At 60.5% G+C, this 56,176-nt stretch carries 56 protein-coding genes (1 of these 56 cut by a window edge); 24 read left to right on the top strand and 32 right to left on the bottom strand.

Going from position 1 to position 56,176, the window contains the following annotated elements; all coding sequences use genetic code 11:
* The 3 genes in view from AC1D06_RS14165 to AC1D06_RS14155 are tightly spaced (at most 12 nt apart) and all read right to left on the bottom strand, a layout consistent with a single transcriptional unit that may run on beyond the window.
* Positions 1 to 643: the 5' portion of a cephalosporin hydroxylase family protein gene (locus tag AC1D06_RS14165; RefSeq protein ID WP_477881232.1), read on the bottom strand. Its footprint begins 170 nt before the window's first position; only the first 643 of its 813 coding nucleotides appear in the window; the start codon lies at positions 641 to 643; its stop codon lies beyond the left edge, outside the window.
* 12 nt (positions 644 to 655) lie between these two features.
* On the bottom strand, positions 656 to 1,741 hold the full coding sequence (locus AC1D06_RS14160) for an FkbM family methyltransferase (RefSeq protein ID WP_477881233.1): 1,086 nt from the start codon (positions 1,739 to 1,741) through the stop codon (positions 656 to 658).
* Positions 1,741 to 2,958 carry an FkbM family methyltransferase gene (locus AC1D06_RS14155; RefSeq protein WP_477881235.1) on the bottom strand — a complete coding sequence of 406 codons (1,218 nt, stop codon included), beginning with the start codon at positions 2,956 to 2,958 and terminating at the stop codon, positions 1,741 to 1,743. The genes AC1D06_RS14160 and AC1D06_RS14155 overlap by 1 nt, the downstream gene beginning before the upstream one ends.
* 110 nt (positions 2,959 to 3,068) lie before the next feature.
* Here AC1D06_RS14155 and AC1D06_RS14150 point away from each other — a divergent pair, with 110 nt between their 5' ends.
* Positions 3,069 to 3,908, top strand: coding sequence for an NAD-dependent epimerase/dehydratase family protein (locus tag AC1D06_RS14150; protein ID WP_477986694.1), 840 nt, complete (start codon positions 3,069 to 3,071; stop codon positions 3,906 to 3,908).
* A gap of 54 nt (positions 3,909 to 3,962) precedes the next feature.
* Here AC1D06_RS14150 and AC1D06_RS14145 read toward each other — a convergent pair whose 3' ends face one another.
* Positions 3,963 to 4,409, bottom strand: coding sequence for a DoxX family protein (locus tag AC1D06_RS14145; RefSeq protein WP_477881238.1), 447 nt, complete (start codon positions 4,407 to 4,409; stop codon positions 3,963 to 3,965).
* A gap of 216 nt (positions 4,410 to 4,625) precedes the next feature.
* Between AC1D06_RS14145 and AC1D06_RS14140 the strand changes: the two genes are divergently transcribed.
* Positions 4,626 to 5,330: a glutathione S-transferase C-terminal domain-containing protein gene (locus AC1D06_RS14140; protein ID WP_477881240.1), complete on the top strand. Its 705-nt coding sequence runs from the start codon at positions 4,626 to 4,628 to the stop codon at positions 5,328 to 5,330.
* 47 nt (positions 5,331 to 5,377) lie between these two features.
* Here AC1D06_RS14140 and AC1D06_RS14135 read toward each other — a convergent pair whose 3' ends face one another.
* The 5 genes from AC1D06_RS14135 to AC1D06_RS14115 form a co-directional block, all read right to left on the bottom strand.
* Positions 5,378 to 5,782 carry a hypothetical protein gene (locus AC1D06_RS14135; protein WP_477881242.1) on the bottom strand — a complete coding sequence of 135 codons (405 nt, stop codon included), beginning with the start codon at positions 5,780 to 5,782 and terminating at the stop codon, positions 5,378 to 5,380.
* A gap of 910 nt (positions 5,783 to 6,692) precedes the next feature.
* Positions 6,693 to 8,327, bottom strand: a complete 1,635-nt coding sequence (gene groL / locus AC1D06_RS14130) for a chaperonin GroEL (RefSeq protein WP_477986693.1) — start codon at positions 8,325 to 8,327, stop codon at positions 6,693 to 6,695.
* 56 nt (positions 8,328 to 8,383) lie between these two features.
* Positions 8,384 to 8,680: a co-chaperone GroES gene (groES, locus tag AC1D06_RS14125; RefSeq protein WP_477986692.1), complete on the bottom strand. Its 297-nt coding sequence runs from the start codon at positions 8,678 to 8,680 to the stop codon at positions 8,384 to 8,386.
* A gap of 235 nt (positions 8,681 to 8,915) precedes the next feature.
* Entirely contained in the window at positions 8,916 to 9,152 is a 237-nt protein-coding gene (locus AC1D06_RS14120) for a type II toxin-antitoxin system RelE/ParE family toxin (RefSeq protein ID WP_477881246.1), read from the bottom strand.
* Positions 9,153 to 9,248: 96 nt separating this feature from the next.
* A complete protein-coding gene (locus AC1D06_RS14115) occupies positions 9,249 to 9,512 on the bottom strand; it encodes a CopG family ribbon-helix-helix protein (RefSeq protein ID WP_477881248.1) in 264 nt (87 codons plus the stop codon).
* 234 nt (positions 9,513 to 9,746) lie between these two features.
* Here AC1D06_RS14115 and AC1D06_RS14110 point away from each other — a divergent pair, with 234 nt between their 5' ends.
* From AC1D06_RS14110 to AC1D06_RS14095, 4 genes are all read left to right on the top strand, one after another.
* The gene (locus tag AC1D06_RS14110) at positions 9,747 to 10,595 is read left to right on the top strand and encodes a TIGR01459 family HAD-type hydrolase (protein WP_477881250.1); all 849 of its coding nucleotides are present in this window, start codon (positions 9,747 to 9,749) and stop codon (positions 10,593 to 10,595) included.
* An 18-nt stretch (positions 10,596 to 10,613) separates the two neighbouring features.
* Positions 10,614 to 11,594 (top strand): bifunctional riboflavin kinase/FAD synthetase, encoded by a 981-nt coding sequence (locus tag AC1D06_RS14105; protein ID WP_477881251.1) that lies wholly within the window; start codon positions 10,614 to 10,616, stop codon positions 11,592 to 11,594.
* Between the two features lie 185 nt (positions 11,595 to 11,779).
* Positions 11,780 to 12,898: a glycosyltransferase gene (locus tag AC1D06_RS14100; RefSeq protein ID WP_477986691.1), complete on the top strand. Its 1,119-nt coding sequence runs from the start codon at positions 11,780 to 11,782 to the stop codon at positions 12,896 to 12,898.
* A 90-nt stretch (positions 12,899 to 12,988) separates the two neighbouring features.
* Positions 12,989 to 13,606, top strand: coding sequence for an alpha/beta hydrolase (locus AC1D06_RS14095; protein ID WP_477881254.1), 618 nt, complete (start codon positions 12,989 to 12,991; stop codon positions 13,604 to 13,606).
* A 2-nt stretch (positions 13,607 to 13,608) separates the two neighbouring features.
* Here AC1D06_RS14095 and AC1D06_RS14090 read toward each other — a convergent pair whose 3' ends face one another.
* The 6 genes from AC1D06_RS14090 to hisS form a co-directional block, all read right to left on the bottom strand.
* Positions 13,609 to 15,033, bottom strand: a complete 1,425-nt coding sequence (locus tag AC1D06_RS14090; protein WP_477881255.1) for a glycosyltransferase — start codon at positions 15,031 to 15,033, stop codon at positions 13,609 to 13,611.
* Positions 15,033 to 16,112 (bottom strand): radical SAM/SPASM domain-containing protein, encoded by a 1,080-nt coding sequence (locus AC1D06_RS14085; protein WP_477881256.1) that lies wholly within the window; start codon positions 16,110 to 16,112, stop codon positions 15,033 to 15,035. The genes AC1D06_RS14090 and AC1D06_RS14085 overlap by 1 nt, the downstream gene beginning before the upstream one ends.
* A 281-nt stretch (positions 16,113 to 16,393) precedes the next feature.
* On the bottom strand, positions 16,394 to 17,104 hold the full coding sequence (locus AC1D06_RS14080; protein ID WP_477986690.1) for a DUF1428 domain-containing protein: 711 nt from the start codon (positions 17,102 to 17,104) through the stop codon (positions 16,394 to 16,396).
* A gap of 164 nt (positions 17,105 to 17,268) precedes the next feature.
* Complete coding sequence (gene hisG, locus AC1D06_RS14075) at positions 17,269 to 17,961, bottom strand: ATP phosphoribosyltransferase (RefSeq protein WP_477881260.1); 693 nt, start codon at positions 17,959 to 17,961, stop codon at positions 17,269 to 17,271.
* Positions 17,958 to 19,082 (bottom strand): ATP phosphoribosyltransferase regulatory subunit, encoded by a 1,125-nt coding sequence (locus tag AC1D06_RS14070; RefSeq protein ID WP_477986689.1) that lies wholly within the window; start codon positions 19,080 to 19,082, stop codon positions 17,958 to 17,960. The genes hisG and AC1D06_RS14070 overlap by 4 nt, the downstream gene beginning before the upstream one ends.
* Positions 19,083 to 19,340: 258 nt before the next feature.
* Positions 19,341 to 20,855 carry a histidine--tRNA ligase gene (gene hisS / locus AC1D06_RS14065; RefSeq protein ID WP_477986688.1) on the bottom strand — a complete coding sequence of 505 codons (1,515 nt, stop codon included), beginning with the start codon at positions 20,853 to 20,855 and terminating at the stop codon, positions 19,341 to 19,343.
* Between the two features lie 114 nt (positions 20,856 to 20,969).
* Between hisS and AC1D06_RS14060 the strand changes: the two genes are divergently transcribed.
* Positions 20,970 to 21,725 (top strand): hypothetical protein, encoded by a 756-nt coding sequence (locus AC1D06_RS14060; protein WP_477881265.1) that lies wholly within the window; start codon positions 20,970 to 20,972, stop codon positions 21,723 to 21,725.
* A gap of 121 nt (positions 21,726 to 21,846) precedes the next feature.
* Entirely contained in the window at positions 21,847 to 22,839 is a 993-nt protein-coding gene (locus AC1D06_RS14055) for an aldo/keto reductase (protein ID WP_477986687.1), read from the top strand.
* On the opposite strand, the gene AC1D06_RS14050 is transcribed toward AC1D06_RS14055, so the two are convergent.
* From AC1D06_RS14050 to AC1D06_RS14025, 6 genes are all read right to left on the bottom strand, one after another.
* Positions 22,826 to 23,674: an MOSC domain-containing protein gene (locus AC1D06_RS14050; protein ID WP_477986686.1), complete on the bottom strand. Its 849-nt coding sequence runs from the start codon at positions 23,672 to 23,674 to the stop codon at positions 22,826 to 22,828. The two genes, AC1D06_RS14055 and AC1D06_RS14050, sit on opposite strands and share 14 nt — an antisense overlap.
* Positions 23,671 to 24,330 (bottom strand): HD domain-containing protein, encoded by a 660-nt coding sequence (locus tag AC1D06_RS14045; RefSeq protein WP_477881269.1) that lies wholly within the window; start codon positions 24,328 to 24,330, stop codon positions 23,671 to 23,673. The genes AC1D06_RS14050 and AC1D06_RS14045 overlap by 4 nt, the downstream gene beginning before the upstream one ends.
* Before the next feature lie 45 nt (positions 24,331 to 24,375).
* Positions 24,376 to 25,389 (bottom strand): acyltransferase family protein, encoded by a 1,014-nt coding sequence (locus AC1D06_RS14040; protein WP_477986685.1) that lies wholly within the window; start codon positions 25,387 to 25,389, stop codon positions 24,376 to 24,378.
* Positions 25,390 to 25,463: 74 nt separating this feature from the next.
* Positions 25,464 to 28,406 carry a DUF2339 domain-containing protein gene (locus AC1D06_RS14035; RefSeq protein ID WP_477986684.1) on the bottom strand — a complete coding sequence of 981 codons (2,943 nt, stop codon included), beginning with the start codon at positions 28,404 to 28,406 and terminating at the stop codon, positions 25,464 to 25,466.
* Positions 28,407 to 28,591: 185 nt separating this feature from the next.
* Positions 28,592 to 29,323: a DNA repair protein RecO gene (recO, locus tag AC1D06_RS14030; RefSeq protein ID WP_477986683.1), complete on the bottom strand. Its 732-nt coding sequence runs from the start codon at positions 29,321 to 29,323 to the stop codon at positions 28,592 to 28,594.
* Position 29,324: 1 nt separating this feature from the next.
* Positions 29,325 to 29,942: a DNA-3-methyladenine glycosylase I gene (locus AC1D06_RS14025; RefSeq protein ID WP_477986682.1), complete on the bottom strand. Its 618-nt coding sequence runs from the start codon at positions 29,940 to 29,942 to the stop codon at positions 29,325 to 29,327.
* A 196-nt stretch (positions 29,943 to 30,138) separates the two neighbouring features.
* On the opposite strand from AC1D06_RS14025, the gene AC1D06_RS14020 reads away from it, so the two are divergent.
* The 3 genes from AC1D06_RS14020 to AC1D06_RS14010 all read left to right on the top strand — a co-directional run bounded on the left by AC1D06_RS14020 (position 30,139) and on the right by AC1D06_RS14010 (position 32,659).
* Complete coding sequence (locus AC1D06_RS14020; protein WP_477881275.1) at positions 30,139 to 30,918, top strand: L,D-transpeptidase; 780 nt, start codon at positions 30,139 to 30,141, stop codon at positions 30,916 to 30,918.
* A 131-nt stretch (positions 30,919 to 31,049) separates the two neighbouring features.
* Complete coding sequence (locus AC1D06_RS14015) at positions 31,050 to 31,748, top strand: L,D-transpeptidase (RefSeq protein WP_477881277.1); 699 nt, start codon at positions 31,050 to 31,052, stop codon at positions 31,746 to 31,748.
* A gap of 212 nt (positions 31,749 to 31,960) precedes the next feature.
* The gene (locus tag AC1D06_RS14010; protein WP_477881278.1) at positions 31,961 to 32,659 is read left to right on the top strand and encodes an outer membrane protein; all 699 of its coding nucleotides are present in this window, start codon (positions 31,961 to 31,963) and stop codon (positions 32,657 to 32,659) included.
* Here AC1D06_RS14010 and AC1D06_RS14005 read toward each other — a convergent pair whose 3' ends face one another.
* The 5 genes from AC1D06_RS14005 to AC1D06_RS13985 all read right to left on the bottom strand — a co-directional run bounded on the left by AC1D06_RS14005 (position 32,660) and on the right by AC1D06_RS13985 (position 37,987).
* Positions 32,660 to 33,073 (bottom strand): hypothetical protein, encoded by a 414-nt coding sequence (locus AC1D06_RS14005; RefSeq protein WP_477881279.1) that lies wholly within the window; start codon positions 33,071 to 33,073, stop codon positions 32,660 to 32,662.
* A 36-nt stretch (positions 33,074 to 33,109) separates the two neighbouring features.
* Positions 33,110 to 33,574: a hypothetical protein gene (locus tag AC1D06_RS14000; protein ID WP_477986681.1), complete on the bottom strand. Its 465-nt coding sequence runs from the start codon at positions 33,572 to 33,574 to the stop codon at positions 33,110 to 33,112.
* 49 nt (positions 33,575 to 33,623) lie between these two features.
* Positions 33,624 to 34,922: a glycolate oxidase subunit GlcF gene (gene glcF, locus AC1D06_RS13995; RefSeq protein WP_477881281.1), complete on the bottom strand. Its 1,299-nt coding sequence runs from the start codon at positions 34,920 to 34,922 to the stop codon at positions 33,624 to 33,626.
* Between the two features lie 187 nt (positions 34,923 to 35,109).
* On the bottom strand, positions 35,110 to 36,303 hold the full coding sequence (glcE, locus tag AC1D06_RS13990; protein WP_477881283.1) for a glycolate oxidase subunit GlcE: 1,194 nt from the start codon (positions 36,301 to 36,303) through the stop codon (positions 35,110 to 35,112).
* A 247-nt stretch (positions 36,304 to 36,550) separates the two neighbouring features.
* Positions 36,551 to 37,987: an FAD-binding oxidoreductase gene (locus tag AC1D06_RS13985; protein ID WP_477986680.1), complete on the bottom strand. Its 1,437-nt coding sequence runs from the start codon at positions 37,985 to 37,987 to the stop codon at positions 36,551 to 36,553.
* Between the two features lie 142 nt (positions 37,988 to 38,129).
* On the opposite strand from AC1D06_RS13985, the gene AC1D06_RS13980 reads away from it, so the two are divergent.
* Entirely contained in the window at positions 38,130 to 39,026 is an 897-nt protein-coding gene (locus AC1D06_RS13980; RefSeq protein WP_477986679.1) for a LysR family transcriptional regulator, read from the top strand.
* Positions 39,027 to 39,030: 4 nt separating this feature from the next.
* On the opposite strand, the gene AC1D06_RS13975 is transcribed toward AC1D06_RS13980, so the two are convergent.
* The 3 genes from AC1D06_RS13975 to AC1D06_RS13965 form a co-directional block, all read right to left on the bottom strand.
* Positions 39,031 to 40,458, bottom strand: a complete 1,428-nt coding sequence (locus AC1D06_RS13975; RefSeq protein WP_477986678.1) for a DUF6880 family protein — start codon at positions 40,456 to 40,458, stop codon at positions 39,031 to 39,033.
* 122 nt (positions 40,459 to 40,580) lie between these two features.
* Complete coding sequence (locus AC1D06_RS13970; RefSeq protein WP_477986677.1) at positions 40,581 to 41,615, bottom strand: hypothetical protein; 1,035 nt, start codon at positions 41,613 to 41,615, stop codon at positions 40,581 to 40,583.
* A gap of 28 nt (positions 41,616 to 41,643) precedes the next feature.
* Entirely contained in the window at positions 41,644 to 42,912 is a 1,269-nt protein-coding gene (locus tag AC1D06_RS13965; RefSeq protein ID WP_477986676.1) for a DUF3422 family protein, read from the bottom strand.
* Positions 42,913 to 43,145: 233 nt separating this feature from the next.
* Here AC1D06_RS13965 and AC1D06_RS13960 point away from each other — a divergent pair, with 233 nt between their 5' ends.
* Together AC1D06_RS13960 and AC1D06_RS13955 are read left to right on the top strand one after the other, a co-directional pair.
* Positions 43,146 to 43,973 carry a FadR/GntR family transcriptional regulator gene (locus AC1D06_RS13960; protein WP_477986675.1) on the top strand — a complete coding sequence of 276 codons (828 nt, stop codon included), beginning with the start codon at positions 43,146 to 43,148 and terminating at the stop codon, positions 43,971 to 43,973.
* A gap of 158 nt (positions 43,974 to 44,131) precedes the next feature.
* A complete protein-coding gene (locus AC1D06_RS13955) occupies positions 44,132 to 45,268 on the top strand; it encodes an alpha-hydroxy acid oxidase (protein WP_477881343.1) in 1,137 nt (378 codons plus the stop codon).
* Positions 45,269 to 45,302: 34 nt separating this feature from the next.
* Here AC1D06_RS13955 and AC1D06_RS13950 read toward each other — a convergent pair whose 3' ends face one another.
* A complete protein-coding gene (locus AC1D06_RS13950; protein ID WP_477986674.1) occupies positions 45,303 to 45,947 on the bottom strand; it encodes a hypothetical protein in 645 nt (214 codons plus the stop codon).
* 144 nt (positions 45,948 to 46,091) lie between these two features.
* Between AC1D06_RS13950 and AC1D06_RS13945 the strand changes: the two genes are divergently transcribed.
* From AC1D06_RS13945 to AC1D06_RS13900, 10 genes are all read left to right on the top strand, one after another.
* Positions 46,092 to 46,490: a DUF930 domain-containing protein gene (locus AC1D06_RS13945; protein WP_477881293.1), complete on the top strand. Its 399-nt coding sequence runs from the start codon at positions 46,092 to 46,094 to the stop codon at positions 46,488 to 46,490.
* Between the two features lie 12 nt (positions 46,491 to 46,502).
* Entirely contained in the window at positions 46,503 to 46,757 is a 255-nt protein-coding gene (locus AC1D06_RS13940; protein WP_477986673.1) for a ribbon-helix-helix domain-containing protein, read from the top strand.
* 314 nt (positions 46,758 to 47,071) lie between these two features.
* Positions 47,072 to 47,554: an NUDIX hydrolase gene (locus AC1D06_RS13935; RefSeq protein ID WP_477986672.1), complete on the top strand. Its 483-nt coding sequence runs from the start codon at positions 47,072 to 47,074 to the stop codon at positions 47,552 to 47,554.
* Positions 47,555 to 47,558: 4 nt separating this feature from the next.
* Entirely contained in the window at positions 47,559 to 49,091 is a 1,533-nt protein-coding gene (locus AC1D06_RS13930; RefSeq protein ID WP_477986671.1) for an inorganic phosphate transporter, read from the top strand.
* A gap of 10 nt (positions 49,092 to 49,101) precedes the next feature.
* On the top strand, positions 49,102 to 49,839 hold the full coding sequence (locus AC1D06_RS13925) for a 16S rRNA (uracil(1498)-N(3))-methyltransferase (RefSeq protein ID WP_477986670.1): 738 nt from the start codon (positions 49,102 to 49,104) through the stop codon (positions 49,837 to 49,839).
* A gap of 118 nt (positions 49,840 to 49,957) precedes the next feature.
* Positions 49,958 to 51,331 (top strand): glutamate--cysteine ligase, encoded by a 1,374-nt coding sequence (locus tag AC1D06_RS13920; protein ID WP_477986669.1) that lies wholly within the window; start codon positions 49,958 to 49,960, stop codon positions 51,329 to 51,331.
* A gap of 100 nt (positions 51,332 to 51,431) precedes the next feature.
* The gene (locus AC1D06_RS13915; protein WP_477986668.1) at positions 51,432 to 52,268 is read left to right on the top strand and encodes a DUF937 domain-containing protein; all 837 of its coding nucleotides are present in this window, start codon (positions 51,432 to 51,434) and stop codon (positions 52,266 to 52,268) included.
* Between the two features lie 581 nt (positions 52,269 to 52,849).
* Entirely contained in the window at positions 52,850 to 53,428 is a 579-nt protein-coding gene (locus AC1D06_RS13910) for a sugar transferase (RefSeq protein ID WP_477881344.1), read from the top strand.
* A 109-nt stretch (positions 53,429 to 53,537) separates the two neighbouring features.
* Complete coding sequence (locus tag AC1D06_RS13905) at positions 53,538 to 54,110, top strand: hypothetical protein (RefSeq protein ID WP_477986667.1); 573 nt, start codon at positions 53,538 to 53,540, stop codon at positions 54,108 to 54,110.
* 135 nt (positions 54,111 to 54,245) lie between these two features.
* On the top strand, positions 54,246 to 55,145 hold the full coding sequence (locus AC1D06_RS13900) for a calcium-binding protein (RefSeq protein WP_477986666.1): 900 nt from the start codon (positions 54,246 to 54,248) through the stop codon (positions 55,143 to 55,145).
* Positions 55,146 to 55,207: 62 nt separating this feature from the next.
* On the opposite strand, the gene AC1D06_RS13895 is transcribed toward AC1D06_RS13900, so the two are convergent.
* On the bottom strand, positions 55,208 to 55,996 hold the full coding sequence (locus tag AC1D06_RS13895) for a heme ABC transporter ATP-binding protein (protein ID WP_477986665.1): 789 nt from the start codon (positions 55,994 to 55,996) through the stop codon (positions 55,208 to 55,210).
* 7 nt (positions 55,997 to 56,003) lie between these two features.
* A partial coding sequence (locus AC1D06_RS13890) for an iron chelate uptake ABC transporter family permease subunit (protein WP_477986732.1) occupies positions 56,004 to 56,176 on the bottom strand: 173 nt, incomplete at its 5' end.

Raw genomic sequence — 56,176 nt, 5'->3', positions numbered from 1 at the left:
AGGGACGGTCGGCGGTAAAGCCTTCCGGCAGGTCTTCGACGCCTGTGTCCCAGACGACGCAATAGGAGCCCTTGCTGACATAGGGTGCGTAGAGCTCCAGTTCCTGCAGCACATGCTCGTGAGTGTGGTTGGAGTCGAGAAATACCATGATACGGCTATAGCCCTTGGCATGGGCGGCGATCTGATCCATGACGTCCGGCGCCACGGAGGAGCCCTCGATCAGGTGGATCTTATGACGCATCGGGTGGGCATCGATGGCACTGCGGTTATGGGCGCGGATGTCGATATCGACGCCGACGACCTTGCGGCGGCTGGCTTTGGGGTCAAGCACCGTGCCCGCGGTGACGGCATCGCAATAGTCGAGCAGCGCCAGTATCGAGGCACTGGTGACCAGTGAGCCGCCATGGGCGATGCCGGTCTCGATGATCAGGTCGGGACGGCAGGACCAGATAAGCTCCTGGATGGCGTAGAGGTCCTGCGGCACCTGGATGACCGGGCGGCCGAGCCAGGTGAAATTCTGCGCATAGCCGTGACGGATCGATTCACGCACCCAGACATTGGAAAGGCCGATGAAATCGCGGTCCTCACCAATCTTCCTGATATTGTCGGCAACGAGCTGGCGAAAATGTTCGACGGGATCCACGGTTTTCTCCTTTCAGTCCTCGATCCAGGCATAAAGCACCGTTTCCATGAACTGCGGCGAATGATGCCGCAGCGCGAAGCGGTAGCCCGGAACGAGCGATTTCAGATAATGGCTGATCACCGGAATATCCGATGGGTAGTGGTAGACGCAAATGGCGAGTTTGGGGCGGTGTTTGCGGATGGTTTCGGCCGCACCGCGCAACAGCGGCATTTCCATGCCCTCGACATCGGCTTTCAAGAAAGTGACGGGTTCGCCGGCAAGGAAGGCGTCCAGGCTTTCGATACGGAATTCTTCGCCGCCATGGGCATCGAGCGCAAGGCTGGTCATCTGGCCGCTCTGGCTTTCGGCGCGTGCGGTTTCGCTCGCCTCGCCGAGAGCGGCGGGGACGAGCGCGATCTGGTGGTCGTCCAGTGCCCATTCGCTGCGCAGGCGCGCTGCACGCGTTTCCAGGGAGCGGAATTGCCGTGCACCTGGTTCGAAGGCGACCGCCCGCTTGAAGACGCCGTAATGCGTCCAGATGAAGCGTTCGAGGCTGTCGCCGACATAGGCGCCGGCATCGACATAGATCTCCTTCTCGATGCCGCAGAATGGCGGTAGGGCGAAATACTGGTCCTTTTCGAAGACCTCCATGACATGGCGGCGGTCGCCGGTCAGCATAGTGGCCATGACAGCCCGCAGCACGGTTCGGGAATGCTCGTCCGCAAGCATCTCGTCGTGGATCGCAGCGAAGGCGGTGAAGTCGCGCGCCACATAGAAGGCATCGCAGGAGACATGGGGGATGCCGAGGGCAGCCAATCGCGCGGAGATCGGCAAGACGGCATGGCGGGCAGAAATGAACACGAGGTCGGGCTTGTCAGTGCCAATGGCCTCCGGTGCGTGTACCGGGACACCGGCGACCGCCTTTCCGGCCATCGTGGGATTACCATCGTAACAGCGGTTGAAGCGGATACCGGACGCCGGCAAATCGGCGAGGATCCAGCGGCCGAGGAAACCCATGCCATAGAGAGCGGCGGGCTGCTCGCCGGCGAGCACAGAAGCCGGGATAGCGGCCAGAATATCGCTTGCCATATGCGACAGTGTTTGGAGATCGAAAGCCATCACCGCATCCTCTCGGCCGGAATGGCATAGACGACTGCGCTGGTGCCGCAATAGCTATGGATACGAAACAACAGCCGATAATCCGGAAGCGTCCGCATCAACCAGAGCGGCGTGCGCCAGATGCCGTCATCATTGTGGTAGACGGTGGCGACGACGATCGGCCGGTGACGCAGCAGCGTCCGGCTTGCGCCCTTCAGCGCTTCGAGCTCAAAACCTTCAAGATGCAGTTTTATGAAGCTCGGCGCGATGTCGAGTGCATCGATCGGCTGAACCTCGATTTCAGTCGTGCCGGTGGCGGAAACCTGCGACGCATAGCCAAGCCCTTCGTGGAAGAGCGCCGTTCCAGCAGACGCACCGAGCGCAACATCGAGCACTTCCGGCCGCTTGCCGGCCTTCGGCCATGTCTCTGCGACAAAGGCGAAGAGAGTATTGCGGTTGGCGCTGTCGGGCTCGACAGCGACAATCCGATCCCAACTGCCATTCGTCAGCTGATCGAATTTATGGATGACACTGCCGAAATGCGCGCCGCCATCCAAAAGCACTTCGTGCGAGTGGAGCGTCGCGAGAATTTCGGGAATGAAGAAGCGGTCATTGACAGTGACGGGTGCGGTTTCGAATGTCCATTCCTGCCGGAGCCGCCGCCAGGCAAGAAAAGCCAGGTGATGGGCGCGAGAAATGTCGTCTCCCCAGCCCTCGGTCACTTTGGCGGTCATGGCGCGGTCGGTCGCGTCGAGGCTGCCGGCGAACCAGCCGTTGGAGAGCGGATGGATGTGACGGAAATTCTCGGCAAAATCGTAGAACGGCATGACATGCGCGAAACCGCGCGCCGCCAGATCGGCCTCGATCGGCACATAGGGCGCCAGCACCACTGAGACTAGCAGCAGATGGCTCTGCTTCAGCGTCGCCGGCACCTCATCGGGGTGATAAAGCGTCATGCCCTGCCAGTCGGGGTTTTGGCGCAGCGCTTCGGCATTGCGATCGACGACGAAGTCGAAATCCAGCCAGACAGCCTGGAGGAAATCACGGGCCATGCGGCCGAGATTGCCGGCGCCGTAGAGCGCGAGCGGCTTTTCCGATCTGGTTTCGGCAATGGCTGGCGTGGCCCCGACGATCTGGCTAAGCAGTGCCGTCGATCGCGGAATATCCGGCACGGCGGCGAAGCGCCGGGCCATATGGCGACCGTCGCTTTCTACGCGCTCGTCTACGATTTCCGCCATCGGTCTCCGAATCTCTCCGTGCAGCTACGAACGATTAGCGCGCCGACGCTTGCCCGTGGCTAGAGCGTGCTGCTATTCAGCGGCGATCGGGAACGCTTCAAGAGATCGAGATGAGCGATATCCTTCTCACAGGCGCCTCCGGTTTCGTCGGCTGCCAGATCGCCAAGGCGTTGCTCGAACGCGACCACCGGTTAAGGCTGGTGCTCAGGCCGAGCGGATTTGCCCGCAGCGGCCTGCCGGATGGCGTAGCGGAGGTCGTCGAGACCGCCGATCTGTTTGCCGAGGGGGCGGACTGGTGGACAGAGGCTCTTACGGGCATAGACACGGTGATCCATGCGGCTTGGTATGTGGAGCCCGGCAAATATCTCGATTCGCCGCGCAATATCGACTGCGCGATCGGCTCCCTGGCGATTGCCGAGGCGGCACTTCGCGCCGGCGTGCGGAAATTCATCGGCATCGGTACCTGTTTCGAATATCGGCTGCCGAATGCCGAGATCACCGAAACGTCCGAGCTTGGTCCGATTACGCTCTATGCCGCCGCCAAGCTGGCACTCTATCGCATGTTGGAAAAGCGTTTCGCGGGGACAGGCACGGATTTCGCCTGGGCCCGGCTCTTTTATCTCTATGGCGAAGGCGAGCATCCGGCACGGCTTTTCCCGACGCTGCATAGCAAGCTGTCATCGGGCGAGCCGATGTCGCTCTCCGCCGGAGACAAGATCCGCGATTTCCTCGATGTCGCCGAGGCCGGCCGGTTGGTCGCCACGCTGGCGGAGACCGACCAGACCGGCGTCGCCAATATCTGTTCCGGCAAGCCGGTCACCATCCGCGAGATCGCCGAGGGGATCGCCGATCTTTATGGGCGCCGCGATCTGCTGAGTTTTGGGATCGCGACCGTGCATCCTCGTGATCCCGCGGCTGTCGCCGGCATCTGCAATGTGAAGCCGATATAGGCAAAGCCCATCGGTTTGCGCCGATGGGCTTTGCATACGCTGCCGTGACCAGAATTAAGCGGCGACCGGCTGGCCGGCTTGACCGAGACGGGCGTCGACGGAGATTTCACCGGCGCCGACCGAGGCAAGCAGGGCATAGCCGCCGGCGAGCGTGATGTTCTTCCACATCATCAGGCCGTTGAAGACGGTCAGCAGGCCATTGGCCTCCGGCGAGAAACCGGGAATATTGATGGCGCCGCTATGGAAGACGAAGGCGGTGAACAAGCAGAAAAGCGCCAGCAGGCCGGCGGCAATGCGGGTCTGGAAACCGACGAGCACGGCAAGGCCGGAGACGAGTTCGAAGACACCGGCAAGATAGGCAAGAGCTGTGGCAGCAGGCAGGCCAGCACCCTGGATCATGCCGGCAGTCATGCCGGGATCGGTGAGCTTGCCGAAGCCGGAAGCGATGAACATGAGCGCCAGCAGCACGCGGGCGACGAGGACGACGATGGACTTGGACATTTCAGAACTCCCGTTCGGTTGAATGGTTGAAATATACTGCATCCTACCGTCTTCGAAAGATTGCCGATGGTTCACATATTGTCCATCAATAGTGAACAATGACTTCTTTCCGAACCGTGCAACCTGTTTCCGCCTTGCGGCCTATATGGACCGAACCTATTTAGCGGGCGTCTTACATCTCCATCTTCCCCATCATTTCATAAGGACTGCCCCCAGATGGCCGATCTTTCCGCCTTTCCRATCACCAAACGCTGGCCAGCAAACAACCCCGATGTCATCCAGCTCTATTCGCTGCCCACTCCCAACGGCATCAAGGTTTCGGCCATGCTGGAGGAGACCGGCCTTGCCTATGAACCGCATCTGGTGGATTTCGGCAAGAACGACCAGTTGACCCCGGAATTCATGTCGCTCAATCCCAACAACAAGATCCCGGCGATGATCGATCCCAACGGTCCGGACGGCAAACCGCTGGCGCTGTTCGAATCCGGCGCTATCCTCTTCTATCTGGCGGAAAAGACCGGCAAGTTCATTCCCGCCGATGCAGCCGGCCGCTATGAGACGCTGCAGTGGGTGATGTTCCAGATGGGCGGCGTCGGCCCGATGTTCGGTCAGGTCGGCTTCTTCGTGAAATTCGCCGGCAGGGAGTTTGAGGACAAGCGGCCGCGCCAGCGTTATCTCGACGAAGCCGCCCGCCTGCTCGGCGTCATCGAAGGCCGGCTTGCGGAGCGCAGTTACATTATGGGTGAAGAGTATACGATTGCCGATATCGCGCTCTGGCCCTGGCTCCGGACCATCAACGGTTTTTACGAAGCTGGCGAACTGGTCGGCATCAATCGCTTTCCGAAAGTGCTCGCCTATGTCGATCGCTGCCAAGCCCGCCCGGCGAGCAAGAAGGCCATCAACATCCCCGCTCGCAACTAAGCGGTCAGGAACCGGCTGGCGGCAGACGTCGCCGGCCCTCGCGGGTGTCAGTGGGTGCCGATAATGTCGGTGACCATGCGCGGGAAAACGAACACGCCCTGCATGCTGCCATGGGCGCTGTCGATGAAGCCGGTGGATTCGCCGACGCACATCAGCGGCTGGCGCTCGCCGGGACCGCCGATGATATAAGTCGAAAAACAGAACGAGGACGGCGTGGACGACGCGTTTTCGAGCAGTTCGAGAATGCTGACCCGGTCATTCGGCTCGTAGCAGCGCAGCAGCGTCAAAAGACCGCACTCCCCCTCGTCCAATCCATGGAAATAGCTGCTCACTTTGCCGATCTGGAACAGTCCGTTGGACAGGTCGCCGGTCCAGTTTTCCGAGGCGCAAAATTTCGATATCTCAAAACTATCCGAAAGTGCGATCGGCATCGGTCCGGAACTGGCTGTCAAAGGCGCTTTCGATTTTGATATCCTAAACACTTCAATGACCTGTCTAGAGCTTTTATGCCGTCGCCGGCCGTTTATTATTGTTCGGCGAAAACCTGTCCAATCCGGTCTCGTGCCCGAGCGTTCGCAGCAATTCAGCTATCCCCTCACATTCCACAGATCAATCGCTTCGGCCAAAACCCGGCGCTGACCGACCCGTACGTGCCATCAATCCAAATGCGTGCAAACGGCGTTTCGCGGACCCCGACTTCGTCCACCCCCGAATCGTGACCCATCTTTATAAGAGCTTTTCGATGAACGGCAATAGAAATTCGAGTCATACCGGGCTATTCAAATTTCTTCTGAGTGTAGATCCATCGTAAGCTGTAGTAGTGCGAGGCAGTTTCCTGACGGTGATTCACCTGCTTCAATATTATTTAGATTTATTCTTTGTAAGAAAAAGCAGGTAAGATCCTATTAACTTCGCAAGATAGACGTCGCCGGCATGCAAATGAATCGACAACAGACAGCGCTGTATGTCGAAGTTAAAATTCCTGAATCTCGAGTGCGAACGGGATTCTATCTTTTGCGTGAATTTGCGCTTCGCAAAAACCGCGCAAATAGTTCAACCTTGACATAGCAGAAAGGGCGCCATTGCTGGCGCCCTATCGGTAAATATACGGATTTATCCGTAAGGAGCTACGAACGAGGGGCAATGACCATCTTCTCGCTGTAAACAGCAAGCTCACGTCCATCGTTCATGCCGCCTTAGCGGCATGAAACCCTTGCGTCCGAACCGAGACGATGATCGTGATAAGGCTGGTGCCTCATCACATCATGTCCATGCCGCCTCTTCATGCCGCTTTGCGGCATGAAGCATCTTTGGTTGATGGGCGGCTTTATGGACGATGATCGTGATAAGGCTGGTGCCTTATCACATCATGTCCATGCCGCCCATGCCGCCCGGCATGCCGGCCGGAGCAGAGTCCTTCTTCGGCAGTTCGGCAATCATGGCTTCGGTGGTGATCAGCAGCGAAGCGACAGAAGCAGCGTTCTGCAGCGCGGTGCGCACAACCTTGACCGGGTCGACGATGCCCATGGCGATCATGTCGCCATATTCGGACGTCTGAGCGTTGTAGCCGAAGTTCTCTTCGTTCTTGTCGAGGATCTTGCCGACAACGATCGAAGCTTCGTCACCTGCATTTTCAGCGATCTGGCGAACCAGCGACTGGAGCGCGCGGCGAACGATGTTGATGCCGGCTTCCTGGTCGTCATTCTCGCCCTTGGCGGAGATCTTCGTGGAAGAGCGCAGCAGAGCGACGCCGCCGCCAGCCACGATGCCTTCCTGGACAGCCGCGCGGGTCGCGTTGAGCGCGTCGTCGATGCGGTCCTTCTTTTCCTTGACTTCGACTTCCGTCGAGCCGCCAACGCGGATCACGGCAACGCCGCCGGCGAGCTTGGCAAGACGTTCCTGCAGCTTCTCGCGGTCGTAGTCGGAGGTGGTTTCTTCGATCTGGGCCTTGATCTGGGTGACGCGGCCTTCGATGTCGGACTTCTGCCCCGAGCCGTCGACGATCGTGGTGTTTTCCTTGGAGATCGACACCTTCTTGGCGCGGCCGAGCATGTCGAGCGTGACATTTTCGAGCTTGATGCCGAGGTCTTCGGAGATCACCGTGCCGCCCGTCAGGATGGCGATGTCTTCGAGCATGGCCTTGCGGCGGTCGCCGAAGCCCGGAGCCTTGACGGCAGCGATCTTGAGGCCGCCACGCAGCTTGTTGACGACGAGCGTGGCAAGAGCTTCGCCTTCGACGTCTTCAGCAATGATCAGCAGCGGACGCGAGGTCTGGACGACAGCTTCGAGCACCGGCAGCATGGCCTGGAGGTTCGAGAGCTTCTTTTCGTGCAGGAGCACATAGACGTCGTCGAGATCGGCAACCATCTTCTCGGCGTTGGTCACGAAATAGGGGCTGAGGTAGCCGCGATCGAACTGCATGCCTTCGACGACTTCGAGTTCGGTTTCGGCGGTCTTGGCTTCTTCGACCGTGATGACGCCTTCATTGCCGACCTTCTGCATGGCTTCAGCAATGTCGAGACCGACCTGCTTGTCGCCGTTGGCGGAAATGGTGCCGACCTGAGCGACTTCTTCCGAAGTCGAGATCTTCTTCGCCTTGGCAGCGAGGTCCTTGACGACTTCAGACACGGCGAGATCGATGCCGCGCTTCAGGTCCATCGGGTTCATGCCGGCGGCAACGGCCTTGGCGCCTTCGCGAACGATCGAGGCGGCCAGAACGGTTGCAGTCGTGGTGCCGTCGCCAGCGATGTCGTTGGTCTTCGAAGCAACTTCGCGGACCATCTGGGCGCCCATGTTCTCGAACTTGTCGTCAAGTTCGATTTCCTTGGCGACCGAAACACCGTCCTTGGTGATGCGCGGTGCGCCGAAGGACTTGTCGATGATGACGTTGCGGCCCTTGGGGCCAAGGGTGACCTTCACCGCATCGGCGAGAATATCGACGCCACGCAGCAGCTTTTCGCGGGCGGTGCGGCCAAACTTGATTTCTTTTGCAGCCATTTTACAAAACTCCCGGGCTCATGCCCATTGGTTGTCATGGATTGAAGGGAAGGCAATCAGCCGATAATGCCCATGATGTCGGATTCCTTCATGATCAGAAGGTCTTCGCCATTGAGCTTGACTTCGGTGCCCGACCACTTGCCGAACAGGACGCGATCGCCTGCCTTGACATCGAGAGCGACGAGCGCACCCTTGTCGTCACGGGCGCCGGCGCCGACGGCGATGACTTCGCCTTCCTGCGGCTTTTCCTTGGCGGTGTCGGGGATGATGATGCCGCCCTTGGTCTTTTCTTCGGATTCGACCCGGCGCACAACGACGCGGTCATGAAGCGGACGGAAATTGATGCTTGCCATTGTCTGTTTCCTCGATCAAATGACATTGCCGGGTGCGACCCGGATGAAAGGACTGTTAGCACTCGCCTCGGGGGAGTGCTAACGGCAGGGCATTTAGGCTTAGGCCCGAAGAGAGTCAAGAATTTGTCCCGAAAATTTTTTCAAATGGTGAACGGCGATGAGGCTGCTATCGCCTCGCGCCATCGCGACTCCCCGCACTGATGCGGCGGCAGGATCTGCTGAGAAGCATGCGATCCTAAAGTTCGAAGTCCTGATCGTCTTCAATCTCGATCCAAGGCTCATCCTGCCGGACATGCCTGATATAGAGGATATCGACAGCATCAGTCGCAGCGGCGTAGTGGATTACATAGTCCGCAATGACAAAACGCCTGACTCCGTCGACAGGACAAGCGTCGTCCGGCCGACCCAATTGCGGATAAGACAGAAGATTGCGAAAACCCTTATCGATCTCATGGCGAAATCGCGCGCTCATGGCGAAATCGCGCGGCCGCGGATTGGCTATATTTCTTAAGATACTTGGTTTCGAATAAAATGAATTCGCGCGCGTGATCTGAGAGGCGGAGCTTCCTCAAGCGGCCTCGCCCTTAATAATGGCATCCACGTCACTCAACACATCATCGAGATCGTGATGCCGGCCTGCGGCGATTTCTGCTTTTGCGGCCTGGATGTTACGGATATCCTTGCCCTCCGATGCGAGATAGGCCTTCATCGCCCGCACCATCACCCAACTGCGGCTGCGACTGCAGAGGCCGGCAATCTCCTCGATTTCCGCCAGGACGTCACGCGGCAGCCGCAGCGTTATCGGATCACTCAGGTTCTTATGATTTTCCATCGGAAATCCCGTAGTTTGTAATACAAACCTACCATTCGGCGGCAAATCTGTCAATTTGGACGGGCGCCAACCGATGGCGGGCTGCGACCAAGATGCTCACGACGCGGGAAGCTGCCCAAGCATACGTGCAAGGCCCGGCATTTTGGCGCCGCTTTTCTCGCTGCACTGCATTTAAGCCTTGTCATTGCTCTGCCATTTTGCAATTTGGGGCGCAGGCAAGTCCCGGAGCAATGAATGGCGGAGCGCATCCAATCCTTGAACGACATCGTGAAACATTACGATGTCATCCTTTGCGATGTCTGGGGGGTGCTGCACAATGGCGTGAGCGCCTTTGCTGACGCCTCGGTGGCGCTGAAGGCAGCGCGCGACAACGGCCTGACCGTGGTGCTGATCACCAATTCGCCGCGCCCGCATCCCGGCGTCATGCGCCAGATCGAAGGGCTCGGCGTGCTGCCGGACGCTTACGATCGGATCGTCACCTCTGGCGACGTGACGCGCGGGCTGATCTCGGAGGGCCCGAAGAACATCTACTTCATCGGCGCCGGTAGGGATCACCCGCTGCTCGACGGTCTCGGTGTGACGCTCACGGGCGAAGATGAGGCCGAGATCGTCGTCTGCGCCGGCTTCGTCGACGATGAGAGCGAAACGCCCGAAATGTATCGTGAACTGCTTGCGCGGCTCGCGGCTCGCGATCTCGCGATGATCTGCGCCAATCCCGATCTGGTCGTCGAGCGCGGGCATCGGCTGATCCCATGCGCCGGCGCCCTTGCACAGCTCTACGAGGAACTGGGCGGCGATACCCTTATCGCCGGCAAGCCGCATAAGCCGATCTATTCCGCAGCGCTGGCCGTCGCCGAAGAATGCCACGGCCCCTTGGACCACGCTCGTGTTCTGGCAATCGGCGACGGCATGCCCACCGATGTGCGCGGCGCAATTTCCGAGGGCCTCGAACTCCTTTATATATCGGCCGGCATTCATGCCCGAGACTATATGGACGGCGACACCACCGATGAAGCTGAGCTCAATGCCTTTCTCGAACGCCATCAGGCGCATCCCCGCTGGTGGATGCCGCGGCTTGCGTGAATCCGGAGTGATGGCGCAATGACGGTTTTTCATCGCAACGAACAACGCGGCGAACTGCCGGAAAACCTGCGCGGCGGCGTGCTCGCCATCGGCAATTTCGACGGCGTGCATCGTGGCCATCAGGCGGTGCTGGGCCGGGCGCTGGAGATCGCCCAGGAAAAAAGCCTTCCGTCGCTGGTGCTGACCTTCGAGCCGCATCCGCGCACCGTCTTCAATCCCGAAAAGCCCGTCTTCCGCCTGACGCCTGCGCCACTCAAGGCGCGTATTCTCGAACATATGGGCTTCAATGCGGTGCTCGAATATCCCTTCGACTGGAGCTTTGCCAGCCGCTCGGCGGAGGAATTCATCCAATCGATCCTGATCGACTGGATCGGCGTCAGGGAAGTCGTCACCGGCTTCGATTTTCATTTCGGCAAGGGGCGCGAGGGCGGCCCAGCCTTCCTGCTTGCAGCCGGCGGCCGGCACGGGTTCGGCGTCCAGCTTCTCGACGCCTTTCGCGACGAAAATACCTACGTCGTCTCTTCGACCCATATCCGAGAGCGGATCGCCGAAGGTGACGTCTCTGAGGCCGCCGGCCTGCTTGGCTATCGTTACACGGTGCAGGCGGAAGTGATCCATGGTGCGAAGCTCGGCCGCACGCTGGGCTTCCCAACCGCGAATATGGCACTGCCGCCGGAGACGCAATTGCGCCCTGGCATCTATGCCGTTCGTTTTCGCACCCCCGACGGCGCGCTTCATGATGGGGTGGCGAGTTTCGGTTATCGGCCGACCGTGACCGATAACGGCTCTGCCCTGCTGGAGACCGTGCTCTTCGATTTTTCCGGCGATCTCTATGGCCAGGTCTGCTCCGTCTCCTTGTTCGGCTTTCTGAGGCCGGAAATGAAGTTTGACGGACTCGACCCGCTCGTCGTGCAAATGAACCGGGATGCCGAAGAAGCCCGGGCTCTGCTCTCCGGCGTCAGGCCGCTCAGCCCGATCGACCAGGACGTCTGCTTTTAGTTCCAACCATTTCAAACTGCTAAGCCTCGCTCAAGGGAAGCGTTTTAGAAGCCTCACGTGGGCAGTTGCACGTGATCAGGGCCTCGATTGCCCAGCCGGTGCTCGCAAACCGGACCGCCTTCCGGTTTACGAGCGACTGGTGCCGTGTGACTGCCCTGTCCTATTTGCGGAGCGCGAACGTCGACATGGCAGCCCTGTCCATCCTCATTCCCGTCGAGGCGCATGAGACGCGCCCCACCACGCTGATCGAGGCGATCGCGGCCAAGCCCAATATCGATCTCGAAATCGTCGTCTTGCCGCAGTCCGACGACGTGGCCGTTCGCGAGGACCTCGCAGCCCTTGCGGCCCTTGATCCGCGCGTACGGGTCGTGACCCTTAGCGATCAATCCCTTCCGACCATGGCGCTCTGGAACCGCGCCGTCGCCGAAGCACGTGGCCGCTGGCTGACTTTGGTGAAGCCCGACGATATCATCGAGCCCGAAGCGCTGATGGTAGCCGACTACGCCAAGGGCAAGCTCGGTGCGCTCGACGCCGTCGGCTGGAATGCACTGCAGATTTCGCCTTCCGCCGAGCCGGGCAAAAGCCCGTCCGTAGCAATCCCGACCAAATACGACATCATGGAATTCAACAAGACTGACCAGCTCAAGAGCTTTTACCTCTGGGAAGGCGCCGGCCACGTGCCGAAAGTGCCGTTCGGTCTCTATCATGGGCTGCTGTCGCGCGAGCTTGCCGAAAGCATCGCCCAGACGATCGCCGCTTCGGGTCGCGAACACGCTCTGGCGCAATGGGAATGGACGGCACGCGCCGTGCTGATGGGCGAGAAATTCGTCTTCTGCGCCCGGCCGCTGTCGATCATCGACACCAAGCCCTATAGCGCACCGGCCGAGCCGATCCGCAGCGGCGGTTTTCCGCTCCATGCCGGTCTGGGCGTGACGGGCGGCATTGCCGAGGTGCAATATTCCGTGTTCGCCGAAATGGGCGCCCACTGGACCGGATCGCACGAGAACTTCGTCCGCGCGACCATGTTCGACTGCATGTTCGAGACCGACCAGCCGGCCTTCAACCGGCGCGGCAACGGCTATTTCGCCGCGCTCCAGCAATGGGAGGGCGGCCAGCATGCGCAGCTCTTCCGGCCGCAATTCCTCGGCGAGCGCGCGCCCGACATGCGCCGCGGCCTGCACGGCAATGTGCTGATGATCGACCGGCACATCGCCGGTGCCAGGGACGCGCAACAGTTCTATAAAGTGATCCGCAATTTCCTCGTGCCGATCGGCATTATCTGCGGCGCCCAGGCGGCGGCCTGAACAGTCCGTTCGACGATCGGTTGTTTCTCTCGGACTGGTTTCCGCGTATGCCGGCATGGTATCGCGCCTATGCCGAGAGGAAATTGATCGATGACGACCACTGCCCCTGACAGCCTGGTGATCCTGCTGCACGGTGTCGGCTCGAACGGCGCCGACATCAGCCAACTGGCGTCGGTTTGGCAGTCCAGGCTGCCGACCACGGCTTTTGCAGCGCCGGATGCGCCGCATCGGTCGAGTTTCGGCAATGGCTATCAATGGTTCAGCGTCGCCGGCGTGACCGAAGAAAATCGTCCTGGGCGGATCGTCGAGGCGCGCGCTTCCTTCGACGGGACGATCGAGCAGGTGCTCGATGAGCATGGTTTTGCCGATCGTCTCGACAGGGTTGCCTTTGTCGGTTTTTCGCAGGGCACGATCATGTCGCTCGACGCCATCGCTTCCGGGCGCTGGCCTGTCGCCGGCGTCGTCGGCTATTCCGGCCGCCTCGCTTCACCGCTGCCTTTGAAGCCTTCGCGGGATATTCGGGTGCTGCTGGTGCATGGCGATGCGGATGCGGTGATTCCGGTCGGTGAGACACCGGCAGCGACCGCGTCGCTGCAGGCGCTCGGCGTGCCGGTGGAAATGCATATCCTGCCTGGCATAGGCCATACGATCGACAGCAAGGGAGCGGCACTGGGCGCCGCGTTTTTGGCCGGCTTGTTCGGACAGTAAGTTCAAGCGCGGCCGGCCAAATCCCAGCACGGATCGCCCGGGAAGGCCGACCGGAAATGGGCAAGCGTGCCCTTGGATTGCTTGTCGGTTTTTTTGTCGAGCTTGACTTGCTCGCCGGGCAGGAATTGCGTTGCGCAGTACCATTCGAGCGGCGTGCGGCCGGTAACGGAAGCAAAATCGTGGTGATGTTTCGGTTCGGCCAATAGCGATGACCAAAGTGAGACGAAAGCGTTGACCGAGTGTTCGGGGCTGTATCGTTCCCGTGCCGTCTTTCCGGCATTCCGGCCGATTGCTTCGACTTCTTCCGGTGCATCCAAAAGCCGATCGATGATGATCTGACATTCATCGACCGACGCGGCAATGAAGCCGGCGACGCCGTGCTCGACGATCGCCTTTTCGGCCGGGTTGGCGAGCACGACCGGAACAAGGCCGAGCGACATCGCCTCAATCAAGGCGTTCTCTGCCGTCCCGTAGTGATCTGGCTGCAGAGGATAGAAGAAGATGCGGGACTGCGAGAGGGCGGTTTGAGGGTCGGCGGTCCCTCCCATGAAATGGATGCGCTCGGGATGGCGCATCGAGCGGGCTTTGGCTGCGACATCGCTTGCCGGGTCGTGGCTGCCCCAGATTGCGACCTGCGTATCGTGGGAGAGCGCGTCGATGGCGTCGAAGAAGCCGGGATGCATTTTGATGAAATCGACGGTGCCGAGGTAGGTGATTGGATATCGAACGTTGCGGCCTTGATTACCCCCCTCTGCCCTGCCGGGCATCTCCCCCTCAAGGGGGGAGATTGGCAAGAGGCTCGCTTCCTGCCCCGAACAAAAACCGGATGTAAAGCACACGCCACCCATTTGAGGCAGGGCCGTGCCCCAACCAATCCCCCCCATTGAGGGCGAGATGCCCGGCAGGGCAGAGGGGGGCGCCACGTCCAGAAACTTCAGAGGCGGATTTTTAGCCGGCGCCGACGCAAATCCAAACCCGCTACCGATGCTGGAAAGACGCGCGCGCTGCTCCGCAGGCAAACCCTCACCCGACACCATCGACGCCGGTGTCGTGAACACGAACCTGTCCGCCGCCTCAAAAAATCCCGGCGCGATCACCGGCCTGAACAGCCCCGACACATGCGACCAGAACACCGAGCGCATTGCCGGAAACGCCGCCCTCGCCAGGCATTCTAACAATTTTGGATGATTCCAGAACTCGAACTGGACGATATCCGCCCCGGCACAATGCCGTGTGACATCCTCGACATCCCGGGCGAGAACAATCTCACCGCCATGCGCCGCAATCTCATCGGCATAGCGCCGGTCACGCGGCTCTTCGAGCAACAGGTAGGTCTGACGCACATCCGCCGGCATGACGGCCCTTATCGCAGCATGGGCCTTGCCGACCCCGCCGCCCAGATGGGCCGTCACATGCAGGACATGCATTATTCGGCTGCGACCTGCGGCAGGATTTTCAGCCCGCCCGGCGCAGGTACTGCCGGGTTGATCTTCACCTTGGCCCGGAATTTTTCCAAGAGCATGTCGCGGTGATCGTCGATATTGTCCGGAAGGCAGTGGGTGAGCTGGCCGCAGGAGCCGCAGACCTTGTTCTCGCAGCGGCGGCCTTCAAGATGCTGCAGGCGCAGCGCGTTCATCTTGTCGGAATTCCAGATCTCTTTCAGCGATTCCGTGCGCACGTCGCCGATGATCAGCTTGCGGCCCCAATCGAGGAAACAGGACGAAACCAGGCCGTCGGCATTCACGCTCATGGCGTAGAAAATATAGGGGCATGTATCGGTTGGCTTCAGGTCCTGCTGATAGATGCCCTTATCGCCGATCTTGATGCCAGAGCGTTCCTCGACGTTGAATTCGGGCCAGCAGGGGGCGAAATTCTCGATGAAGATGCGGTCGCAGTAATCACCGAACGTGTCGAAGAATTCCTGGCGCTGGGCTTCGGTAATGAGTTCGCCTGGGATCTTCAGCGAGATTTCCATGTCGCCCTTGTTGGCATAGAGCCATTTCACGCCTTCGATGAACTTCGGGAAATCGAAATTGAAGCCGGTGAATTCCTGGTAGGTTTCCTTGGTCATGCCGTCGACAGAGATGTTGATCTTGTCGAGACCGGCCTCGATCACCGGCGCCAAGCGCTCCGGTGTCAGGAACGTGCCGTTGGTGGTGGTGTCGATATAGTCGACATAGCCGCTCTTCTTGGCATAGCGGATCATGTCGGCAAGACGCTTGTTGAGGAAGGGCTCGCCGTCCTTATACATGCGCAGCACCTTGATCGGCTTGCCGAATTCGGCGAGGTCGTCGATCGCCTTGGTAAAAGTCTCGTATTTCATCGCGCCCTGATAACGGCCGGTATCGGCGATCAGTTGGCGGTGCCCGGTGGGGCAGAACGTGCATTTGAAATTACAGGAGCTGGCCGGATCGATGAAGACGATGAAGGGCGTGGGAAGCGGGATCACGGTTTCCAGCGGGGTCCGCCCTTCGAGGTTAATTCTCGGCTTCAGCTGCGCTTTCATGGGTCTCTCCGGTTCCGATCCGGTTCAAAATCCGAATCGTTCACAATGCCTCGGGCGTAATTCCGCAGACGACAGCTAATCCGGAAACCATGGTGCGAGGCTGACCGCGCGAGAACGCGTGCGGCCTCCCACCAGGCGCGTCATCGCGTTTCGGAAGAGACTGTCCGCGTCCATTCGCGTCGACGGGAAGTGTGAACGGAGACGGTTATTTTTTCGTGAAAATGCGGACAGACGGAGCGAAGAAGCAGGCCCGAGGGCCTGCCATCCGTTGTGATGAATTCTCAGGCGTCGAGGATATTGGCAAAACCGCCATAGACCATGCGCTTGCCGTCGAAGGGCGGCTTGAGCTCCTGCATACGAGGATCGGTCATGAGCTTGGCCCAGGCCTCGTCGCGTAATGTTTTCGACGGCCATTCGACCCAGCCGAAGACTACGGTCTCATCGGTCGTTGCCTGGACTGCGCGGCCAAAGTCAGTGATCTTGCCATCCGGAACGTCGTCGCCCCAGCCATCCACCAACCTGGTCGCGCCATAATCGAGAAAAAGCGCGGACGATTGCGCGGCAAAGGCCTTATACTCATCCTTCCTGTCATCCGGGACGGAAATGAGAATGCCATCGACATAGCCAAACGATCCGCCGGGGCCAACGTCCGATATCACGGCGAAGCCGCCATAGATCATGCGCTTGCCATCGAAGGGCATGTCGGCGAACGCATCCATGCGCGGATCTTCTATCATCTTCTTGTTGGCTTCGAAGCGGGCCTCGCGGCTGGGATAGGTAAACCACGAGAAGACGATCACTTCGTCGGGCTCGGCTTTGACCGCGCGGCGGAAATCGGTGAGCTTGCCCTCGGGCACATTGTCGCCCCAGTTCTCGACCATGCGGCTGGCGCCGAATTCCCTGATCAGCGGCAGCGCGGTGTTTGCGTGCTTGAGGTAAAGTTCCTTGTTGGCGGCCGGAACAGCAGCCACGAAGCCTTCGATATAGCTCATTTCTTTCTCCTCAGTGTGTGACATGCACGCTCGGACTGTGGCAGCCGGGCGCCGCAAATACTCAATCGCTTCAGATGCAGAATTTTGACAGAAAGGTTGATATCAACTCATCATGAACGCGTCAAACGGCCAATGGGCGAAGCCTGCAAGATTGCGAATGGATATCAGGTCGCAGCCCGGACCTTTGCGACGATATCGGCAATCCGTGCATTGCCTTCATGCTCCGGCTTTCGGGCGCGGACAAGGCAGGCTTCGGATTTGAGGACGACGCCATCCGAAAGGATTCTCAGATGGTTGGCCTTGAGCGTCGAGCCGGTCGAGGTGATGTCGACGATGATATCGGCCTGACCGGCTGCCGGCGCGCCTTCGGTGGCGCCGAGACTTTCAACGATGCGGTAGAGTTGGATGCCGTGCTTGGAGGAGAAGAATTGCTGTGTCAGCCGCCAATATTTGGTGGCGATCTCCAGGCGGCGGCCGTGGCGGGCGCGGAAATCCGCAGCGACGTCGCCCAGATCGGCCATGCTGTCGACGTCGAGCCAGATTTCCGGCACGGCGACGACGACATCGGCATGGCCGAAGCCGAGCCTAGCGCAGAATTCGGCCTTCTTGTCCGCCTCGGCCAGGTCTTCGCGCACCAGATCCTCGCCAGTGACACCGAAATCGACCGTGCCGGCACCGATCTCGCGGGCGATCTCGGACGCCGACAGGTAAGCGATCTCGATATCATCGGCGCCCTCGACGCGACCGCGATAGGAGCGGTCACTGCCGACGGCGGCGATTTTCAGGCCGGCGCGTTCGAAAATCGCCGAGGCATCGTCTTTCATCCGGCCCTTGGAGGGCAGAGCGATGGTGATCATGCGCGTTCCCCTCTCGCGGTTTCGATCCGATCGAGCCAGAGCGAGAAGCCGACAGCCGGAATTTCCTCGGCCGCACCCAACAGTGTCAGCATCCGGTCGAAACGACCGCCACCGGCCAGCACGCGATGGTCGCCGCGTAAGCCAACCTCGAACACCAGACCGGTGTAATAATCGAGCGGACGGCCGAAGGCGGCGCGCCAGGTGATGTCGGAGAGTTTCACACCAGCATTGGCGAAGGCGGCAACGCGGGCATCGAATTGGTTGACCGCGCCTTCAAGCGGCAAGCCGGTGCTTTTGGCAAAATCGGTGAGCACGCCCGGCGCATAGCGCAGGCTGACATTCAGTGAGAGGAATTCGCGCAGCACATCCAGCTTGGCGGGATCGAGCGATGTGTCGGCCAGCGCCAGTTTTTCCTTGAGACGGCGGGCAATGTCTTTTGGCGCACGGCTGGCATTGGTGAGATAGCCAGTGACCTGCATCCGGTTGTCGATCCAGGCGACGAGGCCACCGTCGTCGCCGCTTGCCAGCAGTGCCTCGATTTCGGGAGCAAGGCCCTGGACCTGTTCAGGCTTGGCGAGGCGCAGCATCAGCGCCTCCAACTGTTCCTGCTCGCCAAAAGCGTGGATCAGCCGTTTCTGCCAGCCGGCAGGTAGGCCAAGGGCGGCGACCACCGCCTCGAACACAGCCTGGTCGCCCATGGTGACCGACAGCGCTTTGCCTGGGAGCAGTTGGCTGAGAATGGTCATAGCGTCGGCAACGGCGCGCGCATCGGCGCTCGCCGTGTCGCGTGTGCCGAGATCCTCGATACCGGCCTGATAGAACTCATTGCTGCCGTCGCGCCGCTGGCGAAAAACTTCGCCGAGATAGGAATAGCGTTTCGGCGTGCCGGTGGCCGATTCGATATGGCGCCGGCAAACGGGAATGGTGAATTCCGGCCGCAGGCAGAGATTCTCGCCGGTCTCGCTCTGGGTCAGGAAGATGCGGCGGCGTAGGTCTTCGCCGGCTATGTCGAGGAAGGGCTCGGCCGGCTGGATGACGGGTGTGTCGACGCGTTCGGTCTTCAATTGGCCGAAGAGCGAGAGGAGGTCGGGGGCGAAGTCGGGGAGGTTGATCAGGGCCATGACGTGGCTCCGATGATGCTTTTGTCTGTCGTGCCCTTGCATTCACCCCTCACCAAGCGCGCCCAAGCACTCGACTTCGTCTCGCGCGGGCTTGCTATCCTCCCCCACAAGGGGAGAGGTAAGGTGCCCCGAACGGCCGTCTCAATTGTGGCAAGGCCGTGCCGCAGGTTTTCCTCTCCCCTTGTGGGAGAGGATACGAAGGCCGCGAGAGGCGGAGCCGATCGCTTGGCCGAAGTTGGTGAGGGGTAATCCCACATCTCAGCCAGACCGCTTCCGATCCTCGGCCTGATCGGCCAGCATTTCACGAACCTTGGCGACAAGTTCGCCCTCGGCCACCGACACCTGTGCCACGCGCGCTCCGCGCCAAGCAACATTGTCGGTGATCTCGCCGGAGAGGCGCTTGCCCTCGATCAGATCCTTGATCTGAACCACGCCCTGCGCACGTTCGTCGCCACCCTGGATGATGGCGAGCGGTGCGCCACGGCGGTCGGCATATTTCAGCTGGTTGCCGAAATTCTTCGGATTGCCCTGGTACATTTCGGCACGGATGCCGGCATGACGCAGCTCCTGGACGAATTTCTGGTAGCGGCCGAGGCTTTCGACGTCGCGGTCCATGACGCAGACGACGACGGGAGCGATCACTTCATCGGCGCCGAGCTTGCCGAGATTCTTCAGCGCCGTCATCAAGCGTGAGACGCCAATGGAAAAGCCCGTGGCCGGCACCGGCTGGCCCATGAAACGGGAGACGAGACCGTCGTAACGGCCGCCGCCGCCGACGGAGCCGAAGACGACCTTTTCGCCCTTTTCGTTGGTGACGTCGAAGAGCAGTTCGGCTTCGAAAACCGGGCCGGTATAATATTCGAGGCCACGGACGACGGAGGGGTCGATCTTGATGCGAGTTGTATCGTAACCACCGCTGACGGCGAGCGCGCCGATCGTGTTGAGTTCGTCGACGCCTTCCTGGCCCTTGGTCGTGCCAGCGAGCAGTTTGGCGAGATCATCGGCGCTTGCCGCATAGTCCTTGATGCCGACGAAGAACAGGACCTTGTCGATCTGCTCATCGCCAAGGCCAGCGCCCTTGGTGAAGTCGCCGGATTCGTCCTTACGGCCGGTGCCGAGCAAGAGCCTGACGCCCTCGGTGCCGAACTTGTCGAGCTTGTCGATGGCGCGCAAAACCGTCAGGCGACGGCCGGCATTGTCTTCGCCGCCGAGGCCGATGGCTTCCATGACGCCGTCGAGCACTTTGCGGTTGTTCACCCGGATCACGTAGTCGCCGCGCTTGATGCCGAGCGCTTCCATCGTATCGGCCATCATCATGCACATTTCGGCATCCGCCTGAACGCCGGCGGCGCCGACCGTGTCGGCGTCGAACTGCATGAACTGGCGGAAGCGTCCGGGGCCGGGCTTTTCGTTGCGGAAGACGTAGCCGGCGCGATAGGTGCGGTAGGGGAGCTGGATTTCCTGGAAATTTTCCGCGACATGGCGGGCGAGCGGCGCGGTCAGGTCATAGCGCAGGCTCATCCATTGCTCGTCATCGTCCTGCAGCGAGAAGACGCCTTCGTTCGGCCGGTCGCTGTCGGGCAGGAATTTACCCAGCGCATCGGTATATTCGAACAGCGGCGTCTCGACCGGATCGAAGCCGTAGCGCTCATAGACTTCGCGGATTTTTGCGGTCATCTCGTTGACCGCACGAATGTCGGATGCCTCGCGGTCGACGAAGCCGCGCGGCAGGCGGGCCTTCAATTTTTGCGGCTTCTTGGGCTTGTCATTCATGGCGGGCGGTCCGGGCGTGATGGCTTTGCGGCTTGCTCTAACGGATTGACGAATAAGCGGCAAGAGTTATGCGCAACGGTTTGAGAACCGGCAAGAATCTCCTATTCAGGCGACATGCTGCTCGAAGCCCTGAATTTCGCCGCTACCTATGCGCAGTCGCCGCGCCGCAAGGCCGGTGAAATCAATTCTTCGGTCATGCTCTGGGCGCGGGCGCGGCGTTGCGCGCGAGCCTGGGCGGCACATGAGCAGAATTGCCGGGCCTTCATCCAGAAGGCGATGGAGGCTTTGCCCAAACGGCGGGTGGCGGTTGTGCTCGGTTCCGGCCTGCTGCGCGACGTGCCGATCGAAGCCCTTTCCCGGAATTTCGACGAAATCCGGCTCTACGACCTGCAGCATCTGGCGAGCGTCAGGACATGGGCGACGCTGAAAGGTCTTCGCAATCTGCGCTTCGAGCATCGCGACATAGCGGGCTTTTCGGGAATCGGCGAAGGCCGTGTGCCAGGACCGCTTGATTTCCTCGACGCAATCGCCGATCTCGATTTCGTCATCTCCGCCAATGTCATTTCGCAAATCGGCATCGGGCTCGGCGGCGTGGTCGGCAAGGATGGTGCTCTGCCAAACGATACGATAGCCCGCTTGCTGCAGGCGCATATCGACGGGCTGAAGGCGCTTGGCGGGAAAAGCTGCCTCTTGACCGACACCTCCTATGACGTCGTCGACAAGGCAGGCATGGTCGTCGAACACGATGACCTGATGCGTGGCATCACCCTGCCCGCACCTGAGGCCGAATGGCTCTGGCCGGTGGCGCCGTTCGGCGAAGTCGATCCGAACTGCCAGGCCATTCACCGCGTTATGGCGGCAGTGCTGTAGCCTGCAAGCTTGGCGCCGAATTGGCATTTTTCAATTTTGAACGATCGGCTGCAATTTTTGGGCTTTATTCAACTGATGGCGCGGCCTAGCTTCCGCGCGCAAAGCCATGGGAGGATATTAGATGGCGTCCACCGACATCACACTCTGGAACGGCAAGACAATCCCGCGTCTCGGCATGGGTTGCTGGGCGATCGGCGGCCTCTACTACAAGGGCGACATGCCGCTCGGTTGGGGCGAAGTCGATGACGACGAGTCGGTCGCAGCAATCCACAAGGCGCTCGATCTCGGTATCCGCTTCTTCGACACGGCGTCCAACTATGGCGCCGGTCATTCCGAGATCGTGCTGGGGCAGGCACTGGCCGGGCTCGACGACGTTATCATCGCCACCAAATTCGGCAATGTCAGCGATCCCGACACACGGCAATCCACAGGCGTGTGCGCCGACGAGGCCTATATCCGCGACTCCGTCGACACCTCGCTTCGCCGGTTGAGGCGCGACCGGTTGGACCTGCTGCAATTTCATCTCAACGACTTTCCGCTGGAAGAATCGGATGCAGTGTTCGACGTGCTCGGACGGTTGCGCGAGGAAGGCAAGATCGCGGCCTTCGGCTGGAGCACCGACTTTGCAGATCGCGCGGCACGGCATGCCGGTCGCAGCGGCTTCGTCGCGGTGCAACACCAGATGAACGTCTTCTCGCGGGCCGATGAAGTATTGAAGGTCATCGAGAGCAACAACCTTGTTTCGATCAATCGTGGTCCATTGGCGATGGGGTTGCTGAGCGGCAAGTACAGGCCGGACACGCAGATCGCGGCCAACGATGTCCGGGCTTCCGGCGTCAACTGGATGATCTATTTCCAGGATGGCCGCGTGGCGCCCGAATTTGCCGGCCGGCTCGATGCAGTCAGGGATTTGCTGCAGAGCGGTGGCCGGACGCTGTCGCAGGGTGCGCTCGCCTGGCTCTGGGCCAAATCGCCGCGCACGCTGCCGATCCCCGGCTTCCGCACGGTGGCGCAGGTAGAGGAGAATGTCGGAGCCCTGGACAAGGGGCCGCTGTCCGCTTCCGTCATGGCCGGGATCGATGCGGCGCTCGGCGCGCTGGCTAACGCCGCCTGATCGGCCATCCCTCCGGACGCTCGGCCACGACCGACACCGGGTCGCCGATAGCGATCCGGCCGGTGCTGCGCGGCACGACATTCCAGCCGAACAGCACGCCGGTCACGCGACGATCGTCTGACATCCGAAGCCTGCGCATTGCCGGCATCGGATCGGGGCCGCCGCGTTCGCCGGTCAACTGGTCCTGCGTCGTCATGATGCAGCGGGTGCAGGGTTTTACCAGTTCGTAACGGATACCGGCGATCTCGACCGCCGCCCAGCGGTCGTCGGCGAAGGGTTCGTCATCCTCGACGACGATGTTGGGGCGGAAGCGATCCATGCCGAATGTCTCGGCACCCATGGCCTGCGTCATATCGGTCAGCGCCCTGAGCGACCCGGTCGTGGCGATCAGGATCGGATAGCCGTCGGCAAAACCGGTTTGCACGCCCTCGCCGGCCCAGGTGGCGCTGCAGGGCCGGACCGTGCCGTCGTCGGCATGGACAAGGCGCACCGGCGCGGCCAGCCAGGCGCTGAGCGTCATATTGACAGCGTCCGAAGCGACGCTGGCATTGGTCGGCGTGCCCCAGATGTCGACATCGACGCGACGGTCGGGGTCGAAGGTCACCGTCAGATGCTCTTCGCTGCCGGCCTTGGAGAGATGCAGCGCGCCGTGCGATGCGACGGCCGTCACCTGCGCCAAAGCCTGCAATTCCCGCTGGGTGATGAATTTGCCGTCGCGGTCCACGACCATGTAACGGCGGTCACCCGACAGACCCCAGGGCGTCACCTCGGCTTGGTCCTGATCGATAACGCGGCCGCTTTTCAGGGGATAGATGTGCAGCGATTTGACCTTCACGCGCCGATTTCCTCCAGCATCATATCCCGGAAAAGGTGGAGCCGGCGATGACGCTCCGCGGCCATTGTCCGTCCCGCCTCGGTCTGAAAACCATCCGCGAGCTTGAACAGCTTGGCGGGAAAATGCTCCAGCGCAAAGCGCTTGTCGTCAAGCGGCCGCTCCTCGGCTCGCGGGTTCGACGGATCGTAAAGAAGCGAGCCCATGCGGCCGCCGATATAAAAAAGCCGTGCGACGCCGATCATGCCGATGGCGTCGAGCCTGTCGGCATCCTGGAGAATTTTTGCCTCCAGAGTTTCAGGCGGGATAGCCGCAGAAAAACTATGGGCGGCGATGGCATGGGCGCAAGCCTTGATGCGCTCTTTCTCCCATCCCATTTCGGCCAGGATGTCGCTTGCCTTCTCCGCCGCCAGCCGTGAGGCCTGGGACCGGAGCGGTGAATTCTTTTCGACGGAGACGCAATCATGCAGCAGCACGGCGGCGGCGAGCATCTCGCCATCGCCCCCCTCCTCAGCATGAATCTGCATGGCATTGGCAAACACCCGGCCGATATGGCCGATGTCATGCGCGCCGTCGTCGCTGGCGACCGCGTGCGGAATCAGCTTTTCGGCAAGTTGTTCAAAGGGCTTGAAGATCGGGGCGAAATCATTGTGCTGCATGCCCCTCTTCTAAAGGCTTTCAGGGCCGAAGGGAATGTCGAAAGACTATTCCGCGGCAACCGGCACCGGGCGCTGCCGGTTGCGCCAGAGCCCGGTGAGGAAGCGCCGCGAGGGGTCCTCGATCACAGTGTAGCTTGCCCAGGCGACGAGATAGGCGAGCGCGATCGACAGCGCGAGCGCGGCTTCCACCGGCAGGAAATGGAAGAAGTGCATGCCGAGGAACATGATCGGCAGGTGGAAGAGATAGAGCGAGAAGCTGATCTTGCCAACGAACGCCAGAGGCTTCGAGGCAAGAACGGCCGCAGAAATCCGGTTGCCGCAGGCGGCCAGATAGACGATCACCGTCCCGGTCAGCGCCGAACTTATGCCCCAGAAGGACGTCTTGAGCGGCCAGAAACCGCGCGCGACGATGAAGAAGACCAGGAGGGCAAGGACCGCAATGCCGGTTATGTCGCCGTCCGGATGGTTTTTCTGCTGGCCATAGAAGCGGCCGGCAAGTGCGCCAAAGAGGAAATAGGGCAGTTTCGACGTCAGCAGGATGCCGGGGCCGGGAAAGTCAAAATAGGTGTCGACGACCAGGAAGGCGGCGGTTGCCACCGCGACGATCTGATATTTCCTGGGATCGCTGAACCAGAGCCAGATCAGCAGGAAGAAGATGTAGAACTGGATTTCCGGCGGGATCGACCAGAAGACGCCGGTCGAGCCGAGGAGCAGCACGTGGCGCAGCAGTTCCGTGGTTCCGGTAATCGGATGGATATATTCGGCGCCGTAGATCGCCGACAGCGCCGCGACGAACAGCACCGCCACGAGATAGACCGGATAGATGCGGGCGAAGCGGTGGACGAGATAGTCTCCGGCCGCCACAGCACGATTGCCGTAGAGCAGCGCCATCAGGAAGCCGCTGAGCGAGAAGAAGATCGCAACGGCCTCGTCGCCGGTCGGCAGGTTGATCCAGGGATTGGACGACGGATAGAAGAAGTTGATATGCGCATAGACCACGGCCGACGCGGCAATGCCGCGCAGACCGTCAAGGCTGCCAATCCTGAAATCCTGCGCCATCGAAAAACCTGCTCCGGTCCGCGGGCCCATGCGGACGACCGGATCGACGTTAGGCGTCTGGCGTTAACGATCGGTCAACGGCCGCCTTCTTCGGCTGGCGTGTCGGAAGACGGCATCGGAATGTCCGCTTTCGGCACATCCTTGTTCAGGCCGGTGAGGATCGTCTGGTAGAAGCGTCCAATTCCGATCAGAGCGACGCCGAGACCGATGAAGGAGAGCACGCGGAACAGGCCTTCGAGATTGGCCATGTCGACCAGGAACACCTTGACCACGGCGATCAGCACCAGCACGGCAGAGGCGATGCGCAGGCTCTTTGCGCGGAAGCGGTAGCCGACGACCAGAAGCGCGACGCCGAGCAGCAGCCAGACCACCGAATAGGTGTAGAGTTCGGGCTGCAGGAAGCCCTTCCACTCCGAAATGTCGGCACCGTGAAACGTGCGGCGCACCGTCAGCGACACATAGGCAAAGAGCAGGCTCGCCCCGGTCAGCGCCAGAGCGATGACATAGTGCAGCGGCCGGCGCCCGCGGGCGAACAGGGCGGCGAAGCCATAGGCGAGACCCGGCAGGAGATAGGCAAGGAAAAGCAGGTTGAAGACCGGTATCTTGCCGGTCGGCTCGCCGGTGAAATAGGGGTTGAGGCCGACATAGTGAGCGGAAATCACGAAGACCATAGAGATATAGCCGACCGCCATCGAGCCGGTGCGGAAGACGATGCTCGGCTGGCGCAGATCGAGCGCCATCAGTGTCACGGAAGCGCCGATGGTGAGCAGCGTATAGATCGACTGTTCGGCCAGCGTCTCAGTGGCATCGTTGAGCACGCCGCCATTCATCGCATGGCGGACCAGGATGGCGATGGTCAGCAGCGCAAACAGGCTGGCAAGCGCCTCGAGCACGCTGCGGATGCGCAGATCCGGGCTGTTGCGCATCAGCCAGGCGGAGATGATGAGAAGCAGCGACGGTATGCCATAGCCGAGCAATAGCGCGTTGAAGACGGGCGTCTTGGAAAGGTGCGTGACGCCGACGATGGTCGGTTCCCAGGCGATGCGGCCGGCGACGAAGATCGCTGCGGCAGCCATCGCCCAGGGCAGGCTCGGCCAGGCTTTTGCACGGCCGGCAAGAAGATAGATGAAGCCGAGGATGGCGGCGCCGATCGTGGTCGGGGCGTCGTTGGTCATCACCAGGAGCGCGTAGAGGAAGCTCGCCCAGGACGCGGCGACGAAGAGATCACGGGTGAAGACGTAGCGGCCGTCGAATTCCGGCGACCGGAAGGTCATGAACGCTCCGGCCAGATAGGCGAAACCGAGGACGATCGCGAATAGGCCGTGCTGCAGATCGAAGAAATAGTTGCCGAAATAGACGAAGCTGATGGTGGCGAGCGCCAGCGGAGTGACGGCCGAGATGACGCTCCAGACGATCGTGTGCGGGCTCTGTTCGCCGCGACGCAACAGGTTGAGCGCGATGCCCATGGCGGCGAAGAAGGCGCCGAGGCCAAGTGCGATCCAGGTGACGAGGACCGGGTCGAAATAGACCGGTGCTTTGGGAGCCGTGGTCGTGTTGGTGGCGAAAGTCGAGGTGCTCGTTGCGGCAACGACGACATTGAGGCCGCCGAGTGCTGCGATGGCGGAGAAGATCGCCGGGTAGATCGCATATTTCCGCGCCGCGCCGAATAGCGCCAGCGCAAGGGTGAGCACGATAAAGCCCGTAAAAATGTAACCGCTGCTAACGAGATCGGGCGCGAGGAAGATGACGGCTGTGATAGTGGTGCCAATCGCCGCGACGAGGGTGCTTGCCATGTGCGGCGGCGCGAGCAGCAATTCCCAGGGGCTCGTGGTCTTGATCGGCGTCCTCTCAATGGCCGGCACCTCAGCGCTCTCTGGCTGTTCGGCGCCTTCCGGCACAACGGCTTCACTTTCCAGCGGTTCAGTCGCGGGCACCGAGGGAGCGGATGTCAAACGTCCGGGCCAGATAAAGGCAAGCCCGGCAATCATGATCAGTAGGGTGAGCACGACCGGCAGGACCTGGAAGGGATTGGCGCCCATGACATAGAGAATGGCCCAGCCCACCAGTCCGGCATTGGCGATGGCTGGTGTCACCCGCCATTGCCTGAGCTTGGAGGCAAGCGTGCCGGCGATCCAGGCGATCGACAGGAAGCCGAACAGCGGCCAGGGGCTCGGATGCTCGGAGTGGACAAGCAATGGCGTCACGAAGGAGGCGATCAATCCCAGGCCCGCCAATCCCTGGCCGTGCAGCAGCGATAGCGCCAGCGTCGCCAGCGAAATAGCGCAGAGCAGCAGGAAGGTCGTGGCCGGGCCGATATAGGCGTAGATTTCGTGGGAAGCGAACACCACGCCGAACAGGGTCAACGAACCGGCGGCGGTGAGGACACCCGGGATCATTGCATTGGCGAAGGTCTTGGCAGTGTCGAGCGCGGTGCGGCGGCGCAGCACTTCGCCGACAACCATCAGCGTCAAGCCGAAGAGAGCCGCGAGCGACAAACGCACGGCGGGGCTGAGAAGCCCCTGGTCAATCGAATATTTGACCGCGAAAATGCCGGCGAAGGCCAATGCGAGGCCGCCAACCCAGACGGTCCAGCGGGCGGCGAGCTTGGATTCGAGGCTTTCCTTGGGTTTTGCCGGTTCGGTCACGGCGGCAGGGCTGGCTGCGGTTTCGGCTATGGGAGGAACGGCTTCTGAGAAGGCAGCGGCCTCGGCTGCGGCTTGTTCGCGCGCCGCGTCTTCGAGCGCAGGTTCTGCATTTTCCTGTTCAGTGACTTCAGAAGCGGCTTCCGGCTGGCCGACGTCGACCAAAGCGCCGCGCTCGTCCTGTACCTGTTCGACATGCGGTGCTTCCATTGGCACAGCATTTTGCGAGACGGGACCGCCCCTGAGCGCCTCGATCCGCTTCAATTCACCCTTAAGCGCGGCGATCTCGGTCTCCAGTCGGGCGCGAACGCCGCGGGCGGAGGCAAGGGCCGCGATCGCCAGCGCGATGGATATCAGCGAGATCAAATCGAACATCGTGGACGAATAGCCTTTCCGGCAGCGCCAGGCGCCGCCATTGTCTGTCGGTGCGGGAGACGTTTGGCCAATGGATTTTATTTAGCCGGCATGCTGTCCGTAAGATTTATTCCCCCATGCCGATGATGCCGAAAATTTCCGAAAGCGCAATCGTGCGGGGCAAATCGCAAATAGCGTCTGCACCTTCATCTCCCAAATGCGTCCAAAACTGCCTGCACAAACCCCTCTCGTGCCGAAACCGGCTCGATTCCACGCGGCTCATAGACATGCCGCACCAGAAAATATTGCGTCAGACGGAAGGCATCGGCAAGGCTGGCGCGGTCTGCCGCCACCCGCGACGTCGGCTTGAGAAATTCCGGCAGGTTGAAGAGCTTGTCGTGATAGGGCTGTCCGGCATCGCGGCTCACCGCCCTGCCCGATTTCGGCGACACATAGTCGAGATTTTCGCGGCTGCCGGTCGAGGCACATTGGCTGAGATCGAGGCCGAAGCCGAGGTCGTTGAGAACCGCGAGTTCGAAGCGGATATAAAGCTCGCCGGCCTCCGACGGGTCGCCGAGATGATCGAGCACGATATTCAACATGTCATAGAGATGCGCATGCGGGTCGCGCTCAGGCAACAGCCGGAGCAATGCTGCCAGCGCCTGGACGGCGTGCAGGCTGGCGGCGTGCTCCATCAACTGGGCGGCGCGATAATCGAGCGGTTCGATCGAGAAATTGCCGAGATGCTCGTCGAGCCGCGCCCGCCAATTGACTTCGACGCGGTTGCCCGGCTGCAGCACCGGCTGCATGCTGCGCGAGCGGCCGTTGCGGAGCAGTCCGAGATGGCGGCCACGACCGCGTGTCATCACCTCGGCGATGACACTGGTCTCGCCGTGGCGCTTGACGCCGAGGATGACCGCTTCGTCGGCCCATTCCATGCTACCGACCTCGCTGAGCCAAGGCGATCGGCCGGCAATAGCAGCCGTCGAGATGGTCGTTGACCAAGCCCATGGCCTGCATGAAGGCGTAAACCGTCGTCGGGCCGACAAAGGTCCAGCCGCGCTTCTTCAAATCCTTGGACAGTTTCTGCGAGGCGGGTGAAATCGGGTTGGCTCTCGCCCAGGCGAGATCGATCGCCTCGGGCCGATCGCCAGGCTGTGGCTCATAGCTCCAGAAATAGTCCGACAGCGTGCCGAATTCCCGCTTCAGCTCGATCGCCCGCTTGGCATTGTTGATGGTCGAGGCGATTTTGCCGCGATGGCGGACGATGCCCTTGTCGGCGAGCAGCCGCTCCATGTCGGCCTCGTCGAACAGCGCCACCTTTTCGATGTCGAAATTGGCAAAGCCGGCGCGGAAATTCTCACGCTTCCTCAGGATCGTCAGCCAGGAGAGGCCGGACTGGAAGCCTTCGAGGCAGATCTTTTCGAACAGCCGCCGGTCGTCGCGCACCGGAAAGCCCCATTCCTCGTCGTGGTAATGCATATAATCGGCGAGCCCGCCATGCCAGAAGCATCGGGTGCGGCCGTCCTCGCCGGTGATCAGACCATTTTCGCTCATTGGAATCCTTGACTCATTTCGCTGCCGGAAGCCGGTTTACCACTGCGTAACCGTGTTTCCAAACCCTCCGGTAACCCTGACAAAAGGTTTCCTGACAGGGATAAGGTTTAATGAACACCCGTTTACCATTCGCTTGCCAAAGCGGTCGCATGGTCTTGTCATCGACAACATGGCTTTCAAGTTCAGAGTAGGCCCAATGGTGAACAAAACGCTTCTCCTCGCCGCGGCGATGCTCGCCCTGGCACCTCCCGCCCAAGCCGACGACCGTTACAAGATCGTGCGCCCGGTGATCATCGAATCCGGCATTGCCGGACAATGGGTGATGCAGCTTTCCGGTCCGGTCCGCCCGGTCGTCTATCAGCGTGTCAGGCCCACCGCCTCTCGGCAGCGCGTGCAGCCGGTGCAGAACGACCAGGCGACGGTCAACGGCAACGTCTACTACCAGCAGCAATATACCGATCAGCAGGGTCAAGTTCAAAATATTGTCTATCCGGCGAATGATCCGAACTATACAAGGATCGAACCGCAATATCTGCCGCAGATGGTCGCCTACCAGACCAAGGAAAAGCCCGGCACGATCGTCATCGACACCAACAATCGCTTCCTTTACCTGGTGATGAACGATGGAAAGGCCCGTCGCTACGGCGTCGGCGTCGGCAAGCCGGGTTTTGAATGGGCCGGCGTGCACAAGATCACCCGCAAGGCGGAGTGGCCGGACTGGACGCCGCCGTCGCAGATGATCTCCCGCGAGGCCGCCAAGGGTCATTTCCTGCCGGCGCATATGGACGGCGGCGAGGCCAATCCGCTGGGCGCGCGGGCCATGTATATCGGCACGACCGAATACCGTATCCATGGCACCAACGCGCCCTGGACGATCGGCTATGCGGTCTCGTCGGGCTGCATCCGCATGCGCAACCAGGATGTCGTCGATCTTTACGAGCGCGTCGGCGTGGGCACACGCGTGATTGTCATGTAACACCCGGCAAAAAACGCGACGATTCACGGCTTTGTGACTATTGGCAGGCTGAGCTGCGCGCGTTAGCCTGCTTGAAATTATCGACTCACCCGGTAATTTCGATAGATATTTTCGATGTGGGGGATTCTCGAATGCTGAGACTAATGAATGCCGTGACCGCCGGCATTTTCGCAGCCATGAGTCTGTTCGCCGCCGATGCCGGCGCCGTCACTCTGTCCAAGGCCAAGCCCGTCCAGACGACGAGCGACGTGACATCCGTCGTCATCATGAAGGACCCGCCCCCTCAATTTCGCCGCCGTGTGGTGACCTTGGTGACGAGTGAAAAGCCGGGCACGATCATTGTCGATACCAATCACAAATTCCTCTACCATGTGCTGGGCAACAACAAGGCGACGCGCTACGGCATCGGTGTCGGTCGCGAAGGCTTTGGCTGGTCCGGCGTCGTCAAGGTGGCGCTCAAGGCCGAATGGCCCGGCTGGACGCCGCCGAAGGAGATGATCGCCCGCGAGCGCAAGAAGGGCCATATCCTGCCTGATTATCAGGAGGGCGGCATCGACAATCCGCTTGGTGCTCGCGCGCTCTACCTGTTCGGCAAGAAGGGCGATTCCGGCTTCCGCATCCATGGAACGAACCAGCCCTGGACGATTGGCCTCAACATGTCATCGGGCTGCATTCGGATGATGAACAAGGACGTCGAGCATCTCTATGATCGCACGCCTGTCGGAACCAGGGTGATCGTTGTCGGCCCGGGCAACAGACAGGGCAAGGTGGAATTCGCCGACCAGGGCGTCGATTATTTCCGCGACCTGTTCGCCTCCTTCGAACGATAGACCGAAAGACCAATGATTTCGAAGGCCTGCGGCACCCGCCGCAGGCCTTCGCATTTTGCCCCACTGGTACAATCGTGACAAAAATGTTGCCAATCCGGCACAGGCTTTCGCAGAATTGCATTTTTATGAGCGACCCGCATTTTCCGAGCGCCCGCGACACTATATGAAAACCGAAGCGGGTTTCGCCCAGCAACGGGTCAGGGGACAAGTGCATGCATATTCGGATTTCTTCGGCCATCGGCCTTACGCTTCTTTCTCTGACGGCCCTGCCCGCCGTCGCAGGCGATTGGGAAACCTGGATGCCGACGCTGTCGTTCTACGGCGGTTATCAGACGGCAGCCAACAGCAAGACCAAGGTCAGCGACGGCACCGAATTTGAGACGCAATGGGAGGGCAAGTCCTTCTCGATGCCTCCCTATTGGGGCGTCCGCGGCACTTGGTGGCTAAACGGCATAGGCTATGACAATCTCGGCATCGTGCTCGACTACAGCCACACCAAGGTCTATGCCAGCAAGAATACGCTTGCCAATCGGACGCCGGGCTGGACGCACTACGAATTCACCGACGGCCTGAACCTTGCTACCGTCAACGCCGTCTATCGCTTCCCGCAGGCCGGCCAGCCGTGGACGCCCTATATCGGCGCCGGACTTGGCGTCAACATTCCGCATGTCGAAGTGATTCGTCCCAACAAGGCCGGCACCGACACGAACAAGACCTGGAACTACCAGTTGGGTGGCCCCACCGGTCAGTTGATGGGCGGCGTCGAATATCGCTTCACCGATCACATTTCCGGCTTCACCGAACTCAAGCTCAATTATTCGCATGTCGACGTCAACATCGATTCGGGCGACAAGCTGAAGACCAACCTCTTCACCACCGCGATCAACGTCGGCATCAACTATAATTTCTGATCAATCCGCCGAGCAGGCGACGGCGCCATTCTCATGATGAATGGTGCCGTCGGGTAGCGTGAGCCGCAGGTCATAAGTGCCGCGATAGTCTTCTTCCTCCACCGACTTCGAAATGACGACCAGTTGTACGCTGGCGAAATTCTGCGCTTCCGTGCCGATTTGGTCGATCTTCAACCGCACGTCCTTGTCGTCCCACCAGCGTTCGCTGAGAGCGGTGTCGCCGATCTTGAACTCGGCGAGATTCGCCGGCAGTGCGCCTGACGATTTGACCTTGAGCGACCCGGCGATATTGAACCAGCCTCCGGTGCCGTCGCGGCTCGATGCCGCGCTGAAATGAAAGGCAAGATTGGTGTCGTCGGCGTCGCACCAGACGCCGCCGGTCGCCAAAGCGCTGAGCGGCGTGGCGGCAAGCATAAGAATTCCGAAGGCAAGTGAGACGGGTCGCATGGTTCAGCCCGCCGAGCAGGCGACATCGCCTTCCTTGACGATCACCTCACTGTCTTGCCCCTCGACGACCGCCGGCTGGATTTCCAGCCGATACTTTCCGGCATAGCTGAGCTCATCCTCGTCGGCGACGGTCTGGATCGTCAACTTCACCGAGGCGAAGGGCGTCTTCTCGCTTTCGGTTTCGGCATAGAACTGCAGCTTCAAATCCTTGTCCTGATACCATTGCTGGATGAGACGAAATGAGGACGCGTCGAGCTTTTTGAGAGCCGGATCAATCTTGGGATGTTTGGCTTCAAACGCACCCTTGGACTCGTAAAGCGGGCTGTTGGCGGAGTAGCTGAACAGCGCCTCATAATGGAAATCGAGATTGGCGTCGCCGATCTCGCAGTCGAGCCCGCCTGTGGCGAAGGCTTTCGCCGGTAGGCTGGCAAGCAGGCATAGCGCCAGACATTTTATCATCGTCTTCATGATCCGCCCCTTTTGGAAACTTTCCCATCTGACGGATCAAAAGCTGGTTTTATTTCAATCCAGCCGGCTTTCTACCACCATAGGCCCAATTCAGCAGTTCGACAGTGTGTACGACCGGCACGTCCATGCCACCACCGATCTGGGTGATGCAGCCGAGATTTCCCGCCGCGATCACATCCGGCTTCAACGCCCTGAGGTTCCTCACCTTGCGCGCCTTCAGCTGATCGGCGATATCGGATTGCAGCATGTTATAGGTGCCGGCCGAGCCGCAACAAAGGTGGCCCTCCGCCGGATCGCGCACGGTAAAGCCCGCGCGGCGCAGCAGCGATTTCGGCTGTACGGTGATCTTCTGGCCGTGCTGCAACGAACAGGCCGCATGATAGGCGACAACCATGCCTTTCGACGCCTGCTCCGGCAGGTCGAGGCCATCGATATATTCGGCGACATCGCGGGCCATGGCCGAGACTCGTTTTGCCTTTTCGGCGTAGGTCGGGTCAGCCTTGAACATGTGGCCATAGTCCTTGATCGTGTTGCCGCAGCCCGAAGCGGTGATGACTATCGCATCGAGGCCGGCGCTGTCCATCTCGGCAATCCAGGCATCGATATTTTTGCGCGCGGCATCCAAGGCAGGCTTCTCGTGGCCCATATGATGCCTGAGCGAGCCGCAACAGGCCTCGCCCTTCGGCAGTACGACCTCGACGCCGAGATTGGTGAGCAGTTCGATCGCCGCTTCGTTGATGCCCGGATCGATGACGGGCTGGACGCAGCCGGTCAGCATGGCGACCCGCTTCTGTGTCGCGCCCTTGGCCGGAAATGTGCCTGGCTCAGCGAAACGCGACTTCGGCGGCAGCGTGCGCGGTGCAAGCTCGACCATGGCGGCGAAGGATTTCAACGCCGGCACGCGCCGCATCAATCCGGCAAATGGCCGGCCGAGCGCGGCGAGCGTCATCGCGAAGCGGAAACGGTTTGACGAGGGCATGAAATAGGCAAGCAAAGCGCGCTGCAAGCGGCGCATCGGCGGGCGCTTGTAGGTCTTCTCGACATGGATGCGGGCGTGGTCGATCAGATGCATATAATCGACGCCGGAGGGACAGGTGGTCACGCAGGCCAGACAGGAGAGACAGCGATCGACATGCAGCGCCGTCTTCTCGTCTGCGGGACGGTCGTTCTCCAGCATTTCCTTGATCAGGTAGATGCGGCCGCGCGGGCTGTCGAGCTCGTTGCCGAGCGTCACATAGGTGGGACAGGTGGCGGTGCAGAAGCCGCAATGGACGCATTTGCGAACAATGCCTTCGGCTTCGGCGGTCTTGGGATCGGCAAGCTGGGCTGGGGAGAAATTGGTTTGCATCAGATATCCGTCTGATCTTCGCAGTTCAGGTTGAGAGCGACAAAAAGCTCGTCAAGAGATCGAACGGTCGTCACCTCTCCCCGTCGAACAGATTGAATAGCCTCTATCGTCTCAGCGTTGGGGATGATGGGCAACGGGCCGGATATGCCGATTGAGTGCTTTTGAGACACAAGTCTTTTCCTACGCATCAAGCCATCCTCCCTGGATTGAAGATGCCGGTCGGGTCGAATTTCTCTCTAACCCGCGTGTTCAACGCCGCCACCGCTAGTGTCTGAGGCTCGAAGACCGGGATCGCCTGCCGTTCCGCCTCAATGGCGCGCATCAAGGTCGCATGCCCCCCGCCGAAATGTTTTATCCCGGCGCGCAGCACCTCAGCCTCGGGACCAGCCTCCATCCTCAGCCACAGCAAGCCACCTTGCCAGTCATAGTAGCCGTCGATGCCAATCTGCAGGCGCAGCGCCGATAGAAGCTGGTGGCCGGCGGATGGAGCCATCGATACTTTCCAGAGCGGGCGCGGCTTGCCGTCCGCGTGGAACGGTTTCACATCGCGGATTTCGTGCCAGAGGTCGGTGCTACGTTGATGGTCGAGCACAGTCAGCGTAACGTGCTTGAATGCAGCCTTTAGCCGGTCCAGCCGTTCGTCGACGGAAAAGGACATGCCTTCCAAGCGGAGCGTGGTCGCCGCACCGTCGGGAAGGCTGCCGCCGAGAAACTGCCATTTGCAGCTTTCCGGCAGATGTGCCGCGCCAGAAACTTCAACCGACAAAGCAAGCGCCTGGGCCATGCCTTTTGCCGCGGCTTCGTCATCCAAGCCCGAGAGTATAAGCGTAGCCGAGGTTTCCGGCCGCGGCAGGACCTTGAAGGTCAGTTCGGTGATCAGGCCGAGCGTGCCCATCGACCCCGCCATCAGCTTGACGATATCGAGGCCCGTGACATTCTTCATCACCCGGCCGCCGGCATTGATGATTTCGCCCAGGCCGTTGACGAAGCGGACGCCGAGCAGATGGTCGCGCGCCGCGCCTGCCTGGAAACGGCGCGGGCCGGAAATGTTGCAGGCAAACAGGCCGCCTATGGTGGATTCACCTGAAGCACCGTAAATGCCGCGCCAATCAGCCGGTTCGAAGGCGAGCATCTGGTTCTGTTCGTGCAGGGCTTCGAGGATGTCCTTGAGCGGGGTGCCGGCTTTGGCGGTCATGACCAATTCGGCGGGGTTGTAGGCGATGATGCCGGAAAGCGCTTCGGTGGAGAGAATGTCGGAGGTTTCGGTCAAGGCGCCAAGACCGCGTTTGGTGCCGCCGCCGCGGATTTCCAGCGTCAGCTTGCTACGAGCCGCGACTTTGACGAGTTGGGCGGCTTCGGCGTCTGTGTGCGGGGTCAGCATGTAGCGGGCTCCGCGAAATCGCTTGCGACGCGGACGGGATACCCCCCTCTGCCCTCCTGAGCTTTGGTCGAAGGGCGGGCACCTCCCCCACAAGGAGGGAGAATAGATGAGGCGCTGTCTCGCGTCCCTTCGCCATTGCATTCGTAGCGAAGTTTGTCTGGGGCGAGGAGTGTGCCCCCAGCCACTCTCCTCCCTTGTGGGGGAGATGCTCGGCAGGGCAGAGGGGGGTGAACTGCGGAATTCGACATCAACTCACACGCCCCTCCAGCGGAAACACTTTTGACGGATTGAGTATCCATTTCGGATCAAAAGCCGATCTCAACCGCATCTGCTGCGCCAGATCCGCCTCCTTATACTGATGCCGCATCAAATCCCGCTTCTCGATCCCGACACCGTGCTCGCCGGTCAGGCAACCGCCATGGTCGACGCAGAGCTTCAGGATATCGTTGCCGGCGGCTTCGGCCTTGGCGCGCTCGTCGGCATCGTTGATGTTGTAGAGGATCAGCGGATGCATGTTGCCGTCGCCGGCGTGGAAAACATTGGCGACGCGCAGGCCATAGCGCTCGCAGATCTCGTAAGTGCCCTTCAGCACATTAGTGAGTTCCGAAAGCGGCACGGTGCCGTCCATGCAGATATAGTCGGCAATGCGGCCGGTGGCGCCGAAGGCGGATTTGCGGCCTTTCCAGATCAACGCCGCTTCCATGGCCGACTGGCTCTCCTTGACGGTCTTGACCGCGTGCTTGCGGGCGATGTCGATGATGCGCTTCAGCATCATATCCATCTCGCTTTCGGAGCCTTCGACCTCGACGATCAGCAGCGCTTCGACATCCATCGGATAGCCGGCATGGGCAAAGGCCTCGCAGATATCGATCGCCGGCTTGTCCATGAACTCGATCGCCACGGGGATGACGCCGGCGCCGATGACGTCGGAGACGCAGGCGCTTGCCTGCTCGGCGGTCGGGAAACCAAACAAAACCGGGCGGGCGCCTTCAGGCCTGGCGATCAGGCGTACTGTCGCCTCGGTGACGATGCCGAGCTGTCCCTCGGAGCCGCAGACGACGCCGAGCAGGTCGAGCCCGCCGGCATCGAGATGCTTGCCGCCCAGTTCGACGACCGTCCCGTCGAACAGGACCAGCCTGATACCGAGCAGATTGTTGGTGGTGACGCCATATTTCAGGCAGTGGGCGCCGCCCGAATTCATGCCGATATTGCCGCCGATCGTGCAGGCAAGCTGCGAGCTCGGATCGGGGGCGTAGAAGAAGCCGTCGGCCATGACGGCTTCGGAGATCGACAGGTTGGTGACGCCGGCCTGGACGACAGCGGCGCGATTGGCGAAATCCACCTCGAGAATGCGGTTCATGCGGGTGAGCGCAATCACCAGCGCGTCCTCTTGCGGTATCGCACCGCCCGACAAAGATGTGCCGGCGCCACGCGGTACGACCGGAATGGCGTAGCGGGCGCAATATTTCAGCAGTGCGGACACTTCCGCCGTGGTCCGCGGCAGGGCGACCGCGAGCGGCAGGTTGCGGCAGGCGATGAAGCCGTCGGTCTCGAACGGGACGAGTTCACGGGCTTCCGAAACGATGCCTTCGGGGCCGACGAGCTCGCGCAGGTCGCCGATAATCGTATCGCGACGCGAGAGGATTTTGCCGTCGGGCGGCAAAAACGCCAGTGATTGTCCCATGTCATGCCTCCCGATGCCGGCGCATCAATGTTCCCATCGCGACCATGGCGTCAACGTCTTTGTCACCGGGATCATTGTAAACACTCTTGTCCAAACTGGAACAAATTTGCTCTATCCTTGCCTTCATGGGCAAGGGCACATCATGACCAAACTGGCCGATCTCGAAATTTTTGCGCGCGTGGTGGCGAGCGGCTCGATGTCCTCGGCGGGCCGTGAACTTGGGCTGCAGCCGGCGATCATTTCCAAGCGCATCAAGCGACTGGAGGAGCGGCTGGGCACCCGTCTTTTCCAGCGAACCACGCGGCAGCTGTCGCTGACGGAGGCCGGCGAGGGTTTCCACGAACGCGTGGTGACGGCACTGGCAGGGTTGGAGGAAGCGGAGGCCTTCGTCTCAGGGCGATCGGGCGAAGTCAGGGGGCGGCTGAGGATCTCCGCGCCGACCTCCTTCGGCCGCATGCACATTGCACCGCATCTCAAGGCCTTCTTCGATCTCTATCCGGAACTCAAACTGCAGCTCATCCTGACCGATGAATTCCAGGATATCGTCGCGGAAGGCTTCGATCTGGCGATCCGCATTGCCGAACTCGACGATTCGAGCCTTGTGGCGCGCAAGCTCGCACCCGTTCACCGCGTCCTCTGCGCAGCACCTGACTATATCGCGCGCCACGGCATGCCGGTGACGATCGCCGATCTTGACCGGCATATCTGCATCCCCGCCCACAACAACGCCCATTGGCATCTTGCCGGGCCGGATGGCGATGTCTCGCTGAGACCGGAGGGACCGCTTGCCAGCAATTCCAGCGAGGTCGTGCGCGAAACGGTGCTCGCCGGCCTCGGCATCGCTCTGCGCTCCACCTGGGACATCGGCCCGGAGCTCAGGGCCGGCCGCCTCTTACGCGTGCTGCCGGACTGGCATGGATCGGCCAATGTCGGGCTCTATGCGGTCTACCCGTCCCGCCAGTTCCTGCCGGCCAAGGTACGGGCTTTTATCGATTTTCTTGCCGGGCTTTACGGACCGGAGCCGTACTGGGACAGGTGAAAGCCTATTTCATCTCACCGGGAATGAGCTGCCAGAACCCATATTTCCGCCCGTGCTTTCGCCGGATCTCGTCGATGAACTCATCATGGCTGACGAAGGGAAGTTCGTGGGGCAGCCGAGCCTTGATATCGGACATGGCTGCAAGGTAAGTCGCGCCATGCGTATAGGCCACGCTCTCACCGCGATCGAGAATAGTCTTGAGAAGTAAGCGATAGAGTAGCGTCGCCGCTATCGGATAGTCTGGCGACAGAACGTCGGCAGCCTCCGCCAGGCCATAATATGACTGGCCCTGCCATTTGCCGGCATGCCGCATCACATGGCTGGCAGCCATGTCAAGCTTCGGCCAGCCGATGAAGAATACCAGTGCCTGATAGATGTTCGGACTTTTACGCACGGCATCGAAAGCCTTGTCGAGCTCGTCGAACTCGGCAAAGTCGTCAAGCTTGGCAATGTAGGCACGCAATGCGACCACGCTCAGTGTGCGTTCGAATTCCTTCCAGCGGACGGCCTGAGCCTCGTCGCGCCGCTTCAGTCCGTCGAGAATGTCGGCTTCCAGCCGGCGTTGCTCGTAACCCGGGACACCTCCCAGGACAGCTCCGACCATGTTGCCCACGGAGATGATCCGCACGCCCTTGTCCTCGCGGCGCACCCAATCGAGCGCGTCAGTGTAACGCTTGGCTTCATAAAGCAATTCGGCTATGCGAAAACTGTTCTGAAATGTTTGGGGTTTGGTGGCCTCATATTTGATATAAGCGTCGATATCATTCGCAGAGAGAGCCAGCTGCTGGAGAAAATCGACAGCCGTGTTCGGCCGCCATTCTTCCTTCTTGCTCCGCGGCTTCTTAATCTCTTCCAGCAAAAGCGCTTTCCACGCTTCGACGGCATGAGGATGCAGCTTTTGCGCGACATTCATCAAGGGATCGACAAAGAGGCGATAATCATCTGCCTTGCGAAGGCGTTCGAACCGTGGAACGACGCGGATCTGCTGCTCTGGATCGAGCTTGGCCAATAGATCGACAACCGACTCACCGGCGCCGTCGAAGACTTTGCGCAGGCGGCTACTGTCCTCGTAAAGACGCTCCTGCACCAGGCATGCCACCTCCATGAAGCGCAACAGCCGGTCCGCCGCGATCCCGGAGTCCAGCGCGGCGAGTTCAGAAACGATGTTGCGGACAAGGCCCTGCAGTTCAACCGCAAGCTCCCTAGCTTTGTTGGACGACAGGCCGGATTTGGCCTTCTCCAGCGTGTCGAGCCGCACGTCGATCAACCGCGCCACCCCATCCGGACCGGACATGCCGGCCAGCGCCGACAACAGTCTGGACTTGAGCGGCTTGTTGGTTGCTGCCTCGTCGAGCAAAATCTCGATAAGCTTCTCAAGACCGAGATCGGATAGCCCCTTCTGGTCCAGTCTTGCCTTTGTCTGCTTGGCCATCGATCCATCCTGGCGTCGCGGAATCACTGGGCGCCATGCTGTGTCTGAAATCGACCAGGGGTCAACCGCCGGTCACCAAAGAAAAACGGAACAATTGCCACCGTCCGATAGTCGCCAGAAAACTATGGCTGCTCTCCGGCATCCCCGGCGAGGACATTGTCGAAAAAGGTCTGGCACTCCTTGACCAACTTGCCTTCCTCGACGGCTTCGGCAATGGTTTGTCTCAGTTGTTCTATGTCTTCCTCCGCCTGGGCGTCGCCGTCACGTTGCCGCTGCGCCAGGTTCTCGATCATCAGCGTACAGATGTCTCGCGCATTGTCCGACGATGCGGGCAAGAGGCCGCCGAGCGTCAGGCTGTAAATCTGCAGATAGGACAAAATACCGTCGGCATTGCTGATTTCACCCAACTCTTCGACAAATTCCTTGTATTTCTCCGGATCATTTTTGGCCGCTTCCCATTCTTCGTCGAGAGCGGCGGAGACTTCCGTGATCCGGGCGGCCTCGAATTCGCCGAGCTCGTCGTCCGTAAGTTCGCGTTGCGGAATTGGGGTCACGCCTTCGCGGATCGCATGTTTGTAGACGGCGCAGGCACAGCGGTAGGGATTGATGATGCCTTTGCCCGGACGATAAAAGCCCTCGATGATTGCGAATGACTCCCCGGTCAGCGCGAAAGGAAAACTGATCAGGATGTAACGCCCACTGTCGAGCCGGCAAAGCCGCATCAATACATCGAACCCTTCGCTCTCCTCGACAAACTCGCTGTCGACAAGCGTGAGGCGATCGTTGGAAATCATGTCCTCGAGGATGATGAGATCGGGTTCGATGCGGTTGTGGATACGAACCTGCCGTATTTCTGACCGCGACAAAGCCTTGAGCGCCTGCCGGGATAGAGGATCATCCGTTTTGACGCTGGCGAGGAACCTGCTCATCGGCGTCGAACCACTCAGCGACGGCGTGAAAAGGCAGGCGTCGAGAGCGAGCGACGCCATCAGCTCGACCTGATCTTCGTCGGGCTCTTCCAGCAGGTGTCCCTTGGCCCAATCCTTGAGCATGTCATCCGCCTTCTTGGGTGGAATCGTGTTCATGGCTTGCAGGAGAAATTCACTGGCAATCTCGTAGAGCCTCAGATCGTCTACAATTTCGCTTTCGTCCGACACGGTATCCAGCTCCCTGGTGGCGATTCCTTCAATGCTCCCCATGTCTCTGACGGATTCGCCTGACGGTCAACCATACAAGGACAACAGCGACCGGCACGAACAGACCGGTCGCTACCGCGGGATCGACCGGCATGATGTCATGGGCGACCGCCTTGATCAGATAACCGAACAGACCGACGACATAGTAGGAAATCGCCGCCACCGACAGACCTTCGACCGTCTGCTGCAGACGAAGCTGAAGTTCGGCGCGGCGGTTCATGCCAGCAAGCAAGTCGCCATTCTGGCGTTCGAGCTCGACGTCGATCCAGCTGCGCACCAGGCTATTGGCGCGGGTCAATTTGCGCGACAGGTTGGCTTGGCGCTCCTCGACCGACTGACAGGTGCGCATGGCGGGCGCCAACCGCCGTTCGAGGAAGAAGCCGAGCGCCTCGAAGCCGGGGATGGAGGTTTCGGCGAGCGTGCGGACACGTTCCTGGACGATGCCATAATAGGCGCGCGAGGCGCCGAAGCGATAGAGCGACAGCGCCGCATTGGCCTCGAGATCGGCGGAGAGGCGCGTCATGTCCTCCAATCGCTCATCGGCATCTTCGCGCGGATTGGATTTCATCTGCTGGGTGACCGCCGTCAATCCATCCTCGATGCGACGGATCTCCGGCGACAGCGTCTGTGCCAGCGGCAGGCCGAGCATGGCGAGCGTGCGATAGGTCTCGATGTCGAGCAGGCGCTGCACCAGTGGGCCAGTGCCGGCATGGCTCAGCCCCCGATCGATGACCAGGATCGGCGTCAGGCCGTCGCCATTCTGGCGGAAGTCGGTATAGATCAGGGCCTGGCCATCCTTGACGCTGGAGTGGCAAAGGCTGGTCGGGTCGAAGCTGGCAATCGCCGCCTCTGCTTCCGGACCTTCGGGGCGGATTTCCAGGCGGATACCTGAAATCAGCGACCCCGGCGGGCGAAAACCATCACCGAACGGATGGGTCGTGACCTCACCGCCGAATTTTTCCGGGACCGGCCCATCCCAGAACCAGGTCGAGAATTCCGTATGCTGTTCCCAGCGCAGCGTGCCGGGACCCCATTGCATGGCGTGATGGCGCGCGTCACGGCCCGGCGGTGTCACGCCACGCTGGCGCGACAGGTCCGCCATGACCGCATGATCGACACCGGAGCCGCCATCGAGCATGAAGGCAAGCTGGAAGATGACGCGCGGCGACTGTACGAGCACATAAGGCCGCGAATGTATTTCTCCGAGCGCTCGTGCCCGGTCCGGTGCCTGCGGAAACGAAAAGGCGCCGTTGCCCATAAACTCCCCCTGAAATTTTCCCCGACTGCATTGTTCACGAAGCCTGGATGAAAATCAAATAGGCCACATTGCCGCATGATCAACGGAAAAATCCGTAAGACTGGCGTGCTGTACACTGGTTTCCATCGCCAATTTCAGCCAGCAGGGCGGGATCTGCCAAGATAGATTTTTCGCGGAGCAAAAGTGGACAAAAAATTTGACCACTTTTCCAAACGATAGTATAGAGACCAATCATGACAACAGACCGACTCTTTACCCAGATCGATCATGCACGCACTGCCGACGAAGCCGTGCGGCAGATAGAGCTGCTGCTGCTGGACGGTGTACTCTCCAGCGGTGACCGATTGCCGAGCGAGCGCGAGCTGGCGGAGCAGCTCGACATTTCGCGGCCAGTATTGCGCGATGCACTGAAAGAGCTCGAAAACCGCCAGCTGATCGTCAGCCGGCATGGCGGCGGCACCTATGTCGCCGACCTGATCGGCCAAGTGTTTTCCAAGCCGGTGGCCGAGCTCGTCTCGCGGCATGAGCGGGCAACGCGCGACTATCTCGAATACCGGCGCGAACTGGAAGGGCATGCCTCCGCGCTTGCGGCAAGGCGTGCGACACCGGCCGATCACGAGCGGCTCACCACCATCATTGCACGGATGAAGACGGCCTATGCGGACGAAGATTTCGGCGGCGAACTGGATGCCGATGTCGAATTGCACAATGCCGTGGGCGAGGCAGCGCACAACATCATCCTGATGCACACGTTGCGCGCCTGCTACAAGCTTTTGAGCGAAGGTATTTTTCATCATCGGCGGCTGATTTTCGAATTGCCGGAGGCGCGGGAAAAGCTGCTTACCCAGCATGAGGCGATCGTCGCTGCGATCCTGGCTTCCGATCCCGCCGCGGCACGTACCGCCGCCGAGCAGCATATCGACTATGTAGCGGCGTCTGCAGCCGAAGCGGCACTGGCGCTGGAGCGGCAGCAGATTGCCAATCTCAGGAAGATCCAGCGGGAGACCGGCAAATCCGCTCCCGCGCCGGAGGAGCGTAACGCAAAAGGAAAACGGACATGACGCAGAACAGCGAAGTCGATGCCGTCAAGACGGAGAGTGCCGTGCGTGAGCCCGAAATCCTCAATAGCCGCGCCGTCGTGCCAGCCAGTGCCCAGACTTTGCCGGCGAGGGTGCCTGTTGGCGAAACAGTGAAATACGAACTTGTCAGGAAAGAAAGCATGAAATCGGTCCTCACCATTGCCGAAATGAAGGAAAAAGCCCGCCGTCGCGTGCCAAAGATGTTTTTCGACTATGCCGATAGCGGCGCCTGGACCGAGAGCACCTATCGGGCCAATTCCGAAGACTACGACAAGATCAAGTTGCGCCAGCGGGTGCTGGTCGACATGGCCGGGCGGACGCTCGAAACCACCATGGTCGGCCACAAGGTGAAGATGCCGGTCGCCCTCGCCCCGACGGGCCTCACCGGTATGCAGCATGCCGATGGCGAAATGCTGGCCGCGATGGCTGCCGAGGAATTCGGCGTTCCCTTCACGCTGTCGACCATGAGCGTCTGTTCGATCGAGGATGTGGCCTCGGTGACGAAGAAGCCGTTCTGGTTCCAGCTCTATGTGATGCGGGACCGTGAATTCGTCGAGAACCTGATCAACCGCGCCAAGGCGGCGAAATGCTCGGCGCTGGTGTTGACGCTTGACCTGCAGATCCTTGGCCAGCGCCACAAGGACATCCGCAACGGTCTGTCGACGCCGCCGAAATTCACGCCGAACCACATCTGGCAGATGGCAACCCGGCCCTTCTGGTGCATGGAAATGCTGCAGACGCAGCGCCGCACCTTCCGCAACATTGCCGGGCACGCCAAGAATGTCTCCGACCTGTCGTCGCTGTCTGTCTGGACGGCGGAGCAATTCGATCCGCGGCTTTCCTGGAAGGATGTCGAGTGGATCAAGGAGAAGTGGGGCGGCCCGCTGATCCTCAAGGGCATTCTCGACGAGGAGGACGCGCGGGCGGCTGCCGATACCGGTGCGGATGCGATCATCGTCTCCAACCATGGCGGCCGGCAGTTGGATGGCGCGCGCTCGTCGATCTCGATGCTGCCCAAGATCGTCGAGGCGGTGGGCGACAGGATCGAAGTGCATGTCGACGGCGGCATCCGCTCCGGCCAGGATGTGCTGAAAGCGATCGCGCTCGGCGCCAAGGGCACGTTCGTCGGCCGCGCTTTCCTCTGGGGCCTCGGTGCCGGCGGCAAGGCAGGCGTCACGCGCGTGCTCGAAATTCTCGAACGCGAAATGGACGTCACCATGGCGCTCTGCGGCAAGCGGGACATCAAGCAGATCGATAGCAGCATCCTGGCGCCGTAGCGGGCTTCTCACGCGGCCGGGCTTTGTCGAAAGGCTAATCCCGGCTGCACTCATAACGGTCGAGATTGGTCCAGTAGTAATTGCCGCCCAGCGGCCGTGCCGCGCCCCAGCAGGAAAAGGCCTGCGGCATCCGGTCGAGCCATTCCTTCGGCCGGTCCTCGATCGGCAAAGCCAGCATTTCGGCGAGCCGGCCGGTCGTATCGTAGGCAATGCCGTGCACCATCTCGAAGGATGAGTCGGTCTCAACATAGGCCGCGGCCGCGGTGGCCATGAAGCGCTCCGGTGGCGTCCGCCCCGCCTTGGCGTCGGCGACCGCCTGTTCCAGGCCGACGCCCCTGACACGGATCAGCCATTGATCACCGGCAAACTGCCCGGCATTGCCGATGGCAAAGCCCATCGCAAAAACACCGAGGCAAGCAGCTATCGCACGCCAGCGCCGGCGGTAGAGCGCGATCAGCAGCCGGATCAGAATCCACAACGGTATGGCCACCAGGAAAATCGTCAGAAGCAGTGCCGGCATGACCATGACGATCATGGCGAACAGGATGTCGTCATCGACATCGCTGATGAAGACGACGGCGAAGATCGCCAGCCACCAGAGCACGATCAGAGCCCGGCGGAAAAAGGGCGACCGTGTGTGCAAAGCAGCTTTGTCGTTCCTGTCTTCTGCGTCCGGCATGGCATTGTCGATCCTGTCTCGTCACAATGACGTGCCGGCTGCGACAATTATTTCGACCCCCTCCCGGGTTGCCCCTGCCCGTCATCGCGGGTAAATCCTCGGCGCTTTCCAGGTGAGATCACAAATTTCAACGAGGAAGAGGAAATGTCGAAATCAGTGAATGCCGCAGCCGTGCTCGTTTGCCTGTCTTTGCTGCCGTCGGCGGCTCATGCCGTTGATCCCAAGATCCGCGAACAGCTGTTGAAGCTCGATCCGAATACCCGTCTCGAACAGGCCTGTGACACCGAGGCGATGGTCCGAATCAAGAGCGATGACCGGCAATACCGGCCCGACAAGGTGATCGCGTACACTTTCCGCGATCCGACCTATGGACCGAACTCGTTGATGGCACCGGGCGCCGTGTTCCGCAGCCGGGGTGAGTGGTATCACCTTTCCTATCAGTGCGAGACAGGGCCGCATCATGTGCATGTCCGCAAGCTCGATTATGAAATCGGCGGCAAGGTCGCCAAGGCGAACTGGGATAAATATTTTCTCTATGACTGAGGGAGTGAAACAATGGCACGCGTTTCAAGCATGGTGATCTCCCACTTGCCCAAAGACTTGGTCGAAAAGCTCGACCAGTTTGCTCACGCCGCTCGACGTTCCCGCTCGTGGGTGATCCGGAGCGCGCTCGAACATTATCTGGAGAACCAGCCCTCCAATATGCCGGACGGACTCATGCGCTATGCGGGCGCGGGTGTTGCGCTTTCAAAACGGCGGACGACCGAAGAAGTTGACGCAGAAATTCGATGGTTGCGCGGCGATGACTGAGGGACGRCACGCTTTGTTGAACGAGAGTGTCTCAGGCTGAAACTCGCAGATGCCATCCGTTATTTCAAAGCAATCCATTGCGGATGCGACCCATTTCTCACCAACGACCGCCTTTTCAAATCGGCCCAGTCAATGCAGGTTGAACAATGACCCGGCGCCGACTGATCAATCGGCCTCTTGAATTGACGGAAAACATGGTGATCTATCCACAGAATTAACGAACACGAAACAATTTCGCCAAGATGATGCAATCTATCTGTTACAATCGGGAACGATAATTTCAGTTTGATTCGGAGTTTGGAGCATAGACTGAGTTGAGCATTCTTTCTGGCATCACGGAATCCGTGCAGCTACTCGTCCGGCGGCCGCGCCGGTTTCAGTTTGCGGCCTTGTGTTACCGGCTGGAAAAAGACCAGAAAGAACCGGAAATCCTGCTTTTGACCAGCCGCGGCACGGGCCGTTGGGTGATTCCCAAGGGTTGGCCGATGGGCAGCAAGCCTGGCCATGAAGTCGCCAAACAGGAAGCGTTCGAGGAAGCCGGCGTCGTCGGCGATGTCGAAAGCATCTCGATCGGTATCTACCAGTATGAGAAAGTGATCAGCGACGATTTCGCCGTGCCTTGCGAGGTGCATGTGCATGCGCTCAAGGTGACGGGCACCGTCGACCGCTTCAAGGAAAAGGGTCAGCGCCGGGTTGAATGGGTGGCGCCCGACGTCGCCACGCGGCGCGTGCGCGAGCCGCAGCTGAAGCGCCTTATCCGCCGCTTCGCCGAGCGATTCGGCCCCGCCGCCGTTTGAGACGATGGCAGATTCCCGCCCGCAGCTGGAAAAGCAGACACTCGACAAGGACCTCGAAAAATTCGGCATGATTGAACTGGCGACCCAGTTCGTGCTGGGCCGCGCGGCCGCACCCGGCCTTGCCCTGATCTTCCTCATCGCAGCGGCGGTGTTTGTTGCGGTCTTCGTTTCTGCCGGCACAGAGTCGGTGGTGATCGTCGCCGCAGCGGTGCTCGCCGGCTATATGGCGATGAATATCGGCGCCAATGACGTCACCAATAATGTCGGTGCCGCGGTCGGCGCCCGCGCCATCAGCATGTCGGGTGCGCTGCTGCTTGCCGCCTTCGCTGAGATCGCAGGTGCCGTGATTGCCGGCGGCAATGTCGTAGCGACCATCAAATCCGACATTGTCAGTCCGCTTCTCCTGCCGACCCCGGACCAGATGGTCGACATCATGCTGGCCGCGCTCCTGGCGGCAGCGCTCTGGATCAATCTTGCCACCTGGACCAACGCTCCCGTATCGACCACCCATTCGATCATCGGCGCCATCATGGGCGCGGCCACCGCGGTGGCGGGCTTCAACGCCGTGCACTGGGAAAAGCTTCTCGGAATCCTGATCAGTTGGATCATTTCTCCGATCTTCGGCGCGATCATTGCCGTCGGCCTCCTGTGGTTCATCATGGAGCGGATCACCTATCAGGAAGACAAGGTCGCTGCGGCGCGCAAATGGGTACCGTTTCTGCTGTCGCTGATGACGGGATCATTCCTCGCCTACCTCATGGTGATCACCACGCACGGCGTTGCCGATTTCCATGTCTGGCAGGCACTGCTGATCGGGGCCTTTATCGGTGTTGCAAGCCATTTCTGGTTCCGCGACGCCGTGATGAAGCATTCGCAAGAGACGGAGGACGGCAACGTTTCGATGAAAGCGGTTTTCCGGCTGCCGCTGGTCCTGTCCGCCGGGCTGCTCTCCTTCGCCCATGGCAGCAATGACGTCGCCAATGCGATCGGTCCGCTTGCGGCGATTGTCGATGCGAGCGGTATTCAGAGCGTTGCGCGCAATCTCGATGCGCCTTTCTGGGTAACGATGGTTGGCGCGCTTGGCATTTCTACCGGCCTGTTGCTGTTCGGGCCGCGCCTGATCCGCATCGTCGGCAGCCAGATCACCAGGCTCAATCCGACCCGCGCCTATTGCGTGGCGATGGCGACGGCGATCACCGTCATCATCGCCTCAGCGCTGGGACTGCCTGTCAGCACCACGCATATCGCCGTCGGCTCGGTGTTCGGCGTCGGCCTGTTCCGCGAATGGTACACCGCCCGTTCCAATCGCCGGCGGGCATACATCGAATTCAAGGCCGCTGCGGGTGACGCAAAGGCCGCCTCACTGCTGACCGCGACGCCCATTCCGGCGCATGGTCCGGGACAGGAGCACCGCTATCGCTATCTGGTGCGGCGCTCCTATCTTCTGTCGATCCTGGGTGCCTGGCTTGTCACAGTGCCCATTTCCGGTCTACTGGCAGCGCTGCTGGCTTTGGTGACAATCCACCTGCCGGGCTGAGGATTCTCGGATGCGCGCCAATTTCCGGATGCAGCGGCTGTTCGTCGACCACGCTCTTGCCAACGCGCATGCCGTGCCGACAACGGACGACCAATATAACTATCTCGCCAATGTGCTGAGGATGACTGATGGCGCCGAGCTTCTGGTCTTCAACGGCCGCGACGGCGAATGGCGGGCACGCGTGGCTTTCCCCTCGAAGAAGAGGATCGCCCTGGTGCCTGTCGAATTGACCCGGCCGCAGCCGGCGCCATCCGATCTCCACTATCTCTTTGCGCCGCTCAAGGTCGGCCGGCTCGATTATCTCGTCCAGAAATCGGTCGAGATGGGCGCGGGTGTCATCCAGCCGGTCATGACCCAGCATGTGCAGGGCAAGATCACCTCGATCGAGCGGCTAAGGGCCAATGCGGTCGAGGCGGCGGAGCAATGCGGCATCCTCGCCATTCCCGAGGTCCGGGAGACGGTCAGGCTCGTCGATCTCCTGGAAGGATGGCCGCGCGAGCGCCGCATCATTTATTGCGACGAGGGCGCTGAGACCAACAATCCGCTTCGTGCGCTGCAGGCCGTCACGGAGAAGAAACACGCGCTGCTGATCGGACCCGAAGGCGGCTTTTCCGAGGAAGAACAGACGCTTTTGCGCAGGCTCGACTTCGTCACGCCGATCCCGCTCGGACCACGGATATTGCGCGCCGATACCGCCGCGGTTGCGGCTTTGGCGCTGATCCAGGCCACCATCGGCGACTGGGCGTGATCAGGAATTTTGAGCAGAGCTTGAATCCTTTTCACTTGCAAAACATATAGAGACGGTTCAAGCACTCTCCCGGCGGTTTGCGGCCCGGCAAACCCTTCCCTTTATAGAAGAAAATGACATGGCGCGCGACACCACCGACGACACTCTTGTCTCTTCGACCGACGAACTGGCAGCGCATATTGCCGGCGGTGAAAAGCCGAAATCTGCCTTTCGCATCGGCACCGAGCACGAGAAATTCGTCTTCCTCTCCAAGGACAAGGGACCGGTTCCCTATTTCGGCGATGCCAGCATCAAGACGCTGCTCGACACGCTCAAGGAAAAATCCGGCTGGGAGCCGATCATCGATGCCGGCAACATTATCGGCCTCGTCGGACCGGACGGCATGGGCGCGATTTCGCTGGAGCCGGGCGGCCAGTTCGAGCTGTCGGGGGCGCCGCTCCTCACCCTGCACGAAACCTGCAAGGAGACCGGCCATCACCTGTCGATGATGCGCGAGATCGGCGAGCCGCTCGGCATCGCCTTCCTCGGCATGGGCGGCAGCCCGAAATGGACTTTTGCCGAGACGCCGCGCATGCCGAAATCGCGCTACGGCATCATGTCGCGCTACATGCCGAAGGTCGGCACGCAGGGCCTCGACATGATGTATCGCACCTGTACGATCCAGGTGAATCTCGACTTCTCGTCCGAGATCGACATGCGCCGCAAGATGCAGGTCGGCCTCAAGCTGCAGCCGCTCGCCACCGCACTCTTCGCCAGTTCCCCCTTCACCGAGGGCAAGCCGAATGGCCTGAAGTCGTGGCGCGGCAATATCTGGCGCGACACCGACAATCAGCGCTCAGGCGCCATGCCCTTCGCCTATTCGGCCGATTTCGGCTATCGCGACTATGTCGAATGGGCGCTCGACGTGCCGATGTATTTCGTCGTCCGCGACGGCGCCTATCACGACTGTACGCATGTCACCTTCCGGCAGTTCATGGCCGGCGCGCTCAAGGGCGAGATCGCCGACTGGCAGCCGAATATGGGCGATTGGACCAACCATCTCTCCACCCTTTTCCCCGATGTTCGCCTGAAACGCTTCCTCGAAATGCGCGGCGCCGATGGCGGCCCCTGGCGGCGGATCTGTGCGCTTCCGGCCTTCTGGGTCGGCCTGCTCTATGACGACGCCGCGCTCGACGAGGCTTTCGAACTGACCAAGGACTGGACTTACCAGGAGGTCGTGGCGTTGCGCGACGCCGTGCCGGCCCAGGCGCTCGAGGCTGAATTTCGTGGTCGCGGGCTGCTCGATCTGGCAAAGGAGGTTGTCGCCATCTCCCGCCGCGGGCTTAAGGGCCGCGCTCAGATCAACTCCTCCGGCCAGGATGAAAGCATCTTTCTCGCACCGCTCGACGAAATGCTGGCCAACAAGGCGACGCTCGCCGACGACATGCTGGCGCTGTGGAACGGCCGCTGGCAGCAGAATATCGACATGGTGTTCGAGGATTACCAGTACTGATCGGCAGGCGCGAAACCGGCGTAAAACCATGAGATTCCTGTTTGATAATTGCCGGATCGCGATATAGTGGAGAGAATTGCCGCCGCCTGAAAGGATTGCCATGCTCCCCCTCTTCGACATGATGACGCATGCGCAGAATGGCGACGCGATCGAGGCGATGGCAAAACAGTTCGGCCTGGCGCAAGAGCAGATGACGGAGGCAATGGCAGCGCTGATGCCGGCCTTCTCGACGGGGCTCAAGCGCACCGCGACCAACCCTTACGATTTCTCATCGCTGATGACGACGATCGCTTCGGGCAATTATCTTAAATATTTCGAGGACATGGGCCAGGCGTTCTCGCCCCAGGGCGTTGCCGATGGCAACACCATCCTTGCACAAATCTTCGGCTCCAAGGAGGTTTCACGCGCTGTCGCCGCCCAGGCAGCGCAGATGTCCGGCATCAACCAGGATATCTACAAGCAGATGATGCCGGCCATCGCCAATGCCATGGTCGGCGGCTTCTTCAGGCAAATGGCCGAGCAATTCCAGGCGGCCGGCGACGCGCYGACGGGCGGCAAAGCGCCGAATTTCTTTGAACAATGGATGCAGGCGACGGGCATGGCCGAAAAACCCAAGGCCCAGCCGCAGAACGTGTTCGACAACCCATTCACCCAGGCCTTCCAGGCGATGTTCGTGCCGAAGGCCGACACCGCCAAGCCCAGCGCCGCTTCCAATCCATTCGCCGCCAATCCCTTCCTGCAGGCCTTTGAAGCCATGGCGAAACCAGCAGCCCCCAAGCCGGCGGAGACCCCGTCGCCGGATGGCGCGGCACTGACAAGCTTCTTCAATCAGATGTTCGACAGCGGCATTGAAGTGCAGAAGAGTTATCAGAAGAGCATGGACGGCATCTTCGATACCTACCTCGCCGGCCTGAAAGCGGGTAGCAACGGGAAATGAGGCCGCTCCAGGCGAAGACGACGGCACCGGGTTTTATCTTCACAAGCGCAGTATATTTTACGCTATATTCTTTACGACTGGGAACAAAGGGCGACCGATTAGTTAAAATTCATAGTTAATTTCAGAACAAGTGGATTTTTAGCTTTGCAAATAACGCAATGCTGGCATGCATTTTTGGATGTGCCAATGGTCTCTCATGCCCACGAATTACGCGGCGCGGCGCATCCGCCGCACCGAAATCACGTTTTTTGCGGGAACATTGCCTTAATTTGGAGCGTTTGTTGGCGTGAATAGCATGCGTTGCGTCAAAGCAACGAAGACTGTGATGGCTAAGGATGCGTTAATGGGTGATGACATTTAGCCGGGATTGGTCTATCGAATATCCAAAGTCCGCTCAAAAAATAATCAAATTCAGGCAATCAATTATGTATCCTGGAACGGCAAGCACTACAGTTGCGCTCAATTCCCGTGTTCATGAAAATGTGATTCCGTTCGTCACACGTGACGTTTCCGTCCACAAGGATGAAAGCTGGATTCACTCCGCACTTGACCGACCACTGCAATTCGGCGTCAAGCGGGCGATGGATATTTTCATTTCCGGCCTGGCATTGGTCGCCCTGATGCCGTTCTTCGTCGCCATCGCTGCGATGATCGTTTACGAAAACCGCGGTCCTGTCTTCTTCAGCCAGATTCGCTGGGGCAAGGGCGGCAAGCTGATCCGCATTTACAAGTTCCGCTCGATGCGGACGGATATGTGCGACGTTTCGGGCGTCGCACAGACGACCGAAAACGATCCGCGCGTGACGCGTATCGGCGCCTTCCTGCGCAAGACCAATCTCGACGAGCTGCCGCAGCTGATCAACATCCTGATGGGTGACATGTCGCTGATCGGTCCCCGCTGCCATGTACCGGGCATGCTCGCCGCGGGCAGGCTTTATGAGGATCTGGTCGGCGAATATCACCTGCGCCATCTCGTCCGTCCGGGTCTGACCGGCCTCGCCCAGGTCAGCGGTTTCCGCGGCCCGACGGATCGTGAAGACGCCGCGCGCGGCCGTATCGCCTGCGACCTCGAATATATCCGTAGTTTCTCGGTTCTGACCGATCTCAAGATCCTGGTCCGCACGGTCATCAATGAGATTCGTGGCGGCACCGGCTTCTAAGTCAAGGGACGCATACTGCTTTTCGAGCCTCGGCAGGCTCTCATCGATTGCGGCCGGAAGGATATCTCCTTCCGGCTTTTTTGTTGCCGGCTTTCCGCGTAAGAGCCTCATGATCCGGATATCGGCGGCGATCGCGCTCGCCGCCATCGTGTCTTTCATCGGAACAGTTTCCGCCGACGCCGGTGATGACGTGCTGTGGACAGAGCATCCGGTCAAGGTCGACAGGTCCAAGCAGACCTATCAACGCCTACCCGCCAACCAGCAGCCGATCGACACCCGTATCTGGCTCAGCGTCCCTGACCGCATCAGGCTGATCGACAGCGCCAGCTTCTCCATCGGCGCCAAGGTTTACAGGATTGCCGGCATACATCCCGTCACTATGAGCCGGATGTGCAGGGACGTCGAAGCGGGGCGCTGGTCCTGCGGTCGGCTGGCCGGCATCCTGCTCGGCAATCTCGTCCGCAGCACGCGATTGCTTTGCGAGGTCGCCCCGTCGACATCCGAAACCGTGCTCAAGCGGTGCCAGTCGCGCTCGAAGGACGTCGCCAGGGAGATCATTGCCGCCGGCTTCGGCCGCGCGGACGGCGACAGCACGCTCGAAAGCGTCGAGGCGCTTGCGCGTACCAATAAAGCCGGCCTCTGGCGCAACCCAGCCTGTCTTACTGATTTCGATCATTGCTGAGCCCAATCTGGAATGGTTCTTAAAAGCCGCTGATTTCGTTTACTTTTTCGCGCTGTGTCGCCGTTTATTTCTTGACAGTTTTTCTCATGTTTAATAATGACTTTTCTAGTCAAGTTTTAGACGAGAGGACTTACGATGGCGATCACAATCACCGTCAGCGATGCCAACAAGGACGGCAAGGGCATCGATTTCGCCGCCTATTTCAAGGCATTCGAAAAGACCTATTCCGACGCCACCGGAATGGGTGATTTCAGCGGCAAGGTGACCGGCGACTATGCCTCGCAGGACGATCCGCTGCATGCCGGCGCCTATGTCACCACCGATAACGAGGATGGCGGTGGCACAAGCGTGATTTTCAACGGCGACAAGAATGGTTTCGCCTATAGCGGCCCCTACGAGCATGATGGCCTCGAGCATGTGATCTACGGAAATCTCAAATCCATCGTCTTCGGCGTTGACACCTCCGTCACATCGGTGAGCAGCAGCGAGACCAACTATAGCAACAGCGCTGACATCACGATCTCCGGCTTCAAGAACTATGAGACGACATCGCAGGATGGCGACGTGCTGGGCGATATCCTGAAAGTCGATACCAACGGGCTCGACAGCTTCTACGCTCTGCTGCAAAGCGACTCGATCGTGTTCAAGGGATCGACCGGAAAGGATGTGTTCACCGGCTATGACCACGACGACCGACTCAAGAGCGGTGCCGGCAATGATGTGCTCGACGGCGGCAAAGGCGACGACCTGATTCAGGGCGGTGCCGGGAACGACAAGCTTACCGGCGGCGAAGGCGCCGATACGTTCGTTTTCGCCAAGGGCGACGGCAAGGACACGATCACCGATTTCGAAGCCGGCAAGCATGGCACGGATGTGATCGAATTCGGCAAGAACCTGTTCGACAATTATGCCGACGTCATCGCGCATGCCAAAGATACCGACACTGGCCTGTTGATTTCCTACGACGGCGGCAAGCTGACGCTTGACGATGTCCATGTCTCCGATCTCAATAAGGCAGACTTTCAGCTGCTCTGATGATTCGTTACCCAACGAGAAGAGCAAAACCCGCGGGCGCGAGTCCGCGGGTTTTTTGTTGCTCAGGCTGCGAGATCGAGGGGGTGGATGCGGATCAGGCCGGTGGCGGCATCGCGCTCGACGGCGAGCGGGCAATCGTAGACCGCACTCAGCTTCTCCGCGGTAAAGACGTCCGCCGGCGCGCCGCTCGCATGTAAACACCCCGTCTTGAGCATGACGACATGGTCCGCAAACATGGCCGTGAGGTTGAGATCATGCATGACCGCGATAACGCCGCCGCCGGCGCGGGTGAAATCCTTCGCCAGCCGCATGATCGCCAGTTGGTGCTTGACGTCCAGGCTCGCCACCGGCTCGTCGAGATAGAGCCAGCGCGTACGGCCCTCGCGGACCGGCGAAGAGATCTGGCAAAGCACGCGCGCCATATGCATACGCGCCTGCTCGCCGCCCGAAAGCGCCGTTGCCACGCGATTTTCAAAACCCGCGAGGTCGACCGCCTTCAAAGCCGCCACCATGACCTGCGCGGCTCCTGCGCGTGAATGCACGTCGCCGGCGATGATGCCCATTTCGAGAATTTCGCGGACGCGAAAGGGGAAGCCGAGGCTGATCGACTGCTGCAGCACGCCGCGTTCGAGCGCCAGTTCGGCTGATGACATCGAGCGAAGGTCGCGGCCGGAGAATTCGATCGCGCCTGAAAAATCGCGCTCGCCGGCGAGCGCCCGCAACGTGGTCGTCTTGCCGGAACCGTTGGGGCCGATGATGGCAGTCAATTGCCCGGGCCGCGCCTCGAAGGAGAGATCCGAGACGACGACGCGGCCGGAAAGCGCGATGGAGACCTTGTCGAACCTGATCATCGCCGCCTCACATGATCCTGCCGGCGCGGCCGCGGAGCAATATCCACAGGAAGAAGGGCGAGCCGATCAGTGCCGTCAGGATGCCGATCGGCAATTCGGCCGGGGCAACGATGACACGCGTCACCATATCGGCGGCGAGCAGCAGGCTGCCGCCGAGCAGCACCGAGGCGGGCAACAGGA

The organism is Rhizobium sp. P2_G2 (assembly GCF_056403555.1).
The sequence above is the reverse complement of the archived record's forward strand: the minus strand, read 5'-3'. Positions and strand labels throughout refer to the sequence as shown.

Excerpts from the sequence above, each read along its gene's own strand:
- AC1D06_RS14160 (WP_477881233.1), bottom strand. The coding sequence starts at position 1,741 with ATGGCTTTCGATCTCCAAACACTGTCGCATATGGCAAGCGATATTCTG.
- AC1D06_RS14155 (WP_477881235.1), bottom strand. The coding sequence starts at position 2,958 with ATGGCGGAAATCGTAGACGAGCGCGTAGAAAGCGACGGTCGCCATATG.
- AC1D06_RS14150 (WP_477986694.1), top strand. The coding sequence starts at position 3,069 with ATGAGCGATATCCTTCTCACAGGCGCCTCCGGTTTCGTCGGCTGCCAG.
- AC1D06_RS14145 (WP_477881238.1), bottom strand. The coding sequence starts at position 4,409 with ATGTCCAAGTCCATCGTCGTCCTCGTCGCCCGCGTGCTGCTGGCGCTC.
- groL (WP_477986693.1), bottom strand. The coding sequence starts at position 8,327 with ATGGCTGCAAAAGAAATCAAGTTTGGCCGCACCGCCCGCGAAAAGCTG.
- groES (WP_477986692.1), bottom strand. The coding sequence starts at position 8,680 with ATGGCAAGCATCAATTTCCGTCCGCTTCATGACCGCGTCGTTGTGCGC.
- AC1D06_RS14120 (WP_477881246.1), bottom strand. The coding sequence starts at position 9,152 with ATGAGCGCGCGATTTCGCCATGAGATCGATAAGGGTTTTCGCAATCTT.
- AC1D06_RS14115 (WP_477881248.1), bottom strand. The coding sequence starts at position 9,512 with ATGGAAAATCATAAGAACCTGAGTGATCCGATAACGCTGCGGCTGCCG.
- AC1D06_RS14110 (WP_477881250.1), top strand. The coding sequence starts at position 9,747 with ATGGCGGAGCGCATCCAATCCTTGAACGACATCGTGAAACATTACGAT.
- AC1D06_RS14105 (WP_477881251.1), top strand. The coding sequence starts at position 10,614 with ATGACGGTTTTTCATCGCAACGAACAACGCGGCGAACTGCCGGAAAAC.
- AC1D06_RS14100 (WP_477986691.1), top strand. The coding sequence starts at position 11,780 with ATGGCAGCCCTGTCCATCCTCATTCCCGTCGAGGCGCATGAGACGCGC.
- AC1D06_RS14095 (WP_477881254.1), top strand. The coding sequence starts at position 12,989 with ATGACGACCACTGCCCCTGACAGCCTGGTGATCCTGCTGCACGGTGTC.
- AC1D06_RS14090 (WP_477881255.1), bottom strand. The coding sequence starts at position 15,033 with ATGCATGTCCTGCATGTGACGGCCCATCTGGGCGGCGGGGTCGGCAAG.
- AC1D06_RS14085 (WP_477881256.1), bottom strand. The coding sequence starts at position 16,112 with ATGAAAGCGCAGCTGAAGCCGAGAATTAACCTCGAAGGGCGGACCCCG.
- AC1D06_RS14080 (WP_477986690.1), bottom strand. The coding sequence starts at position 17,104 with ATGAGCTATATCGAAGGCTTCGTGGCTGCTGTTCCGGCCGCCAACAAG.
- hisG (WP_477881260.1), bottom strand. The coding sequence starts at position 17,961 with ATGATCACCATCGCTCTGCCCTCCAAGGGCCGGATGAAAGACGATGCC.
- AC1D06_RS14070 (WP_477986689.1), bottom strand. The coding sequence starts at position 19,082 with ATGGCCCTGATCAACCTCCCCGACTTCGCCCCCGACCTCCTCTCGCTC.
- hisS (WP_477986688.1), bottom strand. The coding sequence starts at position 20,855 with ATGAATGACAAGCCCAAGAAGCCGCAAAAATTGAAGGCCCGCCTGCCG.
- AC1D06_RS14060 (WP_477881265.1), top strand. The coding sequence starts at position 20,970 with ATGCTGCTCGAAGCCCTGAATTTCGCCGCTACCTATGCGCAGTCGCCG.
- AC1D06_RS14055 (WP_477986687.1), top strand. The coding sequence starts at position 21,847 with ATGGCGTCCACCGACATCACACTCTGGAACGGCAAGACAATCCCGCGT.
- AC1D06_RS14045 (WP_477881269.1), bottom strand. The coding sequence starts at position 24,330 with ATGCAGCACAATGATTTCGCCCCGATCTTCAAGCCCTTTGAACAACTT.
- AC1D06_RS14040 (WP_477986685.1), bottom strand. The coding sequence starts at position 25,389 with ATGGCGCAGGATTTCAGGATTGGCAGCCTTGACGGTCTGCGCGGCATT.
- AC1D06_RS14035 (WP_477986684.1), bottom strand. The coding sequence starts at position 28,406 with ATGTTCGATTTGATCTCGCTGATATCCATCGCGCTGGCGATCGCGGCC.
- recO (WP_477986683.1), bottom strand. The coding sequence starts at position 29,323 with ATGGAATGGGCCGACGAAGCGGTCATCCTCGGCGTCAAGCGCCACGGC.
- AC1D06_RS14025 (WP_477986682.1), bottom strand. The coding sequence starts at position 29,942 with ATGAGCGAAAATGGTCTGATCACCGGCGAGGACGGCCGCACCCGATGC.
- AC1D06_RS14020 (WP_477881275.1), top strand. The coding sequence starts at position 30,139 with ATGGTGAACAAAACGCTTCTCCTCGCCGCGGCGATGCTCGCCCTGGCA.
- AC1D06_RS14015 (WP_477881277.1), top strand. The coding sequence starts at position 31,050 with ATGCTGAGACTAATGAATGCCGTGACCGCCGGCATTTTCGCAGCCATG.
- AC1D06_RS14010 (WP_477881278.1), top strand. The coding sequence starts at position 31,961 with ATGCATATTCGGATTTCTTCGGCCATCGGCCTTACGCTTCTTTCTCTG.
- AC1D06_RS14005 (WP_477881279.1), bottom strand. The coding sequence starts at position 33,073 with ATGCTTGCCGCCACGCCGCTCAGCGCTTTGGCGACCGGCGGCGTCTGG.
- AC1D06_RS14000 (WP_477986681.1), bottom strand. The coding sequence starts at position 33,574 with ATGAAGACGATGATAAAATGTCTGGCGCTATGCCTGCTTGCCAGCCTA.
- glcF (WP_477881281.1), bottom strand. The coding sequence starts at position 34,922 with ATGCAAACCAATTTCTCCCCAGCCCAGCTTGCCGATCCCAAGACCGCC.
- glcE (WP_477881283.1), bottom strand. The coding sequence starts at position 36,303 with ATGCTGACCCCGCACACAGACGCCGAAGCCGCCCAACTCGTCAAAGTC.
- AC1D06_RS13985 (WP_477986680.1), bottom strand. The coding sequence starts at position 37,987 with ATGGGACAATCACTGGCGTTTTTGCCGCCCGACGGCAAAATCCTCTCG.
- AC1D06_RS13980 (WP_477986679.1), top strand. The coding sequence starts at position 38,130 with ATGACCAAACTGGCCGATCTCGAAATTTTTGCGCGCGTGGTGGCGAGC.
- AC1D06_RS13975 (WP_477986678.1), bottom strand. The coding sequence starts at position 40,458 with ATGGCCAAGCAGACAAAGGCAAGACTGGACCAGAAGGGGCTATCCGAT.
- AC1D06_RS13965 (WP_477986676.1), bottom strand. The coding sequence starts at position 42,912 with ATGGGCAACGGCGCCTTTTCGTTTCCGCAGGCACCGGACCGGGCACGA.
- AC1D06_RS13960 (WP_477986675.1), top strand. The coding sequence starts at position 43,146 with ATGACAACAGACCGACTCTTTACCCAGATCGATCATGCACGCACTGCC.
- AC1D06_RS13955 (WP_477881343.1), top strand. The coding sequence starts at position 44,132 with ATGAAATCGGTCCTCACCATTGCCGAAATGAAGGAAAAAGCCCGCCGT.
- AC1D06_RS13950 (WP_477986674.1), bottom strand. The coding sequence starts at position 45,947 with ATGCCGGACGCAGAAGACAGGAACGACAAAGCTGCTTTGCACACACGG.
- AC1D06_RS13945 (WP_477881293.1), top strand. The coding sequence starts at position 46,092 with ATGTCGAAATCAGTGAATGCCGCAGCCGTGCTCGTTTGCCTGTCTTTG.
- AC1D06_RS13940 (WP_477986673.1), top strand. The coding sequence starts at position 46,503 with ATGGCACGCGTTTCAAGCATGGTGATCTCCCACTTGCCCAAAGACTTG.
- AC1D06_RS13930 (WP_477986671.1), top strand. The coding sequence starts at position 47,559 with ATGGCAGATTCCCGCCCGCAGCTGGAAAAGCAGACACTCGACAAGGAC.
- AC1D06_RS13925 (WP_477986670.1), top strand. The coding sequence starts at position 49,102 with ATGCGCGCCAATTTCCGGATGCAGCGGCTGTTCGTCGACCACGCTCTT.
- AC1D06_RS13920 (WP_477986669.1), top strand. The coding sequence starts at position 49,958 with ATGGCGCGCGACACCACCGACGACACTCTTGTCTCTTCGACCGACGAA.
- AC1D06_RS13910 (WP_477881344.1), top strand. The coding sequence starts at position 52,850 with ATGGATATTTTCATTTCCGGCCTGGCATTGGTCGCCCTGATGCCGTTC.
- AC1D06_RS13905 (WP_477986667.1), top strand. The coding sequence starts at position 53,538 with ATGATCCGGATATCGGCGGCGATCGCGCTCGCCGCCATCGTGTCTTTC.
- AC1D06_RS13900 (WP_477986666.1), top strand. The coding sequence starts at position 54,246 with ATGGCGATCACAATCACCGTCAGCGATGCCAACAAGGACGGCAAGGGC.
- AC1D06_RS13895 (WP_477986665.1), bottom strand. The coding sequence starts at position 55,996 with ATGATCAGGTTCGACAAGGTCTCCATCGCGCTTTCCGGCCGCGTCGTC.